This is a genomic window from Prosthecobacter sp., assembly GCF_044232965.1.
GTDB lineage: Bacteria > Verrucomicrobiota > Verrucomicrobiia > Verrucomicrobiales > Verrucomicrobiaceae > Prosthecobacter.
The window spans coordinates 1-44,305 of sequence record NZ_JBIIKX010000051.1; the positions used below are offsets into that span (position 1 = coordinate 1).

At 59.8% G+C, this 44,305-nt stretch carries 42 protein-coding genes; 18 read left to right on the forward strand and 24 right to left on the reverse strand.

The genetic code is table 11. From position 1 onward, the window contains the following. Positions 1 to 285 precede the first annotated feature (285 nt). Positions 286 to 1,386, reverse strand: coding sequence for an aminopeptidase (locus ACILSI_RS18675; protein ID WP_395723423.1), 1,101 nt, complete (start codon positions 1,384 to 1,386; stop codon positions 286 to 288). Positions 1,387 to 1,451: 65 nt separating this feature from the next. On the opposite strand from ACILSI_RS18675, the gene ACILSI_RS18680 reads away from it, so the two are divergent. Beyond that, positions 1,452 to 2,312 (forward strand): DUF3108 domain-containing protein, encoded by an 861-nt coding sequence (locus ACILSI_RS18680; protein ID WP_395723424.1) that lies wholly within the window; start codon positions 1,452 to 1,454, stop codon positions 2,310 to 2,312. Between the two features lie 153 nt (positions 2,313 to 2,465). Here the strand turns inward: ACILSI_RS18680 and ACILSI_RS18685 are convergent, their stop codons facing one another. The 7 genes from ACILSI_RS18685 to ACILSI_RS18715 all read right to left on the reverse strand — a co-directional run bounded on the left by ACILSI_RS18685 (position 2,466) and on the right by ACILSI_RS18715 (position 9,909). Further along, a complete protein-coding gene (locus ACILSI_RS18685) occupies positions 2,466 to 3,110 on the reverse strand; it encodes a hypothetical protein (RefSeq protein ID WP_395723425.1) in 645 nt (214 codons plus the stop codon). A 23-nt stretch (positions 3,111 to 3,133) separates the two neighbouring features. Continuing rightward, the gene (locus tag ACILSI_RS18690; protein ID WP_395723426.1) at positions 3,134 to 3,928 is read right to left on the reverse strand and encodes a class I fructose-bisphosphate aldolase; all 795 of its coding nucleotides are present in this window, start codon (positions 3,926 to 3,928) and stop codon (positions 3,134 to 3,136) included. Between the two features lie 75 nt (positions 3,929 to 4,003). After that, positions 4,004 to 4,351, reverse strand: a complete 348-nt coding sequence (locus ACILSI_RS18695) for a hypothetical protein (protein ID WP_395723427.1) — start codon at positions 4,349 to 4,351, stop codon at positions 4,004 to 4,006. Between the two features lie 65 nt (positions 4,352 to 4,416). Next, on the reverse strand, positions 4,417 to 5,094 hold the full coding sequence (locus ACILSI_RS18700; RefSeq protein ID WP_395723428.1) for a type II secretion system protein: 678 nt from the start codon (positions 5,092 to 5,094) through the stop codon (positions 4,417 to 4,419). Between the two features lie 30 nt (positions 5,095 to 5,124). Then, positions 5,125 to 6,408 (reverse strand): type II secretion system F family protein, encoded by a 1,284-nt coding sequence (locus ACILSI_RS18705; protein ID WP_395723429.1) that lies wholly within the window; start codon positions 6,406 to 6,408, stop codon positions 5,125 to 5,127. Between the two features lie 131 nt (positions 6,409 to 6,539). After that, positions 6,540 to 8,204 carry a GspE/PulE family protein gene (locus ACILSI_RS18710; RefSeq protein WP_395723430.1) on the reverse strand — a complete coding sequence of 555 codons (1,665 nt, stop codon included), beginning with the start codon at positions 8,202 to 8,204 and terminating at the stop codon, positions 6,540 to 6,542. 46 nt (positions 8,205 to 8,250) lie between these two features. Further along, positions 8,251 to 9,909 carry a GspE/PulE family protein gene (locus ACILSI_RS18715; protein WP_395723431.1) on the reverse strand — a complete coding sequence of 553 codons (1,659 nt, stop codon included), beginning with the start codon at positions 9,907 to 9,909 and terminating at the stop codon, positions 8,251 to 8,253. Between the two features lie 183 nt (positions 9,910 to 10,092). Between ACILSI_RS18715 and ACILSI_RS18720 the strand changes: the two genes are divergently transcribed. From ACILSI_RS18720 to infC, 3 genes are all read left to right on the forward strand, one after another. Continuing rightward, positions 10,093 to 11,130, forward strand: a complete 1,038-nt coding sequence (locus ACILSI_RS18720; protein ID WP_395723432.1) for a DUF3500 domain-containing protein — start codon at positions 10,093 to 10,095, stop codon at positions 11,128 to 11,130. 357 nt (positions 11,131 to 11,487) lie between these two features. Beyond that, on the forward strand, positions 11,488 to 12,927 hold the full coding sequence (gene dnaA, locus ACILSI_RS18725) for a chromosomal replication initiator protein DnaA (protein ID WP_395723433.1): 1,440 nt from the start codon (positions 11,488 to 11,490) through the stop codon (positions 12,925 to 12,927). Between the two features lie 619 nt (positions 12,928 to 13,546). Next, positions 13,547 to 14,233 carry a translation initiation factor IF-3 gene (infC, locus tag ACILSI_RS18730; RefSeq protein ID WP_395723464.1) on the forward strand — a complete coding sequence of 229 codons (687 nt, stop codon included), beginning with the start codon at positions 13,547 to 13,549 and terminating at the stop codon, positions 14,231 to 14,233. 43 nt (positions 14,234 to 14,276) lie between these two features. Here infC and rpe read toward each other — a convergent pair whose 3' ends face one another. Continuing rightward, positions 14,277 to 14,951: a ribulose-phosphate 3-epimerase gene (gene rpe / locus ACILSI_RS18735; RefSeq protein ID WP_395723434.1), complete on the reverse strand. Its 675-nt coding sequence runs from the start codon at positions 14,949 to 14,951 to the stop codon at positions 14,277 to 14,279. Positions 14,952 to 15,020: 69 nt separating this feature from the next. Between rpe and tadA the strand changes: the two genes are divergently transcribed. Beyond that, the gene (tadA, locus tag ACILSI_RS18740) at positions 15,021 to 15,572 is read left to right on the forward strand and encodes a tRNA adenosine(34) deaminase TadA (RefSeq protein ID WP_395723435.1); all 552 of its coding nucleotides are present in this window, start codon (positions 15,021 to 15,023) and stop codon (positions 15,570 to 15,572) included. Between the two features lie 34 nt (positions 15,573 to 15,606). Here tadA and ACILSI_RS18745 read toward each other — a convergent pair whose 3' ends face one another. Then, a complete protein-coding gene (locus tag ACILSI_RS18745) occupies positions 15,607 to 16,113 on the reverse strand; it encodes a hypothetical protein (RefSeq protein ID WP_395723436.1) in 507 nt (168 codons plus the stop codon). Positions 16,114 to 16,198: 85 nt separating this feature from the next. Further along, the gene (locus tag ACILSI_RS18750; RefSeq protein WP_395723437.1) at positions 16,199 to 16,810 is read right to left on the reverse strand and encodes a hypothetical protein; all 612 of its coding nucleotides are present in this window, start codon (positions 16,808 to 16,810) and stop codon (positions 16,199 to 16,201) included. 206 nt (positions 16,811 to 17,016) lie between these two features. On the opposite strand from ACILSI_RS18750, the gene ACILSI_RS18755 reads away from it, so the two are divergent. Next, positions 17,017 to 18,144, forward strand: coding sequence for an Lrp/AsnC family transcriptional regulator (locus tag ACILSI_RS18755; RefSeq protein WP_395723438.1), 1,128 nt, complete (start codon positions 17,017 to 17,019; stop codon positions 18,142 to 18,144). Positions 18,145 to 18,213: 69 nt separating this feature from the next. Here ACILSI_RS18755 and ACILSI_RS18760 read toward each other — a convergent pair whose 3' ends face one another. The 4 genes from ACILSI_RS18760 to ACILSI_RS18775 form a co-directional block, all read right to left on the reverse strand. Next, entirely contained in the window at positions 18,214 to 18,645 is a 432-nt protein-coding gene (locus ACILSI_RS18760; protein WP_395723439.1) for a hypothetical protein, read from the reverse strand. 660 nt (positions 18,646 to 19,305) lie between these two features. Next, complete coding sequence (locus ACILSI_RS18765) at positions 19,306 to 20,445, reverse strand: hypothetical protein (protein WP_395723440.1); 1,140 nt, start codon at positions 20,443 to 20,445, stop codon at positions 19,306 to 19,308. 202 nt (positions 20,446 to 20,647) lie between these two features. Then, complete coding sequence (locus tag ACILSI_RS18770; protein WP_395723441.1) at positions 20,648 to 21,511, reverse strand: sugar phosphate isomerase/epimerase family protein; 864 nt, start codon at positions 21,509 to 21,511, stop codon at positions 20,648 to 20,650. Between the two features lie 235 nt (positions 21,512 to 21,746). After that, entirely contained in the window at positions 21,747 to 22,364 is a 618-nt protein-coding gene (locus ACILSI_RS18775; RefSeq protein ID WP_395723442.1) for a hypothetical protein, read from the reverse strand. A 124-nt stretch (positions 22,365 to 22,488) separates the two neighbouring features. Here ACILSI_RS18775 and ACILSI_RS18780 point away from each other — a divergent pair, with 124 nt between their 5' ends. The 4 genes from ACILSI_RS18780 to ACILSI_RS18795 are packed head-to-tail and all read left to right on the forward strand — an operon-like array spanning position 22,489 to position 25,396. Continuing rightward, positions 22,489 to 23,136, forward strand: a complete 648-nt coding sequence (locus ACILSI_RS18780; protein WP_395723443.1) for a PEP-CTERM sorting domain-containing protein — start codon at positions 22,489 to 22,491, stop codon at positions 23,134 to 23,136. Between the two features lie 53 nt (positions 23,137 to 23,189). Next, positions 23,190 to 24,242 carry an NUDIX domain-containing protein gene (locus ACILSI_RS18785; RefSeq protein WP_395723444.1) on the forward strand — a complete coding sequence of 351 codons (1,053 nt, stop codon included), beginning with the start codon at positions 23,190 to 23,192 and terminating at the stop codon, positions 24,240 to 24,242. Between the two features lie 9 nt (positions 24,243 to 24,251). Then, positions 24,252 to 24,608: a dihydroneopterin aldolase gene (locus ACILSI_RS18790; RefSeq protein ID WP_395723445.1), complete on the forward strand. Its 357-nt coding sequence runs from the start codon at positions 24,252 to 24,254 to the stop codon at positions 24,606 to 24,608. A gap of 47 nt (positions 24,609 to 24,655) precedes the next feature. After that, positions 24,656 to 25,396, forward strand: a complete 741-nt coding sequence (locus ACILSI_RS18795) for a class I SAM-dependent methyltransferase (RefSeq protein WP_395723446.1) — start codon at positions 24,656 to 24,658, stop codon at positions 25,394 to 25,396. 7 nt (positions 25,397 to 25,403) lie between these two features. Here the strand turns inward: ACILSI_RS18795 and ACILSI_RS18800 are convergent, their stop codons facing one another. Further along, positions 25,404 to 26,351, reverse strand: a complete 948-nt coding sequence (locus tag ACILSI_RS18800; protein WP_395723447.1) for an SDR family oxidoreductase — start codon at positions 26,349 to 26,351, stop codon at positions 25,404 to 25,406. Positions 26,352 to 26,573: 222 nt separating this feature from the next. On the opposite strand from ACILSI_RS18800, the gene ACILSI_RS18805 reads away from it, so the two are divergent. Together ACILSI_RS18805 and ACILSI_RS18810 are read left to right on the forward strand one after the other, a co-directional pair. Beyond that, positions 26,574 to 26,834, forward strand: coding sequence for a hypothetical protein (locus ACILSI_RS18805; protein WP_395723448.1), 261 nt, complete (start codon positions 26,574 to 26,576; stop codon positions 26,832 to 26,834). Between the two features lie 38 nt (positions 26,835 to 26,872). Beyond that, entirely contained in the window at positions 26,873 to 27,781 is a 909-nt protein-coding gene (locus ACILSI_RS18810; RefSeq protein ID WP_395723449.1) for a peptidylprolyl isomerase, read from the forward strand. Positions 27,782 to 27,851: 70 nt separating this feature from the next. On the opposite strand, the gene ACILSI_RS18815 is transcribed toward ACILSI_RS18810, so the two are convergent. Continuing rightward, positions 27,852 to 29,393, reverse strand: coding sequence for a PQQ-binding-like beta-propeller repeat protein (locus ACILSI_RS18815; protein WP_395723450.1), 1,542 nt, complete (start codon positions 29,391 to 29,393; stop codon positions 27,852 to 27,854). A gap of 69 nt (positions 29,394 to 29,462) precedes the next feature. Between ACILSI_RS18815 and ACILSI_RS18820 the strand changes: the two genes are divergently transcribed. After that, positions 29,463 to 30,461 (forward strand): hypothetical protein, encoded by a 999-nt coding sequence (locus tag ACILSI_RS18820; protein WP_395723451.1) that lies wholly within the window; start codon positions 29,463 to 29,465, stop codon positions 30,459 to 30,461. 51 nt (positions 30,462 to 30,512) lie between these two features. On the opposite strand, the gene ACILSI_RS18825 is transcribed toward ACILSI_RS18820, so the two are convergent. The 6 genes from ACILSI_RS18825 to ACILSI_RS18850 form a co-directional block, all read right to left on the reverse strand. Then, positions 30,513 to 31,289, reverse strand: coding sequence for a transporter substrate-binding domain-containing protein (locus ACILSI_RS18825; protein ID WP_395723452.1), 777 nt, complete (start codon positions 31,287 to 31,289; stop codon positions 30,513 to 30,515). 9 nt (positions 31,290 to 31,298) lie between these two features. Beyond that, positions 31,299 to 33,251 carry an NAD(+) synthase gene (locus tag ACILSI_RS18830; protein ID WP_395723453.1) on the reverse strand — a complete coding sequence of 651 codons (1,953 nt, stop codon included), beginning with the start codon at positions 33,249 to 33,251 and terminating at the stop codon, positions 31,299 to 31,301. A 43-nt stretch (positions 33,252 to 33,294) separates the two neighbouring features. Further along, positions 33,295 to 33,714: a thiol-disulfide oxidoreductase DCC family protein gene (locus tag ACILSI_RS18835; protein WP_395723454.1), complete on the reverse strand. Its 420-nt coding sequence runs from the start codon at positions 33,712 to 33,714 to the stop codon at positions 33,295 to 33,297. After that, positions 33,681 to 34,370, reverse strand: coding sequence for a DUF1361 domain-containing protein (locus ACILSI_RS18840; protein ID WP_395723455.1), 690 nt, complete (start codon positions 34,368 to 34,370; stop codon positions 33,681 to 33,683). The genes ACILSI_RS18835 and ACILSI_RS18840 overlap by 34 nt, the downstream gene beginning before the upstream one ends. A 99-nt stretch (positions 34,371 to 34,469) precedes the next feature. Continuing rightward, positions 34,470 to 35,540: a 23S rRNA (adenine(2503)-C(2))-methyltransferase RlmN gene (rlmN, locus tag ACILSI_RS18845; protein WP_395723456.1), complete on the reverse strand. Its 1,071-nt coding sequence runs from the start codon at positions 35,538 to 35,540 to the stop codon at positions 34,470 to 34,472. A gap of 36 nt (positions 35,541 to 35,576) precedes the next feature. Beyond that, on the reverse strand, positions 35,577 to 36,194 hold the full coding sequence (locus ACILSI_RS18850) for an MBL fold metallo-hydrolase (RefSeq protein ID WP_395723457.1): 618 nt from the start codon (positions 36,192 to 36,194) through the stop codon (positions 35,577 to 35,579). Positions 36,195 to 36,297: 103 nt separating this feature from the next. Here ACILSI_RS18850 and ACILSI_RS18855 point away from each other — a divergent pair, with 103 nt between their 5' ends. From ACILSI_RS18855 to ACILSI_RS18875, 5 genes are all read left to right on the forward strand, one after another. Beyond that, positions 36,298 to 38,724 (forward strand): carboxy terminal-processing peptidase, encoded by a 2,427-nt coding sequence (locus tag ACILSI_RS18855; RefSeq protein ID WP_395723458.1) that lies wholly within the window; start codon positions 36,298 to 36,300, stop codon positions 38,722 to 38,724. Positions 38,725 to 38,792: 68 nt separating this feature from the next. Next, entirely contained in the window at positions 38,793 to 39,269 is a 477-nt protein-coding gene (locus ACILSI_RS18860) for a molybdenum cofactor biosynthesis protein B (protein WP_395723459.1), read from the forward strand. Between the two features lie 70 nt (positions 39,270 to 39,339). Then, complete coding sequence (locus ACILSI_RS18865) at positions 39,340 to 40,059, forward strand: (Fe-S)-binding protein (RefSeq protein WP_395723460.1); 720 nt, start codon at positions 39,340 to 39,342, stop codon at positions 40,057 to 40,059. Continuing rightward, the gene (locus ACILSI_RS18870; RefSeq protein WP_395723461.1) at positions 40,056 to 42,182 is read left to right on the forward strand and encodes a LutB/LldF family L-lactate oxidation iron-sulfur protein; all 2,127 of its coding nucleotides are present in this window, start codon (positions 40,056 to 40,058) and stop codon (positions 42,180 to 42,182) included. Before ACILSI_RS18865 ends, ACILSI_RS18870 begins: the two co-directional genes overlap by 4 nt. 61 nt (positions 42,183 to 42,243) lie before the next feature. Beyond that, positions 42,244 to 43,623 carry a Gfo/Idh/MocA family protein gene (locus ACILSI_RS18875; RefSeq protein ID WP_395723462.1) on the forward strand — a complete coding sequence of 460 codons (1,380 nt, stop codon included), beginning with the start codon at positions 42,244 to 42,246 and terminating at the stop codon, positions 43,621 to 43,623. A 9-nt stretch (positions 43,624 to 43,632) separates the two neighbouring features. Here the strand turns inward: ACILSI_RS18875 and ACILSI_RS18880 are convergent. Continuing rightward, a partial coding sequence (locus ACILSI_RS18880) for a DUF1501 domain-containing protein (protein WP_395723463.1) occupies positions 43,633 to 44,305 on the reverse strand: 673 nt, incomplete at its 5' end.

Sequence of the window (44,305 nt, forward strand, 5' to 3'; positions counted from 1 at the left end):
GGACACGCTTGAGAGCGCCACAAGGTTCCATCATGCGAATCGGCCACCAACAGCACCCAGGCCGCGAAGAAGACTGGCCCCCAAGTTTTGGCCTTTTTAACCCCTCTTTTTCAACAGGCTGCTAAGGAATCGCTGGCGTTGATGCAGCGCGCGGAGGCGGGATTTGGCAAGGCTTTGGGGCCGGAACATCCGTTTTCAAAAACGGCAAAGCTGGGCGTAGAACTCATCCAAGGGAGATTGAGCGAAAAGTAGCATGCGCCTGGCCTCTGAATGGGCGCGGATGGCTCAATAATTCAGCGGTTTCAGCTCAGGCAGGAGGAACTTGCCGTCTTTGCGGATGAGCTTGCCGTCGAAGCGGATCTCGCCGCCGCCGTAGTCGGGGCGCTGGATGTTGACGAGATCCCAGTGGACCTGGCTGCGGTTGCCGTTGTCGGCGATGCCTTCGTAGGCCTGGCCGGGGGTGAAATGGAAGCTGCCGGCGATCTTTTCGTCAAAGAGGATGTCGCGCATGGGCTCCTTGATCTCACGATTGAAGCCGATGGCGAATTCCCCGATGTAGCGGGCGCCTTCGTCGCTGTCGAAGATCTTGTTGATGGCCTCGGTGTTGTTGGCGGTGGCCTTGACGATTTTTCCTTTGCTGAACTCGAGTTTCACGCTGTCGAAGGCGATGCCCTGATAGATGGTGGGGGCGTTGTAGCTGATGACGCCCTCGACGCTGTCTTTGACAGGGGCGCTGAAGACCTCGCCGTCAGGAATGTTGTGATTGCCGCCGCAGGCGATGGCCTTGAGGCCTTTGAGGCTAAAGCGCAGGTCGGTACCGGGGCCGGTGATGTGGACCATCTGGGTTTTGTCCATGAGCTTCTTCAGGGCGTTCATGGCGGGGAGCAGGGCGGCGTAGTCGAGCAGGCAGACGCGGAAGAAGAAGTCCTCGAAGGCCTGGGTGCTCATGCCGGCCTGCTGAGCCATGGAGGGCGTGGGCCAGCGCAGGACGACCCAGCGGCTGTTGTTGACACGCTCGTTCTGCACGGGGCGCAACTTGGCCATGACAAGCTTCATTTTATCCGCAGGCACGTCGGAGCTTTCGGTGATGTTGTGGCTGCCACGCACGGCGATGTAGCAGTCGGTCTTTTTCATCAAGGCGAGGTTGTTCTTCGCGATGAGGTCGTACTGCTTTGCATCAGCATAGATCATCTGCTCGCGGGTGAGCACGGAGTCGTTGATGCGGACCATGGGCAGGCCGCCGACGGCGACGACCTCGCGGATGAGGCTCTGGCCGACGGCGCTGGGCACGTCAAAGAGGTCGATCCAGACGAAGTCGCCTTTTTTGACTTTGGTGGAGTAGCGGACGAGCTGGCGGGAGAGGGCGTCGATTCGGGGGTCGTGCATGATGGATGAATTGTGGCGATAAAGACAGGCGCTGGCAAAAGGGAAAATCGAGGGAATGCTGCTGCATGACGCGCCGCCTGTTCCTGTTGATTGTTTTGCTGTCCTCTGTGTGTGCTCATGGGCAGGCACCGGGCTGGGCCAAAGACCTGACCAAAGCGCCATTGGGGCCGTATCTGAACGTGCCGCCGTGCGAGCTCACATTTGAGCTGGGCTGGAACAATTTCATCACAGCGGGCAAGGCCTCGCTGAGCGTGAAGGAGGCGGGGAGTTACTGGCGGGCGGACGCCACGGCTTCGAGCACGGGCTTTGCGCGCACGTTGTGGAAGTATGACTGCGAGATGACCTCGATCATCGAGCGCACGACGATTCAGCCGCGTTTTTTGAGCCACAGCGAGACGGACAGCGCGGAGAATTGCCGCTACCGCGTGTCGTTTGAACCAAGCCGGGCAGTGACGGAGACGACAATCTCGCCGAAGAAGGGCGCGAAGAGTACTTCTACCGCGATCTGCCCGTATGGGCCGATGGAGGACCTGCTCTCGGTGATTTTGTATGTGCGCAGCCAGGCGCTGACGCCGGGGCAGAAGGTGACGCGGGTGGTGCAGCCGTGGGACAAGCCATACCTGACCACGTTTGAGGTGCTGGAGCGCGAAACGCTGGAGTTTGGCGGTCAGAAGCGGCCGTGCATCAAGGTGAGCGTGAAAATTCGCAAGATCGATCGAGGCACTTTGGTGCTGAGCAGCTACAAGAAGATGAAGACCTCGACCATCTGGATTTCCGATGATGCGCTGCGGCTGCCGATCGAGATGCACGCGGATATTTTCGTCGGCTACATGTCAGCGCGAATGACCGGGATGAAGATGCTAAGCGGGAAGGATGCGACGGCGACGGTGCCGGGCAACATGACGGTGAAGGCACCGGCGAACTGAACCACACCAATGTGGTCCGCACAGTCCTCTGTGCGGCACGTCAAAGGCCGACGACCGGGTTAGCTGAAAAGACCTCGGATAGGAGAGGAGTGTCTGGCCTCAGAAAGTCGGAGAAGCTTGCGGAGCGCCGCACAGGGGACTGTGCGGACCACTTTACGGGGCTGGCGCAGCTTCAATGCTGATGCGGATGTCGTCGAAGAAGACGGGCTCGCCGGAGAACGGAGTGGCCCAGATGGCGCATTTGCCCTGGCCTTTGAGTCCTTTGTCTTCGTGCTTGATGAGCGCTTCGGTGGGCTCAGCGGCGTCGGCGGCCCAGGCTTTGCCGGTGATGCTCCATGCGTCACCTTCGCCCTTTTTGGCCTCAAGCTTGACCTTCAGCCAGACATCGGTGGTCCAAGTGAAGGGCACGGTGGCGATGGTCTGGTCGTTTTTCGCGAGTTCGAGGGCTTTTTTGGCTGGATTGACGAGCAGGCGGTAACCACTCATGCCATGCACACTGACGCCGAAGCGCGGAGTGCTGCGCCCGCGCTTGGTGGCGAAGATGCGTGCCTCAATGATGGCATTCCCAGCGGCGGAGACAGCAAGCTGGGCGCTGGCATCGGTAATGGGCGCAGGATCGATGACGATGGCCTTGTTGCCCTCACGCGCGGCGATTTTGATGGTGCCATCGACGACAAAGACCTCCTTGGGCGGTTCGCCTTCGGCCCAGTCATCGGCCTTGATCTCGAAGGTTTGATTCTGCTGCGCGTGGAGATTGAGCGCGGCGAGAAGGCTGGCGGCAAGGAGCAGTCGTTTCATGGTTTGGCTGAAGCGAAACTGATTCAGCGCACGGGTTCTTTCAGCAGCGCGAGCGCTTCAAGGGCGGACATGTCCTCATGAACGACCGCAGAGAGGCTGCGGGCGATGGCCCCCGGATTTTTGTGCTGCCAGACGTTGCGGCCGATGGCGATGCCTGCGGCACCGGCGTCCATTGCATTCTCGACCATCTGCAGCAGGCCGGCGTCGTCGCCCATGGCAGCGCCGCCGAGGATGATGACGGGAACGAAGCTTTGGGCGACGATGCGTCGGAATTCATCGACCGTGCCGTTGGTAGGGTAGGGGGTCTTCACCACGTCCGCTCCGAGTTCGGCGGCGAGGCGGACGGCGAAGCTGACGTTTTCCACGGTGTATTTGTCTGGGGCTCCGAGCGCGTAAGGAAGGGATTCGAGGATGACCGGGATGTCGGTGTCGAGGCTGAGGCGGATGAGATCGGCGCACTCCTGGAAATTGGCCTTCTCATACTTGGACCAGGGATACAGCATGTTCATGACGGCGTTGGCACCGACCATTTCGGCTTCCTCAACACCGTAAACGCCGATGCTGCCCGCGCCCTCGCCCTCTGTTCGGGTGTTATAGATGTCTGTGCGGAGAATGATGCCTTTGCCCGCGAGGCTGTCCGCCGCACGCAGGGCGACGCCGAGGTTCAGGACGTAGCCATCGACGAAATCGTTGACCTGGTCGATGATCTGGAAGGGATTTTCCAAGCCGGGCACGGGAATGGCACAGCCATGGTCAATGGGGAGGATGACGGTCTTGCCGTCGCGAAAAAGGGCTTCGAGGTTTTCCTGGCGGTTCATAGAATGGGTATGGTGCCCATTTTCTTCGCCGTGATGATGGCACGGCGCAAACTCAATTCTCGGGACGGACCAGGGTCAGCGCTTGATGCTCTGCGGCTTGCTTTTGACCTTCTCGATCTCTCGGTTGGAACTGTCGATCTCACGCTCAAACCGAGTTTTATCGCGTTTGTATTCGCGCACGAGGTCCACAGTCCAAAAAGCTCCGCTGAGGCTGGTGGCCAGCAGAAGCACGAAAAGCGCGTAGCAGATGAAGGACATCTGAGTCTCCTGCACACGACGCTGATCACGGTCTGAGTCCACATCCAGGGCTCCCAGCAGATCCATCCACCAGAGACGCCAGACTCGTGGATCGCGGGCAATGTTCAGGGTCCAAAAGCTGATGAACAGCGCAAGGATGGAGGCTATGGCGAGACCGATGGGCATGCAGGGCAATTTATGCCCGTGAGGGAAGGTTCAATGAGATTTCAAGACCCGTGACATGACTCGCCCTACCAGTTCTTGATCCATTTGATGGCTATTTTCGGATCCTTCAAGGCGTCGGATGAATTTTTGGTGGTGTTCATCTCATCTTCTCCATAAGACCAAAGGTCGTAGGTGGTATTGATGGTGACTACTTTGTCCTCTTCGCTAGTATTGTCAGTTCCACTAGAAGCGGTGTCTGCGGGTTTAGCCTTGATGTATTGAAAGGGCCTGCCGAAGCCGTCAACTAGCAGGAAGGCCGAACCGCGGCGTATATACATACTCTGAGGCATCTCCTTGAGCATGATATTTTTGACTTCGACGCCCTCAGTCTTGCCGTCGGACGAGCCGGAAGTGTTGTCCCCGCTACCGCTTACTCCTTTGATCTGGTCGTAACCGTCTCCACTGAGCGCTTGATAAAGGCAGGCGGCACCGGAGGTGTCATAACTTTTTCCAGGTAGAAGTTCCATCATCTGCCCCTTGCCGACAGGTTCAGGATACTCGCCAAATTCTGTGTTGTAGTTATCCAACGCAGATTTGACCGCCTCAAAAGTGCCGGTGGTAAGACGACGCTTCGAGGAACGCATGGCGTAAGTGTAGGCTCCCATGGTGAGACCTGCCAGTATTGCTATGATCGTAATCACGATGAGCATCTCAACCAAGGTGAAGCCCCGTCGTGGGTTGAATTGAAAGTGAGCCAGTTTCATGGAAATCATGTTTAGAAGTTCCAGCCAAGACTAACCGCCGCCGCCGCCGCTCAGGTTTTTGATCACGTCGATGAGTGGGAGGAACAGGGCCATGACGATGACGCCGACGACGAGAGCCAAAATCACAATCATGAGGGGTTCCAGCATCGAGGTGAGGGCGGAAACGGAATTGTCCACTTCATCCTCGTAAACGTCGGCGATCTTGAGAAGCATTTCAGGCAACTGGCCGGTTTCCTCGCCGACATCGACCATTGAAATGACCATGGGCGGAAAAACGCCGCTGGATTCGAGTGGCGCAACCATCGATTCCCCTTCTTTGACGGCGTCATGCACTTTAGTGATAGCGTCTGAGACGACGGTGTTCCCGGCAGTGTCCCGCGTGATGTTTAGCGCCTGTAGAATTGGCACGCCAGAAGTGACTAGGGTGCCGAGAGTGCGGGTGAAGCGAGAAATGGCGGTCTTGCGCTGAACATCGCCGAAAAGCGGGAGTTTGAGTTTGGCGCGGTCGATCCAGCGGCGGCCGCCTTTGGATGCTGCGAGCATTCTCCAGAAAAGGATGCTCCCAATGAGTATGCCGAGGAGATACCATTTGTAGTCATACATGTTGCGGCTGAAGCCGATGACCCACTTGGTCAGTTCTGGCAGCTTGCTTTTTCCGCCAGGGATCATGTCGTCAAAGATCGTCTCAAAGCGTGGTACAATGACCATCATGAGGAAAACCATGATGGCGGACGCGATGCACATGACGATGATGGGGTAAACCATCGCCGCGACGACCTTGTTTTTGAGCTTCTGGGCCTTTTCCTGGTATTCAGCGAGACGGTTGAGGACGAGTTCGAGCACACCGCCGAGCTCGCCGGCCTTGACCATGTTAATGTAGAGCTTGTTGAAGATGCGCGGGTACTGCTGAAGGCTTTCCGAGAAGGTGCTGCCGGTCTGCACGTTTTCAGCCAGTGTGTTGATGGTGCCCTTCATGATGAGGTGCGGCTCCTGACGACCGAGAACGGTGAGTCCGCGAAGCAGCGGCAGGCCTGAGTCGATCAGCGTGGCAAGCTGACGGGTAAATACCATCAAGGTCTTGCTCTTGACCTTGGCATTGGCACCGACCTTGACGACCTTGGCCTTGCCCTTGGTGGAGGTTTTGGCCCGTTTCTTGATCGCGGCGGCCTGACCCTGCCCTTCAGCGGCGACGCTGGTCGGATACAGGCCGGACTGCCGGAGTTGGTTGATGGCATCGGCTTCAGAGGCGGCATCAAGGTCTCCGGCGGTTTCCTGGCCGTTTTGGTCCAGGGCGATGTAGTGAAACTTGGGCATAGGGACGTGTCTTCTTGGAGGCGAATTTTGCGGTGGAGGAAATTTAGGATACCGGGGCGGCGGGTGTTCTGTCCATCAAATAATGAGCGGGAGAGCGCGAGTGTTGGTTCAACTCGGGCGAATGACCGCCATCAGGTGTATTTGAGCACTTCTTCGATGGTGGTTTCTCCGTCATAGATGCTGCGCAGGCCGTCCTCGCGCAGTGTTACCATGCCCAGCTCGATGGCCTTTTGGCGCAGCACCAGCGAAGGAGCGCGACCAGTTATCAGCTCCCGGATCGGGTCAGTGACATCCAGCAGTTCGTAGATGCCCCGGCGCCCCTTGTAACCGCTGCCGCCGCAGACTGAGCAGCCGGAGCCGGTGTGGAAGTGCTTTCCGCCGATGTCTTCAACGGAGAGGTTGAGCTGGTTGAGGACATGCAGGCTTGGCTCGTAGGGGGAGCGGCAGGACTTGCAGATGGTGCGCAGCAAGCGCTGGGCGAGTACTCCTTCCAGGGTGGCGGCGACGAGGAACGGCTCGACCCCCATGTCCACCAAACGGGTGACAGCGCCGGCGGAGTCATTGGTGTGCAGAGTGCTGAGCACCAAATGCCCCGTGAGCGAGGCCTGAATGGCAATCTGCGCGGTTTCGAGGTCGCGCATCTCCCCCACCATGATGCGGTCGGGGTCCTGTCGGAGGAATGAGCGCAACGCTTTGGCAAAGGTGAGGCCCACCGCGTCATTGATCGGCACCTGCATGATACCGTCCAGCTCGTATTCGACGGGATCTTCAGCGGTGAGCAGCTTGGCGTCGATGGTGTTGATCTTGCGGAGGCAGGCGTAGAGGGTGGTCGTCTTGCCAGCGCCGGTGGGGCCGGTGACGATGAAGATACCGTTTGGCTTGTGAATCGTCTCCTCAATATAGTCTCGCAGGCTTTCGCCCATGCCCAGGTCAGAAAGTTCGAGCTGGATGGAGGAGCGGTCCAGCACACGCAAAACCACGGACTCTCCATGCTGCGTGGGCAGGGAGTTCACGCGCATGTCCACGGACTTGCCGCCTACGGTGGTCATGATGCGCCCGTCCTGCGGAATGCGGCGCTCGGCGATGTTCATGTTCGCCATCACCTTCACGCGGGAGATCACGGAAGTGGCCAGATGCACCGGCGGCGGGGCCATTTCATAGAGGGTGCCGTCCACGCGGTAACGAATCTTGAACTCACGCTCAAAGGGTTCGAAGTGGATGTCGCTCGCACGTTCTTTGATGGCCTGATGCATCACCAGATCGACGAATTTCACGATGGGGGCTGAGTTGGCCTCCGCTTCGGGAGATGATTCCTTTCCGCCGCTTTTGCCCAGGTTGCCGAAGATTTCTTCGATGCTGGGCGCGCCACTACCGTAGTGCTTCTCGATCAGCGACTGCACCTGGCTGCGACGCGCGACGACCGGGACGATGGTCTTTTCCACGCCGAAACGCAGATCTTCGACAAGCTGAGCGTTCAGTGGGTCGGTGAAGGCCACATGCAGCCCCTGCGCGTCCAGCGTGATTGGGAAAGCGCCGTAAAGCCGGGCCATGCCCGCCGGGATGAGAGCCACCACTGAGGGCGGTGGCTCGAAATTGTCGAGATCGAAATGATCTGCGCCCAGCTCATCCGCCACCTGCGCCCAGAACTCGTCTTCGTTGGAGTAGATGCCGTAGTCGAGCAGCACCTGGATAATGTCCTTGCCGTTGTGGACGCTGTCCTGCTCGATGTCGTAGGCGACGCCTTTGTCGATCACGCCGCGGTTTTCGAGCATGTCTATCACATTCTGGGCTGTCATGGTCGTCTGGTGGGAATGGGATTCGTCTTGAAGAATGTCGGTAAAATCAGTCAGCGTCGGCCATGGTGGCCTCAATGACCTCTTCGGCGGTGGTCAGGCCAGAGAGTACTTTGCGCACGCCGTCCTCGCGGAGAGTGCGCATGCCCAGCTCACGGGCGCGTTTACGGAGCTGCGGTGTGGTGAGCTGCTGGTTGATCATGTTCCGCACTTCGTCGTCGATCGTGAAAATCTCCACGAGTGACATACGTCCGCGGTAGCCGCCCTGGCGGCACTTGTTGCAGCCGTTCGCGCCCATGATCGTGGCCTCGGCCAGTTGTGAGACCTCCAGCCCCAGGGCGCGCAGCTCACGGTCGCTCATTGACGAGGGGGTCTTGCAGTCGCCGCAGAGTTTGCGCACGAGACGCTGAGCCTCGATGGCGCGCACGGCGGAGGCGATCAGGAAGGGCTTCACGCCGATGTCAGCGAGACGCGCCACCGCGCTGGGGGCGTCGTTGGTATGAAGTGTCGAAAAGACCAAGTGGCCGGTCAGAGAGGCCTGGATGGCGATGGACGCGGTCTCCAGGTCTCGAATTTCCCCCAGCATGATGATGTTGGGCGCCTGGCGCAGCATGGCGCGCAGCGCGGCGGCGAAGGTCATGCCCACATCCTCCTTCACCATCACCTGGTTGATGCCTGCCAGCTCGTATTCCACAGGATCTTCCACCGTGATGATCTTGCGGTCCGGTCGATTGATGAAGTTAAGGCAGGCATACAGCGTGGTGGTCTTGCCGGAACCGGTTGGCCCCGTCACCAGGATGATGCCGTCCGGCAGGGTGATCAGGCGCTCAAACATGGCCTGGTCGTCACTGAGGAAGCCGAGATCCACGAGGCCAAGGCGCAGGCTGCTCTTGTCTAGCACACGCATGACCACGCTCTCACCGTTGTTCGTCGGGATGATCGAAACACGCATGTCGATCTCCTTGTCGTTGTAGGCCATCTGGATGCGTCCGTCCTGCGGGACGCGCTTCTCATCCAACTGCATCGAGCCGGTCATGATCTTGATGCGGCCGATGATGGCAGAGTGCAGGCGCTTCGGGTGATGCTCCACATCCACGAGCACACCGTCCATGCGGTAGCGGATGCGGATGTCCTTCTCCAGCGGCTCCACATGAATGTCAGACGCCTTGTTCTTGAACGCCTCCATCAGCATGTTCGTCACCAGCCTGATGACCGGCGCGTCGTCGTCGGTGACGGTGCCGTCCATGTTCTTGGCCTTCGGCGTTCCCATGACGGCTTCGTTGCCGTATAGATTGGCCTGGAGCGTTTTGATCAGTGAAGGTGTGGAGCAGAAAAATTCGAGTTCCGGCTGCAACACATGCGGCAGCGCGTCCAGCGTCTCAAAGTCAAAAGGGTCGGCGATGACAATTTGCAACGCGGTCCCGTTCGTTCCCAGCGGCGCGATCTTGTATTTAAGCGCCACGTCGAGGCTGATAAGCGCTCTGAGGCCTGAGTGCGGTTCAAAGCCGTTCAGATCGACGTACTCCATGCCGGCGTTCACCGCCACGGTCTGCGCCACCTGCTCGTCGGAGACCACGCCGGTTTTGATCAGGGCCTCCAGGGTGCTCTCACCCGGCTTCTGGCCATTCTTAATCTGCTGGATGTCATGATCGTTCAGCAGCCCGGATTCCTGGAGCTGTTCGAGTAGGTATGCTTCATTGGAGTACATGCGATCGTGACGGGTGGGGCGGGTGCGCTGGATTTTTTCCGATAATGCGCAGACTACAACCTCGCGGAGGAAAGTGTCAACGACTCGGCGCTCGTGGCGGAAAAAATGATGACAACGAATGACAAACTGTTGTTGCTGTCGCCGTTCGACTCGCCCACGATTCGTCCACCATCCGCCATGTTCATGCACCCTCTCCGCTTTTTTGCCGTCCCGCTCCTTGCTCTTTATCTCGTTTTTCCCGGCAGCCTGCATGCTCATGATGCGGGTGCGCAGATGTCGGCCATCGCCAAGATTTTCCTGGCCGCTCTCACGCCGGAGCAAAAAAGCCGGGCCGCTTTCGAGTTTGCCGATGTGGAGCGCGAGAACTGGCACTTCATCCCACGTGAGCGCAAAGGTCTTTCCATGAAGGAAATGACACCGCAGCAGCGTCTGCTCGCCCACGCCTTGCTAAACACCGGTCTCGGTCTTCGTGGCACCGCCAAAGCCGTCACCATCATGAGTTTGGAGGAAGTCCTGTTTCAAATCGAAGGCGCGGATGAGTCAAAACGCGCTGCCGTGCGCGAGAAGCGTGATCCTGAAAAATATTTTGTCTCCATTTTCGGAGAGCCGGCGGACAAGGGTGCCTGGGGCTGGCGGGTGGAGGGGCATCACCTGTCTTTGAACTTCACCATCAAGGATGGACAGCTTCTGCGTGTCACCCCCGCGTTCATGGGCAGCAATCCAGGCGAAATTCGCCAGGGACCGCTGACCGGCCTGCGTGTGCTCGCCGTGGAGGAAGAGATGGGCCGCGAGTTGGTCAAATCACTCACACCCGATCAGTTTAAGACGGCTTTTGTCGCCACGGAGGCGCCCAAGGAGATGATCACCGCCGCCGAGCACAAGGTCAGCGCACTGTCGCCAGCCGGTCTGCCAGACACCTCGCTGGATGAAAAGCAGAAGGGCATGCTCACACGTTTGATTGATGAGTATCTCGAACGCATGCGTCCTGAGATCGCAGACGAGGCGCGTGCCGAGATCAAGAAGGGTGGGCCTGTTTATTTCGCCTGGGCCGGTGGCAAGGAGCGTGGTGAGCCTCATTATTACCGGGTGCAGGGGAAGACTTTCCTCATTGAGTACGACAACACTCAAAACGAGGCCAACCATGTTCACAGCGTCTGGCGCAGCTTTGACGGTGACTTTGGCCGCGATCTCCTCGGTGAGCATGTGAAGCAGGCTCATTGATGGCCGCAACTTCAGAGGATGCTGCTATCTGTGGCAGCCTTGATGCGGCATGAACGCGTGCATTTTCCGTGCCTGTCAGGGTTTGTACACAGCAGTTCCCACGATCTTCACAACTTGTTCACCACACGTTGCGAACAACTTGATGCGCTTAGTGCAAATTGATTTTGAAACTTTCATTGTCGCGCATGGAAAATTCAAAAAATATATAGAAGAAGGACTTGTTAGATGGGTCGCTTTCGTCATACAAAGCAGTGACGTTTTTGAAATTCATGTCATGCTCACCTTGATGCCTGCTGAATGATTTTTAAGTTCGTCTCAACCACTTTTTTCACCTCACTCTCCCGTAGAAACCCCGACATGGCGCGTAACGATGAAAGCACGAATCAACCAGCCACCAACGGAGTCAACCATCATGCGCCTGCGGAACTGTTCGCTTTGACGCCCACGCTGTGGGACCGCGTTTGCGAGGTGCTGCGTCAGCGCCTTGGCGGTGACAATTTCCAGCGCTGCTTCAGCGGCACCTGCGGACGTCTTGCGGATGACGGACGCTTCATCATCACCGTGCCAAACCCGATTCACCAGTTGTGGATCGAGAGCAATCACACCGCGGCGGTGGCTGATGCTGTGGCCGAGGTCACCGGCGTTCCCGCTGTGATTGAATTTCATGTTGCCACGGAGCCTGTGCCTGCCAGCGCGGCGTTTGTGCCGATGCCTGAAATCAAGGCCGCGCGTGTTACTGCCTCTGATCAGGCACCCATTCGTTATTTCAGTGACGCCGGATTGAACGCCAAGTTTAATTTCGACAGCTTCGTTGCCGGTCCGAACAGCAGCTACTCGCTCGCCGTGGCCCGCGCCGTCGCCGAAAAGCCAGGCCGCATCTACAACCCGCTTTTTTTCCACGGTCCCACGGGTCTTGGCAAAACTCACCTCATGCAGGCAATTGGCCAGGAGGTGCTGGCGCGCAAGCCGCGCACCAATGTGCGTTACGTTACCTCCGAGCAGTTCACGAACGAGTTCGTGGACGCCATCAAAAAGCAGACCTTTAGCCAGTTCCGTCAGAAATACCGCAAGGTCGATGTGCTGCTCATCGACGACGTGCATTTCTTCGAGGGCAAGGACAGCACGCAGGAGGAGTTCTTTCACACCTTCAACGAGCTCTTCAACAACGCGAAGCAGATCGTGCTCGCCAGCGACCGTCCGCCCAGCGACATCAAAAATCTCGAAAGCCGCCTCGTTTCCCGCTTTGAGTGGGGGCTCGCAACGCAGATTCAGATGCCCGACTTTGAGACACGCATCGCCATCCTGCGCCGCAAGCAGAGTGATTTCAATGTGGCGCTCGACTCGTGGATTCTCGACTTCATGGCGCACCGCATCCGCGCCAACGTGCGCAAACTTGAGGGTGCGCTGATGCGCGTGGCGGCCCACGTCTCCCTTGAAGGTCCTGTCACCACCGAGTCTGCTCTCGCCACGCTGCTGCATGACGTGATCGACGACGACAAGTCCAAGACCATCACCGTGGACCGCGTGCAGCGCATCGTCGCCACGCACTACGACCTGCGTGTCAGCGACCTCACCGGCCCGCGTCGCCCGAAAAACATCGCCGAGGCCCGTCAGGTGGCGATGTTTCTCGTGCGCAGCCTCACGAAGCTGCCGCTCGTCCAGATCGGCGATGAGTTTGGCGGCCGCGACCACGGCACCGTCATTCACGCCTGCAAAGTCGTCACGAACCTCATCAATGGCTCCAACGATTTCAAGCGGACGCTCGATTCTTTGGCGGGGAAAGTTCGGGAAAGCTGATGCTTGGGCATTTTTCCTCGTCGGTGGGCGGGCGGATTCCTGAAGGTGAGGCATTGCGTCAATAAATCGGCTTGCTCATCTTCGTGAAAGTCGCTACTAATTGGCAGCGTTTGAGTCAATGACTCCGCCAGCGTGTTTCCTAAAGCCGCTTGTATCTGACTTTCCCTGCATGTTTTTTTCTTTCTCGCGTTTCCAGACCCCGCATGACCGGGAGGTTGAGGGCGCGTGCATGTTGGAATCGAGTCCGCGCTGATATGATGTTTGCAGCGCGTCTTTTCCTTTCGATTTTCCAGGTGATCGCCACACGGCCTCCTGGATTCCTGAACACACACGGAGGTAACCCATAAGCAATCCATTCCAGCAACTGAGCGGCGGCAATTTCGCGCCGCGTCCCCAGCAAAATCAAGGCGGAACACCGCCGCCGCCCCGTCCGGCAGGACCTGCCGGCCCGGCCAATCCAGCCGCTCCGCGTCCAGCAGGACCAGCCGCCGGTGCTCCGCGCCCCTCGGGACCGGCACGTCCAGGCGGTTACTCCAGCGGTGCTCCATTCCGTCCCGGTGGTGGCAATCGTCCTGGGGGTCGTGACCGGCCGAACGGTCGTTTTGTCGATCAGACCCGCATCAATGAGCGCATTCGTGCTCCGAAGGTGCGTGTCGTTGAGGAGGATGGCACGCATCAGCTCGGCATCCTGCCCACCGCGCAGGCCATCCGCATCGCCAAGGAGCGTGGCCTGGACCTCGTCGAGGTCGCGCCGAATGCCGATCCGCCCGTGTGCAAGATCGTCAACTACGGCAAATACAAGTACATCCAGGAGAAGCACAAGAAGGAGGCTCACAAGCATCACAAGGCCGGCAAGGTGAAGGAAATGAAATTCCGCATCGGCATCGACCCGCATGACTACCTGATCAAGATCACGCACGCGGAAGACTTCCTCGCCGAAGGCCACAAGGTGCGCATCCAGCTCCAGTTCCGCGGCCGCCAGATGGCGCATCAGGAGCTGGGCCATAAACTTGCGCAGAAGATCAAGGCCGACCTCCTCACCATGGGCCATGTCGATCAGGAGCCGAAGATGGCGGGTCGTAACATCAACATGCAGATCAGCCCGCTGCCAGGCCAGCAGCGCCATCGCAAGTTCAAGACGCACCTCAAAGGCGTCACCGAGCACACCGACATCAAGCATCAGGAAGGCCACGATCCCCGCGAGGACAAGCACGACCAGGAGGATGATCATCACGACGATGATCATCATGACGACAATCACGCCGCTCCGGCTCCCCAGCCGACAGAGCCGCCGCCTGCGAGCTAAACAATCTCGAAGGGCAGGAGTTCATCTCCTGCCCTTTTTCATGTCAGGCCACGGACGCCACCAGATCACGCATCGACTGGTTCATGTCCGGCGGGCCGAAGGATGACGTGCCGCAGACGAACAGATTCGCCCCGTTCTGCTTCGCGATCGGTGCAGTGTTTGTGTAAATGCCACCATCGACTTCGAGATGGAATTTCAAACCGTGCGCGTCGCGGTAATCACGCGCGGCGGCCAGTTTCGGCATTGTTTCCTTCTCCATGAAGGGCTGCCCGCCAAATCCGGGCACCACCGTCATCACCAGCAGCAGGTCGATATCGTTCACAAACGGCAGCGCCGCCTCAAACGGCGTGCTCGGGTGCAGCGCGATGCCGCAGTGCAGCCCGGCGGCCCGGATGCGCTTCAGCGTCTCCGCCAGCGAGCTGTCGTAGTTCGCCTCGACATGAATCGTGATGTTGTTAGCGCCCCCCTTGATGAAACGCTCGAGATAATGATCTGCACGGTGGATCATCAGATGCACGTCCAGATACATGTCAGTCAGCTTGCGCACCGTCTGCACCATTTGCGGGCCGAAGGAGATGTTATCGACAAAAGCCCCGTCCATCACGTCCAGATGCAGCCACTGCGCCCCGGCGTCGGAGGCACGCTTCACTTCGGAGCCGATTTTTGACCAGTCGGAGGCCAGCAAGGACGGGAGAATGAGGTCGGTCGTGTGATTCATGTCCTGAGATAAGGTTCAAGGTTCAAAGTTCAAGGTTTGAGTTGGCCGCGCAGCCGTTTATAAACCCGCGTGGCAGACACCCTCATCATCAACCCCTTCGACGACGAGCATTTCATGCGCGATGCCCTGCGGCAGGCCCGCAAGGCCGCCAAGCAGGACGAAGTGCCCATTGGAGCCATCATCGTGCATCAGGGAAACGTCATCGGCCGGGCCTGGAACCAGGTCGAGACGCTCAAGGACGCCACTGCGCATGCCGAAATGCTCGCCCTCACCCAGGCCGAGAGCGCCCTGGGCGACTGGCGGCTCAACGAGTGCGATCTTTACGTCACCAAGGAGCCCTGCCCCATGTGCGCCGGGGCCATCATCCACTGCCGCGTCCGTCGCGTCATCTTCGGCTGCCCCGATGTCAAAGGCGGTGCCGCCGGCGGCTACTGGAACCTCCTCCAAGCCCCCAACCTCAACCACCGCTGCGAGATCACCGCCGGTGTCCTCAACGACGACTGCGTCGGCATCCTCAAAGAATTCTTCGCCGAAGCCAGGCGTCGTCGGGCAGAAGGCATTGAGCACAGGAAGGGGGCGGCGAAAGACGGCGATGATGCCGTGGTGTTCGATGGGCCGTGACGCTTGAAATAGCTAGAGGCAGGCCCGTTGATCATCACGAAGATGCTCCTCTGATCGCGTGGAATAGAGAAGGCTCAACAGCGGGAACTCGCTCGTCGCCGCGCTTGAGGTAGGTGGTGAAGGGTTCCTTGGTCACATGATCGCCAACTCGCAGCTTTATCCAGCTTTCTTCGGGAACAGGTTCGATTCTGATTGCCTCGTGCGAAGCGCCTTCAAGCTCAATTCCAGGATGCTGATGATTTTGCGAGCGATAAAGACGAGCAACTGTGGCATCGATACCCATGGGAATAATCTCATCAAAGGCCTGACGTGTGGTGCAAACGAAATAAGCCAGCATGGCTGGAACTGCGGCCAATAGAAGCGATGGCCGTGTGGTGCGAGTGCGATGCCAACGATAGTTCATCGCGATTAGTGTCACGAACATGGCCGCCAGTACCAGAATGAAGGCAAGGTTCCCAAATGAAGCGCGGCCATAGGGGGAGAACACTGCCACCAGCAGAGAAATGCTGGAGAGGAAAAGAACAGATAGCAGACACTTCATTCACGGATGCGCGTAGGAACGCCCAATGGTTTGATAAGACACAATTTTGTTGAGCCCGTCAATCGTGGTGACCGTGGCGGATTCTTCACTCTTCTCCCGCAAAACTCGCCACCACCTTCGGCTCTTCTCCCGTCTTGAGCGAAAACACCTCGCAGCTCGCGGCGAAGGCATCGGTGGTGTAGCGCTCGGCGAGGTCGGCGGTGAATTCTTGGAGGATGTCGGACCGGGCGGGGAAGATGTAGAGCGCGTGACGGTCCGGCATGGCCACCCAGATTTCCTTGCCGAACAGCTCCTCGAAAATCTTCGGCAGCGAAGGGGCGATGAGCAGCGTGGGAAAGAGCGACGATTCACCGCGATAGACGGCGTAGGCGATCTTCCCGTCCTCGCCCTTTTTCAATTCGGGCTGCATCTGGGTCAGGCGCTTGTCGGCGGCAGTTTTGGCGCGTTCGGCGAAGGTCTCGACACTCAGGCCGAGTTTGGCGAAGGAAGCCTGCGAGTACGGCTCGATGCCGCTCGGCGACACGGCGGACTCGCGATACGGCGTGAGCACCGTCTGCTTCGCTCCGGCGGGGACAATGGAGAACACCGTGCGCATCGCCTTCGGCTCCGGCATGAGCAGCAGGGTTTCGAGCTTGCGCTCCGTCTGGGCGTGCAAGGCATTCGCGGCGAGGAGCAGAAGGCAGAAAAGCGGGCGCATGCGGCGGACTGTGGCCGGAACTGGCCGTGAAGCAAACCAGCGAATAGGAAAGTGGACAGGCCGAGTGCTGATGCTGTCAGGCTTGATTGGCACGGAGGAGCTCAATGACGACGAAGGGCTGGTGGAATCGCAAATACGGCACAGCGCCGGGCCTTGTGTTCCTGGCGCAGGCCGCTAAAGGTTGCGCTCCCCCGACCCTGCCAACCATGTCCGACGTTTCCCTTCCCATCGAGCACACCGACCCTATCAACGCCCAAATTCTCGCCGTGAGCGAGGACCGGGTGAAGGGCTTTCATCAGCACCCGTTCCAATTCATTGCCGAAGAGAGTGGCCTGCCGTTTGACACCGTGGTGGAACGCATCCGTGCCATGCTGAAGGCGGGCGTGATCCGCCGCGTTCGGCAGACCTTGCTGGCGAACAAGCTCGCCGAAGGCGCGCTCGTCGCATGGAAGGTGCCCACTGACAAGCTGGAAGGCGCGTTTGAGTTTCTCTTCAAACAAGACCCCTTCAGCGGCCACGTCGTGCTGCGCAGCACCGACCGTGAGGTCAGCGGCAGTGATTTCCGTCTGTGGACGACGCTCAAAGTGCCGCAGGATCGCGCCATCAACGATCACTGCGATGTGCTGAAGCGCCTTATCGGTGCCGAGGACTACTACACCATGCAGGCGCACGGCATCTTCGCCCTCGGCGTCGGCCATGTGCGCCGCAAGACGATGGAACCTGGTGAAAGGGCCGACGAGCCTGCTGTGATGATGACCACCAACATTGCCGATCTCAACGAGGAGGAGTGGAACGTGCTGCTGCATCTCAAAGGCGATTTAGCCTCCGAAGAAATCGGCCCGGAGCCGTGGGCAGGACGGGCGATGGCTGCGGGTGTCTCGATGGAGAAATTCTGCGAAGTCGCGAAGCGTCTCGATGCCAAAGGCGTCATCGGCCGTTTCTCGACTTTCCTGGAGCACGTCAAGCCGAGCGCTTCAGGCCAGCGCGTGACGCGTTTCAATGCCTTGTTCCACTGGAAAGTGCCGAAGGGCATGGAAGAACGTGCCGGCGGCGAAGTCGGGCGTCATCCCATCATGACGCATGCCTACTGGCGTGAAGGCGGCGTGCGCTTTGCCAATGTGAACATCATGGGCGTCATCCACGGCACCGACAAAGACACCGTGCTCGCCCACAAGGCCGCGATTGATCAGCATCTCGTCGAGGCAGGCATCCCGGTCGAATACACCAACGTCTTCTGGGGCGGCCGCAGCGAGATCAAGCCCAGCGAGATTTCACCCATCGTCTTCAAAGAATGGCACGCCAAGTGGGCCGATGTGCCGGGGCCGGTGGTGTGAGGGGTTACTCTCAGGCAGTAACGCCCGGAGCAGTCCGCTGCAGCGCATGGTTAGGCGGTGCGGCCATTGTCATTTGGCGCGTTCGACTGAGTTATGAACGCCGCGGAGAAACGTAAGGAACTCGGCGCTGTCCTTCGGCATCGTGGCGCTCGGAAACTGGACCTCGCAGCAGAAGTAATCGCCCCGAACGCGATAGATGCCGGCGGGACCAGCAAAGACGGAATAACTGTCTGAGCAGTGAAGAAGATGATGCGACCGAAAGGCAAAGCGCCAGATGTCGCCGTTAGCGAGGCGAACGTGACCAACCTCGTCGACGCCATCGGGAGTGAGTCGACCGGATACGGCGTCGGCAGTGATCTCGGCTTCGGCGGGTGAGAGGGCTTGGGCAGGGACGCGCTGGGAAAGCTGACGCCACACAGCGGCTTCGTGAATGCGAGGGCCGATGAAGAGCGCGCCCACGGCAGCCAGTAGCAGAGTAAGGATGATGAGTGTGATTTTCACGAATCGGGACGCTCCGAATACGATCACAAATGAGAGGGCTAACCCGTACACTAAATACACGAGACCATGGGCAAACATGACTCTGACAGTTTCTTGAAGGAAGTTCATTGCAGTGTTTCGAAATTCGATTGATAAGGAATTGACCTGCCAAGCTTCCATCTGTCTGTGAAAACAGTGTGAACGCAGGATGAAATCTTCACGATTTCTTCAGCGAACTACTTGATGAGAAACAATTCTGTCGAGAGCGTCAACAACGTTATGGGCCACAGATTTGTCGCGTACCAGTGGACTTCAGGCTTCATGGGTGTCGATTTTGACGCACCGGTGAGTGATGAGCAACTGATCTGTCGGTTTTCACTCAAATACGCGTCATATTTGGCAGTAAAATATGACCGGATCTCCCGCCGGAGATTGGGCTGCATTTTTATCCGCCTCGTTCTCAATGTGTCCGGTGCAGGGGCCCCTTTTCGGCTCGAATCAGCGCCTTGAGACAAGGTTTTACAGTAGGCTAACTACCTTCTCTGACACAGTCCTGCTGACACACTGGCAGATGGCTGTCGTCCAGCGGCTTTTTACCCAGACCCCAAGAGCGATGAGGATTCAAGGGGCGTGCGACGAGGATTCAGGGCTCGAACGTCGGGCCATAGCAGAATGCCGCATTTACCCGCCGGTGCTGCGGAGGATGAGATTGACGATGGGAGGCGGGACGAACCAGCGGGAGCGTTCGAGGATCTTGCCGGTCTTGGGCTTGGAGTAGTTGGATTTGCTGGAGCTTTTTTTGCTGGTCTTTGGCTTCGGTGTTTCGGGATCGGTGGGATCGACGAGAAGGGTGTCCACGACCACGGCGGCGGTGGGGGTGCTGGGCGGTGTGACCTGGTGCCGGATGGCGTAGTAGGTCACGGCTTTGCTGCCGCCGGTGATGAAGTTGTAGGTGTGGTAGCCGGTGCCATCGACTTCGTTCGTCACGCGGGCACGTGAGCTGGAGTCCACCAGCAGGACGCTGACGACCTGCTCGTTTTTGTCAGTGATGAGGTGCAGCTGGTCGTAGCCGCCGGGGAAGACGCCGGAGAAGTCATGATCGGTGAGGGAATCAAAGGGCAGTCCTGCCGTAGTGATTCTGGATTTGGCACATGATAGGGTTTCGAGCTTGAGAAGCTTCTTCACGGTTTCCAACTGGGTGAGGAAGGGGATGCCGGGGTAAACTTCGAGCGCGGCCGAGGCGGTGGTGGTGTCGCTGGGAGTGCCGATGGTGCCAAAGATGCGGGCAAGATCCTTGCGCGTCATTTCGCCGCCACTGCGCGGCGCGCTCCAACTGCTGGCGAGCTGGATTTGAACGGTCGAGGCGGAGATGGGAATTTCCTTGGGCACCGGCGGGGTCAAAGCAGGCATCGGCGTGGTGGTGGCCGAGGTGGGGGCTGCGGCGGGTGCCGATGTGGCGGCCGCGGGTGCCGGAGGCATCGCGGCGGGGGCACTTGCTGGGACGGCGAGTTTGATTTGATCCGCTCTGCTGATGAGGATCTGCGGTTTCTTGCTCGCGTCGCGGGAGACGGTGATGCGGCCGGTGAGGGTGACGTCTTTGCCCTCGTATTGCTTCACATCGCCCACGTCGGCCTGCTTGCTGGCGAAGATGACGCCCGCGAAGGTGTGCTGCGGGAAATTGCCGCCGAGATTCACATACGTCGTGCCTGTTTTTGAGGTGGAGACGCCGAAGACCTTGCCGGTGACGGTGGCTTCCTCATCGACATGATTGGCGGCTTCGGTGTCGGAATAGATCGCTGGCTGCTGGCCGAAGGCGGTCAAGACCCCAAGAGCGAAAGCAAGAGTGAGGATGTTCAAGCGCATAAATCTGGGCCCGCATGCTGAACGGGCGGCGCATAAGCGTCAATGCATTTGCCGTGCCTGTTTTGGTGGCACTTGCATGGTTTTTCTGTGTAGAAACAAAAACGCCCTCCTCCCGAAGGAAGAGGGCGTTGAGTTAGGGGTATTCGCTTTGCGAAATCAATTACGCGACGATCGGATGCAGATTGTCTTTGCACCACTGGCCGTTTTGCTTGGTGACGCCATCGGGGTCATCGACGGCGACGTGGGCTTCGTCTTCGCAGATGATCCAGCCGGAGTAGTCGCGGGCGACGAGCCATTCGGTGATCTTGTGGAAGTCGAGCTTGCCGGTGCCCATCTGTGCCCAAGGCTCGGCGCCGTTGCCGGAGAAGTCCTTGTAGTGGATGTGGTTTACGAGATGCTGCCATTTGTTGAGCGTGGCGATGACGTCCATGCCGCCGCGGATGATGTGGCCGACATCGGGCGTCCAGCCGGTGACTTTGGGGTCGAGGCTGCTGAGGACGACGTCATAGTCTTCCTGCGTGCGGACGAGGGAGGCGGGCGGGGAGTTCGGGTGGTAGGAGGCCTTGATGCCGAGGTCTGCAGCGCGCTTGGAGACGGCATTGACGTTTTTCGCGATGTTCAGGCGGCGGCTTTGGAGGTTGTCCTTGCGACCGCTGGGAAGCGTGACGGTGCCGAGCATGGAGCCGGGGAAGTGCTTGAGGAAGTTGAGCGTGAAGTCAGCGGCTTCCTTTTCGTTGGGGGCTTCGGTTTCACCGTCCCAAGCGCAGACGAGGGCGAGGCCAGCGAGCTGCATGTTGTACTGCTGAAGGGTGTCCTTCATCTTGATGGGGTCAATGAGGGGCCCGAGCCAGTATTTGCTGCAGCCGAGGGCGCTGGTGGAGATTTCGAGGACCATGGGCTCGATGCCGGTGAAGCCCGCCTCGGAGGCGACCTTGATCATGTGGTCGAGTTTGTTGTCGTAACCTTTGCCGGTGCCCTGCATGAACCAGGTATAGACTTCGGAGCCGAATTGGATTTTGCCCATGGTGTGAGTGTGGTTGTTGGGTTTGAGAGAAGAATGCCCGCTCTGGGGCAGTGCGGGCGCATTTGAGACGAACGCGGGCGAATTGTCGAGGGGCAAAAGAGGGGGAAGAGGAGCTGCGCCCGTCAAAGAGTGGTCAAGGGGGGCTGCGCCCGTCAAGAGGTGGTCAAAGGGTGTGAAGCACGACGCTTGACTCCTTGACCTTTGACGGCATAGCCGCCTTGACTTCCCGCGCTCCTCACTCCGCTGATTCGGGCGCTGGTGGCAGCGCTTCGATGACCGGGTCTTCCACGCCACGAATGTCCTGCCAGAGTTCGTTGAGCAGGAAGTGACTGTCCCGGCGGCTGGTTTTCGTCTGTTTCAGCGGGATGCGGAGGCTGCCGCGTGTCACGCCGCCGCGGCGGGTGACTTCGACCCCGGCTTCGATGAGGAGTTCACGGTCGCGGTATTCATCCAGGCGAAACCACGGGCCGAGCAGTAGGCTGGCGCGGTTGCGGCCGGTGGTTTGAGTGGGCTTGAATTCGGCCCGGCCCTCGAAACCGCGTGGTTCCATGGGCGCGGTGAAGTTTCCGGGGCTGGTGAGGGTGAAACTCGTCACGCGGAAGGTGCGCTGGTCGCCGGACTGGCCGAAGGCGTGCAGGCGGACCTGGTAGGGGCCGATTTCAGACACCGTGGCCCCGCCAATGACCCCGGCGCTGAGGGCGAGACCGGATTCCGCGCCCTTGGGGATGAATTCCGCCCGGAAGGTGCTGCCGCCGACGCTGGGCGCGGGAGCGGAGGCGGTGTAATCGACCCGGGTGGTGAACAGGTGGACGCAGGAGGGCAAAACGCACAGGCAGAGAAGAGACAACCTCATGGTCACGAGAATGCGGAGTGAGGCGGACGAAAGCGAGCCCAAATCGGGTGGCGGTGAAGGCTTTCGAGCCGGTGATGGACGAACATGATTGACATGATTGAGTATATTGGTGATAATTATCATAATGAATTGTTTTGGACGCTTCAGCCTTCTGTTCGCTGCCCTCGCCTTGCCCTTGAGCCAGGCGAACGCGGTGAATTGGACTGAGGCCGCCGTTGTTCCACCGGATTACTTGTACAGCGGTGAACTGTCTGGCGATGGCAATGCCCCCACCCCCATTTTTTTTAGCGAGGGGCACAACCTGGTCGAAGGCACGATGGGCTTCGATGGCGTGAACCCCATGGACGCCGATGTCTGGACGTTTACCATCGCCGCAGGCTACTACCTGACAGGAATCAATCTGCTCTCGTACTCCGACAACGGCGCTGGCAAGCCTGTCGGCAGCATCAACTCCTTCATGGCGATTGACGACGCCACCTCGATCAATATGTCCGACCCGTCCAATCACCTGAGCAACGGGCTCTGGAACGAGCAGTTGGACGGTTTCGGTGCCACCTACACCAATCTGATGGCGATTCTGGACGCCGGTCCTGAGTTTGGTGGTGACGGCTTCAATGGTCCTCTCGGCCCCGGCAACTACACTTTCTGGGTGCAGGAGGGGACGGATCAAATTTCTTACTGCATTGATTTCGTGCTCACACCGGTGCCGGAGCCGGGCAGCCTCATGCTGCTGGGGCTGGCGGGACTGCTGGCGCTGCGACGCAGGCGCTAGGAGCGGCTTCGTGGTTTGCAAATCATGCGAGCCACGGCTAATGCCCCGCGCTCATGATTCGCAATCTTATCTTCGACTGGTCCGGCACGCTGGCGGATGATCTGCCCAGTGTCTTGTGCGCCGTGAACGGCATGCTGCGGGCCGCCGGGCGTGATGAACTGACGCGGGTGGAGTTTCAAGCGCGGTTCCGGCTGCCTTACACGGAGTTTTTCGAGGAGATCCTGCCCGGCACGCCGCTGGAGCGCCTGCAGCAGCTCTACCTGGAGCATTTCCCACACGCCTCTGAAGGTGTGCCGCTGCTGCCGCATGCGGCGGAGTTCATCCGCTACGCCGCCGCCACCGGGCGGCGGATGGTGGTGCTGAGCAGCGCTCCGGCGCAGCATGTGGAGGCGCAGGCGGCCGCGCTGGGGGTTAAGGACGCCTTTGAAGTCATGCGCTGCGGAGTGATCGACAAACGTGACGAAATTCACTCCCTGCTGGCAGGGTTGGACATGCGACCGGAAGAGACCGCCTTCATCGGCGACATGCGGCATGACATCGACGCGGGCAAGGCCGCTGGAGTCCTCAGCATCGCCACCTGCACGGGTTATGAGAGCGCCGAAACGCTGCTGAAGTCCGAGCCCGATCTGCTGGTGCGTGATTTGTCCCGTCTTCCGGCGCTGCTGGGTGGTTGGAATGTGAAGGAGGCCGCGTTTCCTATCGCCACGGTGGGGGCGCTGATCTTGAACGGGGCAGGGGAGATGCTGCTCATCCGCACGCACAAGTGGAGCCACCGCTGGGGCATCCCTGGCGGCAAGATCAAACGCGGTGAGAATTGCGAGGAGGCGCTGGTCCGCGAGATCATCGAGGAAACGGCGCTCACGCTCCGCGACATCGAGTTTGTGATGGTGCAGGATTGCATCGAGCCGCCGGAGTTTCAGCGTTCCGCGCACTTTCTGCTGCTCAATTACATCGCACACTGCGCGGAGTCTGCGCCGAGCGTCGTTTTGAACGAGGAGGCGCAGGAGTTTCAGTGGCTGCCGCTGGCGGAGGCGCTGAAAACCGACCTGAACATCCCCACGCGCATCCTGATCGACGAATGCATCCATCGCGGTCTTGTATCATAACTTCACGCCATGTTCCTACCTGACGAAATCCGCCTGTCCTGCCTCAAGCTGAGCACCCACATCGGCGTGCCGGATGAGGAACGTGCTGGCAGTCAGATTCTCGAAGCCGATGTCGTCATGCGCGTGAGCAGCCGCTTTGAGGCGATGCAGGATGACCTCACCGCCACCATCGACTACGCCGCCGTGGCCGCGAGGCTCCAGCAGATCGCCGCTGAGAAGCCACGCTGCTTGATCGAAACGCTGGCCGCCGAGCTGGCGGACTGCGTGCTGAAGGAGTTCAAGGCCGCTGGTGTCTCCATCGACCTGCGCAAGCGCATCCTGCCGGACACGGATCATGTGGCCGTGCGGGTGATGCGCGGAGTGTGAAGAAATAGGTTGCCCGTCACAGCGCCCTTCGATAAGCACGCCGTTCCATGAGCATCGACCGCATCCACGAAAAAGTCCTCGAACTCCTCCTCGCCGAACCCGGCTGGCGTTCCTGGACGCGCTATCTCGACATCGGAGCGGGACGCGGCACGCTCATCGCCCGCGTGAAGGAGAAGCTGAACGTCGAGACCAGCGTGTGTGATTACACGGAAGAACTGATGCGGCTGCCGGGCCAGAAGGTGGATGTGGCGAATCTGAACCACGAGTCGCTGCCGTATCCTGATGCCAGCTTCGATGTCGTTACCGCCACGGAGGTGATCGAGCATCTGGAGGATTTCCGTCGCGTGGTGAGGGAAATTCACCGCGTGCTGAAGCCCGGCGGCGTGTGCATCCTGAGCACGCCGAACATCCTAAACCTGAACTCGCGGCTGCGCTTTCTCACCTTCGGCTTCTGGAATCTCTTCGGCCCTCTGCCGGTGAAGCATAGCGCGCTTTATTCCACCGGCGGCCACATCAACCCGGTGTCGTGGTTCTATGTGGCGCATGCGTTGATGGACGCCGGCTTCCCGAGTGTGACGCCGCACATCGACCGCAAGCAGCGCTCCGCCTTGCCGAAGCTTGTCCTGCTCTATCCCTTCATCAAATTGTTCGGCGCCTGGGCCATGCGCAAGGAGCGTGTGCGCTTCAAGACGCTTGATGAGGCCAATGTGCCGCTCGTTCAGGCCATGAACACCACGGACATGCTGTTGGGCCGCACAATCATCACCAAGTCGGTGAAATCGGCCTGATCGCCGCTCAGGCTGGCTGCTGGCGGTAAAACTCCAGCGTCTGCGCAAGGCCCTCCTTCCAAGAAACCGCTGGCACATAACCTGTGGCCTCCTGCAGCGCTGAAACATCCGCCTGCGAGTGGCGGATGTCGCCCGCACGGGCAGGTTCAAACTGTGGCTGGATGTCCTGCTTAGTGAGTTCATTGAGATCCGCCACGAGCTGCCGCAGTGACACGCTGTTTCCGGTGCCACCGTTGAAAACCCGTCCGGCCACACGTTCCGCCGGAGCCTCCGCCGCCAGCAGGTTGGCCTGCACGATGTTGTCGATGAACACAAAGTCACGGGACTGGCCGCCGTCGCCAAAGATCACCGTGGTCTCGCCCCGCAGCATCGCCGTGCAAAAACGGGCGATGACACCTGAGTACGGCGAGTTGAAGGACTGCCGAGGGCCGAAGACATTGAAATAGCGCAGCGCCACGGTCGGGAGGCCGTAGAGCTGATGAAAAAGCTGCCCGTAGCGTTCACTGGCGTATTTTTGCAGGCCGTAAGGCGTGATCGGCTGTGGTGGCAGGCTTTCATGCTTCGACTCCACTTCGGACTCGCCGTAGATCGCCGAGGAAGAGGCAAACAGGAAGCGCTTCACGCCCGCGTCTCGCGCCGCGATGAGGAGTTTCAGCGTCGCGTCCAGGTTGTGCTGGTTCGTTTCCAGCGGCTGCGCCACCGACTGCGGCACCGAGGCCACTGCCGCCTCGTGAAACACCCACTCACAGCCGGGCACGATTTTCGCCAGCAGCGCCTCGTCACGCGCATCTCCCTGGATGAATTCCAAATCATCACCGTTGCCACGCCAGGCCAGGTTTTCCAGGGAGCCGGTGCTCAGATTGTCGAGAACCCGTACTTTGGCACCCTTGCGGCACAGGGCTTGGGCCAGATGGGAACCGATGAATCCGGCTCCGCCGGTGATGAGGGCTTGCATGAGAAGAGGAAATGGGAATCGCTCACCAATGACCGCGAAACCCCCTCGGTGGCGAGGCTTTTCTACAGCGTGTGGCCAGACGTTTTCGTCTCAGACTTCGATCTTGCCAGCGGAAGCCGCAACGCCTAGTATCCAATCCTCCCAAGCATTCAATCCAGCCAGACAATGACTCCTCCGCGCTTCTGCATTCTATTTTTGATGGCCGCCTCTTTGTTCGGCCTGATGTCCTGCAAATCTTTTGAGAAGATGGACTCTCGCAACCCCACCGTCTCGCAACAGGATGCCTATGATGTGAGCTGGGGACTGCCGCCGCGCAAATCACGCGGCAATCCCAAGCACTACTATCAATATCGCAAGGATGATTATGCCGCGCCGCCGGCCAGCGTGGCGCCCGCCGCTCCTTCCATCCCGGTCCCGGCTCCCGCCGCAGCCCCGGCTGCCCCTCCTCAGATCAACCCGGCCATTCCGGCCACTCTGCGCTGAGATCGTTTCCAGGTGTTTCCATCCCCCTGCTTTTTGACGTGAAGACCTCGTTTTTGACCTGCCTGCTTATTTTCGGCTGCGGCACTCTCTCGAATGCCCAGCAAGTCAAGGCACCTGAGATGCTCAGGCCCAGCACCGCTCCAGCCTTGCCAGAGACAACGTCCCCCACGTCCACGGTGGACAAGTTGGCCGAGGAGGCGCAGAAATCTCTCTTCAAAGCGGCTGACCAAGGCGGTGCGGCACCCACCTCCGGCGGGCCCATCACTTCCTCCGGCCCCTTGCGCCTGCCTTCGCCCGTCGCTGGCAATCCGGGCCTCTGGGAGAAGGACTCCATGCACAAACTTGCTGTCATGGACGTGGCTTTTGGCGGCATGAAGGAAACGATCATGATCGAGCTTTTCCCCGATGACGCCCCGCAGACCGTCGCGAATTTCATCGACCGCTGCGACAGCGGCTTTTACAACGGGCTCGCTTTCCACCGCGCCATTGAGGGATTCATCGTGCAAACAGGAGATCCTCTCACCTCCGACGAGTCTGCTCGTGAAAAATGGGGTACAGGTGGTGAGGACAAGACGCTGCCTGCTGAAATCAAACGCCCTCACCGCATCGGTGCAGTCGCCATGGCCCGCCGCTCTGACAAGGTGAACCCGGAGCGCCGCTCCAACGGCTCGCAGTTTTACATCACCCTAGGCAACTACGCGTCCATCGACATGAAGCACACGGTGTTCGGTCAGGTTGTCTCCGGCCTGGAAACGGTGCAAAGCATCTCACAAATGCCGGTGGACAGCAATGACTGCCCGGTGGCCCGCATCGAGGTCAAATCCATCAAGATCATCGACCACAAAGGCCCGCTTCAGGTTCAGGAAGTGATGGCAGGCGGGCAACGTTACTCGAAGCCAAATTCCGCGCGCAGCTTCGTCGGCCGCTTCCTCCACCGCGTGTGGTGAAGTGGCTTCGATTGGCAATCGAAGCCGAATGTCCCTCGGGATTAGAGTGCCATTCGAATCTACACGGCAATCACTTCGCCGGAATCTCGTAGCACACCGCCTCGCGGTCATTGCGCACCAGCAGCCAGCGTCCGGCCAGCGTCGGCGGGTTCCAGGTCTTGGAACGCAGCGCCTCCAGGCGTGACACCTCCTCCAGCCGCTCAGGATTGGCCTTCACCAGCGTCACGAAGCCTTTTTCTGCCTGAATGAGCATCCATTGCTCTCCGACACGAATCTGCTGGCCGAAACCGTAGCGCCCCTCGCGCCAGCCGCGTTCGCCCGTGGCCAGATCCACGCAGCAGAAGGTGCCCTCATCCGATGCGTAGGCGTGCGTGCCAAACACGCTCGCACTGCTAAACTTCGTGCGCGGGTGACTGCTGCTCCAGATCGACGTGGCAGACAGTTTGCCGTCCGCTGCGGCCTTGATCTCAACCAGGTGGCCCTTCACACCATAGCTCGACGTCACCAGAAAACGGTCAGTCGTTAACTGCACGGGTTGTCCCACCTTCGGAAACGCACCTGGCCAGTCAAAGCTCCACAGCACACTGCCTGTGGCTGGATCATGCCCGGTGACGGAGTTGTTGTTCACGTTCACGATTTGCTCACGTCCGGCGAGGGGTAGCAAAATGGGTGAGCTGTAGCTCCCGCCGTTCTCGCCGCTCTTCCAAGCGATCTCGCCGTTGTCCTGGCGGTAAGCGATCAAAGACGTTCCGCCCTCGCCCCCGCTGCAAATCACCACCTCGCTGACCAACAAAGGCGAGGAGCTCTTCCCCCACTGCAAGTTCGTCTTCGCCGCAGCCTCTTTCAGTGTGTCACGGCTCCAGCGCACCGCGCCTGTCGTCAAATCCAGACAGTTGAGCAAACCTTTGGCACCCAGCGTGAAAACCACGCCCTTCCCAGCGTCAATCGTCGGCGTCGCTCGCGGCCCGATGACGCCCATGGCCTCATCAAATCGTGCCTCGTCCGCGTGCGACCACAGCAGCTTGCCCGTGGCGATGTCATAGCACGTCACACATTCTTCTTCACCGCGTTGCTCCTGCGTGATCGCACGATTTCCCGCCACCGCGAAGCCCGACCAGCCATCGCCCACCTCAATGCGCCAAACTTCACGCGGCGGATGCGCCTTCCAATCCGTCTGCCAGTCCGGTTCCGGCAGCACGCCATCGCCTTTCACACCGAGAAAGCGCGGCATGTCCGCCACGCCCGCCGGAGCGGCGGTGGGAGCCTCCGATTTGCCCGCGATGTTATGCAGTTCCGGCAACGAGGTCTTTTTCTGCCAGCGCCAGGCCAGACTCGGAAACGCCGAGCCGTCCGCCGAGCCGTCGTAACGGAACAGGCCGAAAAACACGGCGATGCACACGATCACCACCGCCAGTCGCTTCAAACGCATCCCCTTGAGCCGCAGCGACCACCACAGTCCCATGAGCAGCAGCCACAACGGTAGCAGGAGCATCACGGAGATGGCGCGCATCACATTGTCGGTCATCCACAGCCATGCGGAGAAGCCACCGAAGATCAGCGTGAGGAAGAACGGGAATTTTGGAATCATGACAGCGGTGAGTTTACGCTGCATGCAGTTCAAAGGAAACTGCTGGCGCTAATGAGCGTATGTCTCATCCTTCGCCAGTTCCCACCAACCATCATGAAACAATTCGTACTTTCTCTTCTCGCCGCATCCTGCCTGCTCGCTGCCGATCACGTCGTCTATGAACCCGTCGGTGAGACCAAAGGAAAACACATCGTCCTGCTTTCCGGCGATGAGGAATACCGCAGCGAGGAAGCCATGCCCATGCTCGGCAAGATCCTCAGCCAGCGCCACGGTTTCAAATGCACCGTGCTCTTCAGCCTTGGAGCCGACGGCACCATTGATCCCACGGCTGGTGGCAGTTTGAGCCATCCCGAAGCGCTCGATTCCGCCGATGCCATCGTCATGCTGCTGCGTTTCCGCCATTGGGATGAAGCCACGAGCAAAAAATTTGCCACTGCGGTCAATCGTGGCGTCCCCATCATCGCTTTGCGCACCAGCACGCATGCCTTCAACGGCTATGCCAAGGACAGCCCCTTCGCCTCATGGAACTGGAACAATCCCGAAGGTGGCTGGGGCCGCAAAGTGCTCGGTGAAACCTGGGTCAGCCACTGGGGCAAGCACAAGGTCGAGGCCACCAAGGGCGTCATCGAGTCCGCCAACGCCAATCATCCCATCCTGCGTGGTGTGAGCGATCTTTTCGGCAACAGCGACGTCTATGAAGCCGCCCCGCCCGTAGACTCCGTCATTCTCGCTCGTGGTCAGATCCTTCAGGGCATGACCGCCGACACCCCACCCGCCGCCTACACTAAAAAGACCAAAGCGGGCACCGAGCAGGACGTGAACACTCCTATGATGCCTGTCGCCTGGGTGCGTGTGGTGAAAAACGATGCCGGCGGTGAAAACAAAGTCTTCTGCACCACCATGGGGGCCGCCAGCGATCTCGCTACCGAAGGCACCCGCCGCCTCGTCGTGAACGCCACCTTCTGGGGGCTTGGTCTTGAAGTGCCGGAGAAAGCCGAGGTTACCCCCATCGGCGACTACCAACCCACGATGTACGGTTTTAAAGGCAACAAAACCGGCGTGAAGCCGGATGATCACGCTTTGGCAAAGTAGCCCGGTTGCGCCGCAACCGGTGCCACCAAGTCCAGTCGCGCCGCGACTGGACTACTTCAGTTCAAACACAAACGGCAGCCCCTGCGCCGTCATCATTTCATTTTCCTTCGCCATGAAGCGTTCGGCCAACTTACTAAAGCTGCCGTCGCTACGCATGCGGGCGAGAACATCATTCACCTTCGCTTTCAGTTCGTCATCGCCCTGCTTCAGGCCAACGGCCCAAACTTCTTCCCGCAGCGGGGCGAGCAAGGCGCGGGTTTTGTCGGCGTGTTTGGAGTGGTAGTTCATGATCGAGAGCTGGTCGTAAACCCACGCATCGACGTTCGCGTTCACCACTTCCATCACGCAGGACACATCCGCATCGAGCGCGATGATCTTGGCCTCCTTGAGATTTTCCCGTGCCCAGTGCTCCCCGGTGGTGCCGAGGCGAACGACGATCTTGCGGCCAGGCGTCTTTAAATCGGTCGCGTTTTGCACAGTGGAGTCTTTCGCGGCCAGAATGGACAGCCCGGTCTTCACATACGGCTCGGAGAAGTCGATCGACTGCCGCCGCTCTGGCGTGGCCGTCATGGACGAGATCACCAGATCTACCGAACCCGTGCGCAGTGCGGTGATGAGGCCGTCGAAGTTGATGTTGCGAAATTCCACCTCGCGTCCGAGCGCCTTGGCAATCTCCCGCCCCACCTCGATGTCCACGCCGCAGATCTGGCCTTTTTCATCGACATACTCAAACGGCGGATACGTCGCGTCCGTGCCGATGATGAGTTTGTTGCTGCGTGAGCAGGCGCAGAGGGTGAACAGCAGGCTCAGGGCAAGGAATCGGAACATGGTGGTTTCTTATGAGTTCAAATCCCCGGCGTAATCGCTCGGCATGCGCCAGTCACCACGCGGGGAGAGTGCTACGGAGCCGACTTTGGGACCGTCGGGCACGCTGGAGCGCTTGAACTGGTTTTGGGCGAAGCGTTTGAAGAACAGCGCGAGCCACTTGGCGATGGTTTCATCGTCGTATTTGCCCGCAAAGGCTTGCGCGGCCAGCCAGCGGATTTTTTCGGCGCTACTGCCGTGACGCACGAAGTGGAACAGGAAGAAGTCATGCAACTCATACGGCCCGATGGTGTCCTCGGTCTTCTGCTGGAGTGATTCATCGGCTGCGAGCGGCAGCAATTCGGGCGTGATCGGCGTGTCGGCGATGTCGCGCAGGATCGCGCCGGCTTTTTCCGCAAACGGACCTTCGGCGCACCATTCGATCAGGTAACGCACCAGCGTCTTCGGCACGCCGGAGTTCACATGATACATCGACATGTGGTCGCCATTGAAGGTGCACCAGCCCAGCGCCGCTTCGGACAGATCGCCGGTGCCGACGACGATGCCGCCGGTCTTGTTGGCGATGTCCATGAGGATCTGGGTGCGCTCGCGTGCCTGCGAGTTCTCGTAAGTCGCGTCGTGCTGATGTTCGGAGTGTCCAATGTCCGCGAAGTGCTGCCGCACCGCCTCGTTGATCGAAATCGTGCGCAGTTCGATGTTCAGTGCCTCCGCGAGTTGCTCGGCATTGCCCTTGGTCCGCGTCGTGGTGCCGAATCCGGGCATGGTGATCGTCAAAGCGGCGCTCAGTGGCATTCCCGCGCGTTTCAGCGCTTCCAGCATCACCAGCAAGGCCAGCGTCGAGTCGAGTCCGCCGGACAAACCCAGCACCGCTGTCTTTGCACGCGCTTGTTTGATTCTGCGGGCCAGTCCCGTGGCCTGAATCGCGAAAATCTCCTCGCACACCGCTGCACGATCCACTTTAGCCGAAGGCACGAACGGATGCGCGGAGATCGTGCGCAGCAGCTTATCATCGCCGCCCAAAGTCGGGCCGAGATCGAAGGTGATGCGATGCATCGGCAGCGTGCTGGCCTCATCGCGGAATGACGAGCTTTTCAGCCGGTCATGCGCCAGATGCTGCACATCGACATCGGCAACGATTTGCCGTGTCTCGAAGGAAAAGCGCTCGCTCTCGCCCAGGAGGATGCCGTTTTCAGCCACGAGGCAGTGGCCCGAATAAACCACGTCCGTGCTCGATTCACCCGCTCCAGCACCCGCATAAACATAAGCAGCCAGACAGCGTGCCGCCTGCTGCGCCACGAGATGACGGCGATACGGTGCCTTGCCCAAAACTTCGGTGCTGGCCGATGGATTCGCCAGCAGCGTGGCTCCGGCGAGCGCGAGATGGCTCGACGGCGGAATCACCGTCCATAAATCCTCACAAATCTCGACGCCGAGCACGAAGCCGGTCACATCGCGTGCCTCAAACAGCAGTTCCGCGCCAATCGGCACGTCTTCGCCATTCAGCATCGTCATCGTGGTGCCTAGCGTGTGCGCCGGTGAGAACCAGCGCCGCTCGTAAAACTCCGCCGAGTTTGGTAGGAATGATTTCGGCACCAGACCGAGCACGCGGCCCTTCGCCAGCACCGCCGCCACGTTGTAAAGCCGGTCCTGCACCAGTAGAGGCAGTCCCACGACCAACACCGTCGGCAGATCATGCGTCGCCTGAGCCAGTTCGCCCAAACCTCGCAACGCAGCCGCTCGCAGCGCCTCCGTATGAAACAAATCAGCACAGGAATAGCCGGTAAGGCTCAGCTCCGGGAAAACAACGAGCCTACAACCACGATGCGCCAATGAACGGGCCTCACGCGCAAGGATCGCGACATTCTTGCCCGCATCGCCTAGAGCAAGTTCTGGCGACACTGCCGCCACACGCACGAAACCAAGGCGTTCGCGGGTGGAAGTCGGGGAAGGGGATGCTTGCGGCATTCGGGAGCTTAGCACGCGAGGTTTGGGGTGCGCGAGGAGGAATTCACTTCGTCACCACGCGCTCCTTCAACTCCGGCGTCGGCATCATGCAGGTCTCGTCTTTGCCGAACCAGCGGTAGCGGTTGCGAGCAATGAAGTCATAGGCGGCATCGCGCAGAGATCGTGGCAGCGGTTTGAAGATGAGGGCGATCTTCCACAGGCCGCCGAGAGTGCGGGCGACTTCGAGGGCGGCGTCACTGGCTTTGAAGGTTCCTTGGGGCGTTAGAAAGAGGAAGGTGTTGGGTGCCTCGGGATCGAGGCCGTGGCGGGTGTAGAGTTCGCGGCCCAGCGGGCTTTGAATCGGGGCGAACTTGATTTTGCCCGCCGGATCACGCCGCAGGATGAAACGCACACTGGCATCGCAGAGATGGCAGACACCATCGAATAGCATCAGGAGGTCGTTACTGGGATCGTAGTGGGACACGGCTGATCGATTTTAACCTCGGCAGGCTGCGGTGTCGTGGCTGAAATCCAAAACAGGTAGCCGAAGATGAGCAACGTGCCGAAACCGAGGGTGAAGCCCCAGGTTTGAGCGTGCTGGACGGGGTCGAGGACGCGTCCGGCGATGTCCTGGAGCAGCAATTGCGGCCGATGCACGATGTCCCAACTGTTCCAACGCGGAAAACGGCCGAGATAAACGCCAAAGCCGCTGAGGGCGAGCGTACCGAGGGCCGCGCTCCATCCTGCGGCATGCGAGTAGCGCCGCGCCAGCCAGTGCTGAACGATGCGCAGGGATTGGAAGCCGAACCACAGCGAGACGAGGGCGAAGGACAGCAGCATGAGCAAGTCCAGCCACTGCGGCACCTGTCCACTGCGTCTGGCGTTGAGATGGATCAGATCGGTGAGGACATAAGGCGCGTTCGGGAAGAACAGCAGCCAGACCGCCAGCAGTGGCAGCGCGAGGACGAGGCGGTTGACGCGTCCCAGTCCCAGACTGAGGCCGAGCGGGATGGCGGCCAGGAAGAGGTTCCACAGCAGAAAGATGTAATGATGGTGGCCGGCGAGATGAAGACGCACGTTGAGCACGGCACAGCACCAAAAACAGGCAAGCAGGTTGAGCAAAAGAACACGACGGGGCATGCGATAAGATACGAGCGCTGAGACTGCTGGGGCAAGCAGGCTGTGATTTTGTGAAGATGAATTCACATTTGGTTCACGCAAACTTCATGCCGAGCGCCCTCAAGCCGCCTTCCTTCGCGACTGCTTGGCCGCTTTGAGCTGCCCGCATCCCGCCGCCACATCAATGCCGCGTCTTTGCCGGATGGTGCAGGGGAATCCGGCTTCTTGGAGGATGCGGTGGAAGGTGTCGGCGGCGGTGTCGCTGCTTTCGGTGCCTGTGTAGCCTTCGGTGCGGTTGAGTGGGATGAGATTGATGTGGGCGTCAAGGCCGCTGAGCAGTTCGGCGATGCGTTTCGCGTGCTCGGGGGTGTCGTTGACGCCGTGGATCAAGGTCCAGGCGAAGAAGATGCGGCGACCGGTTTGCGCGTTGTAGCTGCGGCAGGCGGCGATGAGTTCGGTGAGCGGCCAGCGCTGGTTGGCGGGGATCAATTTCGCGCGTTCCTCCTCCGTGGCGGCATGGAGGCTGACGGCGAGGTTGTAGGGCCGGTTTTCCGCCGCCATGCGCAAAATGCCGGGCACGACGCCGACGGTGGAGACGCTGATCTTGCTGGGGCCGATGTTCAGGCCACGCGTGTCGCAAATGATGTCGAGAGCGGTCATCACGGCGTCGTAATTGTGCAAAGGCTCGCCCATGCCCATGAAGACGAGATTGCGCAGGCCGCGTTCGCCTTTCGCACGCAGGATTCGCTGTGCATGCAGCACTTGGGCGACGATTTCACCCGGTCGCAGATGCCGCACGAAGCCCATCTGGCCGGTGGCGCAAAAGACACAGCCCATCGCACAACCGGCCTGGGTGCTGACGCAGGCGGTGTGGCGACCGGGGTAGCCCATGATGACGGTCTCGATCTCCTGCGCATCGGCCATGCGCAGGAGGAACTTGTGCGTCAAACCATCGCTGCTGGGCGTGTCGGATGAAACAGGCGGCACATCGAGCGACCAAGAGCCGTCGCTGAGCACTTTCATAAGCCATTGGCGCAGCGGTGGCACGAGATCTTCGCGGGTGAGCGGATCGGCCATCGCCTTGAAGTGCAGCGTGTTCCAAAGCGTCCCTGCATGCGCCGGACGCAGACCTTCGGCCACGATCAGCTCTCGGAGCTGGTCGAAGGTGAGGTCGTGGAGCGAGCGGGGCATTGGGAAATGACGAATGCAGAATGACGAATGCCGGAATCAGGTGAGGAAGGGATTCTCCGCGCGTTCGCGCCCAATGGTGGTGTCGTCGCCGTGGCCGGGGAAGACGCGGGTGGCGTCGGGTAGTTTGAACAGCTTCGTTTCGATGCCGGTGAGGAGCAGTTGGGTGGAGCCGCCGGGGAAGTCGGTGCGGCCTACTCCATCCAGAAAGAGCACGTCGCCGCCGAAGAGCAGGTTTTGCGCGGCGAGATGAAAGCACACGCTGTCAGGCGAATGGCCCGGCACATGGTGGAGCCGCCAGGTCTCGCCGAGGGCCTCCAGTGTGCTTTTGCCTTCGAGGATTTCATCGACTTCAAACTCTGGCACGGAGAAGGAACTGCCTGTCACTGCGCCATAGAGCCGCTCCAGGGTCAGATCGCGCGAAAAGGGCGCAAAGGCGTAAACCCGGCAGCCGTGCTGCGCTTTGACGGCGGCGGCATCGAGAACGTGATCGAAATGCTGGTGGGTGAGAAAAAGCGCGTTCACTTGCAGGTTTTGCTTCTTCAGCCAGCTGGCAATGCCGTCGGGCGCGTCCACGAGCACGGTGCCTCCTGGCAGAGTGAGGAGATGGCCGTTCGTGGCGGCGATGCCGCCGGTGTAGGTGTGGATTTCAGACATGGGGGAGGCGAAAGACGGGAAAGCGTTGGACATTTCAACACGGAAAAGGCAAAATCATGAGGCAAAACGGGTCGCGAGGCTCGTTATAGTTCAGGACACCCCCATGAATCGTTCCTTCTTTTCTCAAGTCGCGGCGGCGGCAACCGCGCTCGCGCTTCTCACCCCGTCGGCGCAGGCTGAAACCAATTTTGGCCAGGTGGCCATGCATGTGGCCTACATGTTGCAGAACCACCACTACTCGAAGCAGGACTTTGACGACAAGGTGTCCGGCACGATGCTGCACAACTACCTGAACATGCTCGACTTTAAGCACATCTTCTTCACCCAGAAGGATGTGGATGAGTTCAAGGACAAGTATGAGACCACGCTCGACGACCATGTTCTGATGCGGAACATCAGCCCCGCCCTCGAAATCTACGACATTTACAAGGAGCGCGTCAAAGATCGTGTCGAGTTCCTCAAAAAGGCCATCGAGTCGGAAAAATTCACCTTTGACTCCAAACGCAGCATCGAGATCAAACGTGACAAGGCCCCCTGGCCCAAGGACAAGGCCGAGCAGGACAAGCTCTGGCTCGACATCATTGAGGACAACCTTCTCGCCGAGCGCCTCGTCGATGAGGCCCGTATCCGCGACGAGAAGAAAAAGGCCGAGAAAGCCGCCGCCGCCAAAAAAGACGGCACCGCCGAGGCAAAACCTAAGGACTCGCCTGCAAGCACCGTGAACGCGGCCGCAAGCACCACCAAGCCCGAGGTGCAAGCCCCCGAAACTGCCAAGACGCCTGGCACCCCCGAGGCTACGAAGGTCGTGGCCAAGGAAACACCCAAAAAAGACAAAGATGAAAAGGACATGACGCCGAAGGAGCGCGTTCTGAAGGATTACACCACGCTGCTCGAAAGCATCGACGAGAACGACAGCAAGGATGTCGTGAACTTTTTCCTTTCCAGTCTCGCCACCGCCTACGACCCGCACACCGAGTACATGAGCACGGACGAGAGTGACAATTTCAAAATCCACATGTCGCACAAGCTCGTCGGCATCGGCGCTTTGCTCGGCCAGAAAGACGACGGCGCTGAAATTCAGGGAATCGTCGTCGGCGGTCCGGCTGACAAGCAAGGCGAGCTCAAGCTTAACGACCGCATCACCGCCGTCGCCCAGGGTGAGGATGAGTTCGTCGATGTGAAGTACCTGAAGCTCCAAAAGATCGTGGACATGATCCGCGGCGAGAAAGGCACCACTGTTCGTCTGAAAATCGTCCCCGCCGACGATCCCTCTGCCAATCGAGTCATCGCCATCATCCGTGACGAGGTGCCGCTCAAGGAAAAACTCGCCAATGCCGAGATGCTCGTCACCCCACCTGACCTCGGCAAGCCGCTCAAGGTCGGCTGGATCAATCTCTCCAATTTCTACGCCGATATGGAAAATGGCACCGTCAGCACCAGCGCTGATGTGGAACGCCTGCTCCGCCGCCTCATGAAGGAAAAGATCGACGGCTTGGTTCTCGATCTTCGAGACAACGGCGGGGGCTCCCTGGACGAGGCTATCAAGCTCACCGGCCTCTTTGTTCCCTCTGGTCCGGTCGTTCAGGCCAAGGACTGGCGCGGCGGCATTACCTGGCGCGACAGCGACAATGAAAAGCCCGTTTATGACGGTCCCATGATCGTCCTCACCAACAAGGCTTCCGCCTCCGCCTCTGAAATTCTCGCCGCCGCCCTCCAGGACTACCGCCGCGCCCTCATCGTCGGCGACCAGTCCACCTTCGGCAAAGGCACCGTGCAGACCATTCTGCCCGTCGAGCGCTACATGCCTTTCTTCAGCGACAAAAAGAACGCCGGCGACCTCAAGGTCACCATCCAGAAGTTCTATCGCATCGCCGGCGGTTCGACCCAGCTCAAAGGCGTCGTGCCAGACGTGAAACTTCCCTCCATCCGAGACGTGCTCGACATCGGTGAAGGCGCTGCCGAAAATCCGCTGCCCTATGACACCATCCCGCCGCGCAAATACCCGCTCTTCCGCAAAGACGCGTTCCCAGTGGATGAAATCAACGCCCGCGTCGCCAGCCGCATCGCCGCCAATCCTGAGTTTCAGTACATCGTGGACGAGTCCAAGCGTCTGAAGGACAAGATTGATCGCAATGTCGTCACGCTCAATCTTGCCGAGCGTGAGAAAGAGCGCATGGAAACCGAAGCCCGTCGCGACAAGCAGAACGAGGAACGTGAAAAGCGCACCCAGGAAACCGCCGATCGTATCAAGGACAAAGGTTTCCAGATTTACCACCTCACTCTAGACAACGTGGACAAGCCTGAGCTTGTCCCACATTCTGCTTTTACCAAGGAGATGAACTCCGGCATGCGTACTGCTGCTGCCAAGGATGGCGACGCCGCCGGCGACGGCTCCAAGTTCCCCTACGGCATCGAGCCGATGAAGCTCGAAACCATCCACATCCTCCGCGATCTTGTCGAACTGGACAACAAGCCGACCACAGCTGCCAAAACTGACGGCAAGTCCCAGGCGGACGCTACCAAGCCCTAAGCTCAATAAGGGGAACCCGCTCGCTTGGGTTGATTTCAAACTCAGCCTTGACCAACGTCGCCTCTGGAATGCAAGTCGGCATCATCACTGTCTCTGACCGTGCCAGCCAGGGCGTGTATGACGATCTCGGCGGCCCCGCGCTGCGGAAAGCCGCCGAAGGCTACGGCTGGAGCGTCGGTGTGGAGGCCATTGTGCCTGATGACGTGACGCGCATTCAGGATTCCATCCGTTCCTTCTCCTCCCAAGGCTGCGCTCTGATCCTCACCACGGGTGGCACAGGCATCGCCGAGCGTGATGTCACTCCCGAGGCCATCCGTGGCATCATGCGTGTCGAAATTCCCGGCTTTGGCGAGCTGATGCGCATGAAGTCCCTCAATTTGACCCCAAACGCGATTCTCTCCCGCAGCCTCGCCGCCGTCGTAGATCGCAGCCTCGTCATCGCCCTGCCGGGCAAGCCGCAAGGAGCCGTCGATTGCCTTGGCTTCGTCCTCGGAGCCATTCCGCACACCGTGAAGCTCGCTCAACGAGTCCCGACGAGCTGCTGATGCGTTTTGGACAGCTTGAAGAGTGCTGAAAACACTTCCCTCTCGTCGTTGTTTTGATCAACATCCGCCCATGCTCATCACGCTCTTCATCCCATGCTTCGTCGATCTCATCAGCCCGCAGGCCGGCATCAGCATCGTCAGCATTTTGGAGAAGCTCGGGCATGAGATCGACTATCCCGAAGAGCTCGGCTGCTGCGGTCAGCCGCCATTCAACGCCGGCTACTGGGATGAGGCCCGCGATGCCGCACGTCCTGTGCTGAAGCGCTTGCGCAACTCCGAAGCCGTCGTCATCGCCTCCGGTTCCTGCGGCGCGATGCTCAAGGTCTTCTACAAAGAACTGTTTCACGGCCAGCCTGAGGAAGCGGAGGCCCAGGCGCTCGCCGACAATTGCTGGGAGTTCAGCGACTTCCTCGTCAACAAACTCGGCGTCACCGATCTCGGGGCCGAGTTCCCACACAAAGTCACCTACCACGACGGCTGCCATGGTTTGCGCGAGCTCAACCTCAAAAAGCCCGCGCGCCAGCTCCTCGAAAAAGTGCGTGGACTCGAACTCGTCGAAATGAAGGAAGCCGAGACCTGCTGCGGCTTCGGTGGCACCTTCGCCACCAAGTTTCCGATGATTTCCACCGCCATGGGCGAGGTTAAATGCGCCTCTGCCCGCGAGACCAACGCCGAATACATGATCTCCGCTGACTCCAGTTGCCTCATGCACCTTCGTGGCCTGCTAGATCACCAAAAGCAGCCTTTGAAGACCATTCACCTCGCCGAAGTCCTCACCTCCCGCTCATGAGTGCCCGCGAACAATTCCTCGCCGACTCCACCCGCGTCACCGCTGACCTCACCCATCGTGAGCGCATCATCAGCGCGATGGACAAGTACCGCGTGGCGCGTGGCAACACGCAGGGCGCGTTTCAAGACTGGCAGGAGGCCCGCAACATCGCCGCCGCCACAAAAAAGGCCGCCATCAGCCGCTTGGACGAGCATTTGATCGAGTTCGAGCGCAACGCGACCTCGCGCGGCACGGTGGTGCATTGGGCCAAGGATTCCGATGAAGCGCGTGCGATCATCCTCGGCATCATTCGCCGTCGAAACGCCAAGCGCATCATCAAGAGCAAGGTGATGACCTCCGAGGAGATTCATCTCAACGAACTGCTCGAGCGCGAAGGCTTCGGCGTCATCGAAAGCGATCTTGGCGAGTTCATCCAGCAGCTCAAAAACGAAGCACCCTACCATTTTGTCTTCCCGTGCATGCATCTGAGCCGCGAGGAGATCAGCGAGTTGTTCGAGGACAAGATTAAATCCGCCCCGTCGAACGATCCTGAAGAGCTCACCATGATCGCCCGTCGCTGGCTGCGGGAAAAATACCTCCAGGCCGACGTCGGCATCACCGGGGCCAATTTCATCGTCGCCGAGACCGGCATGATCTCGATCACGGAGAACGAGGGCAACGCCCGTCTCACCGGGGCGCTGCCGAAGACAATGATCTCGCTCATCGGCATCGAAAAAGTCGTGCCGAAGCTCGCGGACCTCGCGCTCTTCCTGCCCATGCTCGCTACCGCCGGCACCGGGCAGCCGCTGACCTGCTACAACACCGCCTACGGCGGCCCCAAGCAGCCCGGCGAGGCCGACGGTCCCGAAGAATGGCACGTCGTCCTCATCGACAACCATCGCACCGCTCTCCTGGCCGATGCCGAGCAGCGTGACGCGTTGCAGTGCATTCGCTGTGGTGCCTGCCTCAATGTCTGCCCTATCTTCAAAAACATCGGCGGACTTAGCTACGGCACGACGTATCAAGGCCCCATCGGCGCCGTCATCACGCCGCATCTTCGGGGTTTGCAGGACTGGAAACACCTCAGCAGCGCTTCGTCTCTCTGCGGAGCCTGCACCGCGACTTGCCCGGTCAAAATCGACCTCCATCATCATCTCCTGCAAAGCCGCCGCAATGCCGCCAGGGAGAAGCCTGACCCGCTGGAAGGCCTCGCGTGGCGTCTCTTCGCCCGCAGCATCAATCAGCCCTTCGTTTACAATCTTGGCACCAAGCTCGCCCAATTCGCCCAGCCGCTGCATCGCCTCGTCAGCGCCACGCCGCTCGATCCCATGCGCGGCTGGACCAAAAGCCGCGTGGCACCCCGACTCGCGAAACAAAGCTTCAAAGACTGGTGGCGCGCTCGATCCACCGGAGCGCGGATGCCCACATCCGCAGCAGCCATTGGAGCGCGGGTGCCCCCACCCGCCAAAACCAAGCATGCGGATGAAGGCATCCGCACTTCGGTCACATCTTCGCGCGACCTCACCCTCGCCCGCATCCGCGAGGCCCTCAGTGATTCGCCACCCATCCAATACCGAGCCTCCATCGTTCAGCAGCGCTCCGTCTTGCCTAATGTTCACGATCTGACCGCTCAATTCGCCCAAAACGCCGCCACGCTCCGCGCTGAATTCTTCGATCTGCCCGACGAAACCGCCGCGATGGCCAAGCTCCTCGAACTCACTCAACAACACGGCTGGAAAAAGCTCGCCACCCATCAAGGCAGCCTCACCGATGCGTTGGTTCCTCGCTCCTTGCCTCTGCTAGACACCACCCACGGCTACGACGTCACCGAACTCGAATCTTGCGATGCCGGAATCTCCGAATGCGACGCGCTCATCGCGCAAACTGGCAGTGTCCTGCTTACCAGCCGCAGCGGTGGTGGTCGTGCGCTGAGCGTGCTGCCTGAGCATCACGTCGTACTCGCCCGTCGCTCTCAATTGCTCGCTGATCTGCCTGCTGCCTACGAGCTGCTGCATCAGCGGTATGGTGCCGCTTGGCCCAGCCTCATGACTTTCATCACCGGCCCCAGCCGCACCGGGGACATCGAGCGCATCCTCGTGCTCGGTGCCCACGGCCCGAAGAAGCTGACGATCCTGTTGTTCTGATTTGCGACTGGACTTGTCGTCCCGTTTTCGATTAAAAACTGCCTATTCACCAACCTCCGCCATGAAACGCATCCCTGTCTCCTCCCGTCGTCAGTTCATTGGCCGCACGGCCGCCGCTATCGGCTTTCCCACCATTATTCCTGCCAGCGTGCTCGGACAGAACGCGCCCTCGAACAAAATCACCATGGCCGTCCTCGGCTGGGGCATGATGGGGCCGGGTAACACCGGTAAATTTCTCCAGGAGCAAGACTGCCAGATCGTCGCCGCCTGTGATATCGACAAACGCAACCTCGAGAAGGCGCTCAACACGATCAACGGCGCTTACAAGAACCAGGACTGCAAGCCCTACCACGACTACCGTGAAGTCATGGCCCGCAAGGACATCGACACCGTCATGCTCGCGTTGCCGGACAATTGGCACGCGCTCACTTCCATCGAAGCGGCGAAGAACGGCAAAGACATCTACGGTGAGAAGCCGCTCGCCCGCACCATCGCCGAGCAGCAGGCCATTGTGAAAGCGGTGCAGAAGCATGGACGCATCTGGCAGACCGGCTCGTGGCAGCGCAGCGAGGACAACTTCCGCATCGGCGCCGAAATTGTCCGCAACGGCCTCATTGGCAAACTCAAGGAGGTGCATGTCGGCCTGCCGAGCGGCCACAACGACTTCGCTAAGACCGGTGACAAGCGCAGCGTCACGCCACCGCCCGCCGAGCTCGATTACGAGATGTGGATCGGTCCGGCGGCGATGCAGGACTACATCGAGTGCCGCGTTCACAAAAACTGGCGCTGGGATTACAACATCGGCGGTGGTCAGTTGCTCGACTGGATCGGCCACCATTGCGACATCGCCCACTGGGGTATGGACATGGACCGCAGCGGCCCGATCGAGATCAACCCCATACAGGTGGACATGCCGCCACGCACCGACATCTGGAACACCGCCACGAAATATCGCGCCGAGGCGAAGTACGCGGGTGACATCACCATGATCATCGCTGGCGGTCACGACGATATCAAGATGGGCACCAAATGGATCGGCACCGACGGCTGGGTCTATGTGAACCGTGGTGGCGCTTTCGACTGCTCCAATCCCGCGCTCAAGAAGATCATCAAGAAGCGCAAAGATGAAAAAGACCCGAACAGCGAGGTGATCGAAGCCGCTGTCGCCCCGAAACTCGGCGACGACGTCATCAAAACGCGTCTCTACGAAACCAAGGGCCATCATCGCAACTTCCTCGACTGCGTGAAAAGCCGCCAGCCCACCGTCACCCCGGTCGAAACCGCTCACCGCAGTGCCACGCCCGGTCACCTCGCCCTCATTTCTTTCCTCACGAACCGTTCCATCAAGTGGGACCCCGCCAAGGAAGAAATCATCGGCGATGCCGACGCCGCCAAGCTCCTCACTCGCGAATATCGCGGCCCATGGAAGCTGGAGGCGTGACCTTCCGGCCTACACGATCACATCGCGCAGTACATTCCCATGCACGTCGGTGAGCCGCAAATCGCGGCCACTGAAGCGGTAGGTCAGTAGTTCGTGGTCGATACCCATGAGGTGGAGAACCGTGGCCCACATGTCATAGACGGTGCAGGCGTTCTCGATGGCGTGATAGCCGAAGTCGTCGGTGGCTCCGTAGATGTGGCCGGGCTTGATGCCGCCACCGGCCATCCAGATGGTGAAGCCGTAGGGATTGTGATCGCGGCCATCACTGCCTTGGGCAAAGGGCGTGCGGCCGAACTCTCCTGCCCAAACGACGAGGGTACTGTCGAGCAGGCCGCGCGATTTGAGGTCTTTGACGAGCGCGGCGATAGGTTGATCGACCTGACGTGCCATGTTGCCGTGGCCTTTCTTGATCTCACCGTGCTGATCCCACGGGTTGGGGCCTTGTCCGGCTCCGATTTTCTGCGGCAGGCAACTCAGCTCGATGAAACGCACCCCTCGCTCGACCAATCGCCGCGCGAGTAGGCACTGCTGGCCGTAGGCGGCGGTGGTGGTGCAAGTCTGGTCGATGCCGTAGAGCTTTTGGGTTGCGTCGGATTCGCCGGAGAGGTCGCAGAGCTCGGGGACGGCGGATTGCATGCGCCAGGCGAGTTCGTAGTTCGCGATGGCGGCTTCCACATGCGTG

What these genes read in the sequence shown, in the direction of transcription:
- ACILSI_RS18675 (WP_395723423.1), bottom strand. Translation starts at nt 1,386, where the DNA reads ATGCACGACCCCCGAATCGACGCCCTCTCCCGCCAGCTCGTCCGCTAC.
- ACILSI_RS18680 (WP_395723424.1), top strand. Translation starts at nt 1,452, where the DNA reads ATGACGCGCCGCCTGTTCCTGTTGATTGTTTTGCTGTCCTCTGTGTGT.
- ACILSI_RS18685 (WP_395723425.1), bottom strand. Translation starts at nt 3,110, where the DNA reads ATGAAACGACTGCTCCTTGCCGCCAGCCTTCTCGCCGCGCTCAATCTC.
- ACILSI_RS18690 (WP_395723426.1), bottom strand. Translation starts at nt 3,928, where the DNA reads ATGAACCGCCAGGAAAACCTCGAAGCCCTTTTTCGCGACGGCAAGACC.
- ACILSI_RS18695 (WP_395723427.1), bottom strand. Translation starts at nt 4,351, where the DNA reads ATGCCCATCGGTCTCGCCATAGCCTCCATCCTTGCGCTGTTCATCAGC.
- ACILSI_RS18700 (WP_395723428.1), bottom strand. Translation starts at nt 5,094, where the DNA reads ATGAAACTGGCTCACTTTCAATTCAACCCACGACGGGGCTTCACCTTG.
- ACILSI_RS18705 (WP_395723429.1), bottom strand. Translation starts at nt 6,408, where the DNA reads ATGCCCAAGTTTCACTACATCGCCCTGGACCAAAACGGCCAGGAAACC.
- ACILSI_RS18710 (WP_395723430.1), bottom strand. Translation starts at nt 8,204, where the DNA reads ATGACAGCCCAGAATGTGATAGACATGCTCGAAAACCGCGGCGTGATC.
- ACILSI_RS18715 (WP_395723431.1), bottom strand. Translation starts at nt 9,909, where the DNA reads ATGTACTCCAATGAAGCATACCTACTCGAACAGCTCCAGGAATCCGGG.
- ACILSI_RS18720 (WP_395723432.1), top strand. Translation starts at nt 10,093, where the DNA reads ATGCACCCTCTCCGCTTTTTTGCCGTCCCGCTCCTTGCTCTTTATCTC.
- dnaA (WP_395723433.1), top strand. Translation starts at nt 11,488, where the DNA reads ATGGCGCGTAACGATGAAAGCACGAATCAACCAGCCACCAACGGAGTC.
- rpe (WP_395723434.1), bottom strand. Translation starts at nt 14,951, where the DNA reads ATGAATCACACGACCGACCTCATTCTCCCGTCCTTGCTGGCCTCCGAC.
- ACILSI_RS18745 (WP_395723436.1), bottom strand. Translation starts at nt 16,113, where the DNA reads ATGAAGTGTCTGCTATCTGTTCTTTTCCTCTCCAGCATTTCTCTGCTG.
- ACILSI_RS18750 (WP_395723437.1), bottom strand. Translation starts at nt 16,810, where the DNA reads ATGCGCCCGCTTTTCTGCCTTCTGCTCCTCGCCGCGAATGCCTTGCAC.
- ACILSI_RS18755 (WP_395723438.1), top strand. Translation starts at nt 17,017, where the DNA reads ATGTCCGACGTTTCCCTTCCCATCGAGCACACCGACCCTATCAACGCC.
- ACILSI_RS18770 (WP_395723441.1), bottom strand. Translation starts at nt 21,511, where the DNA reads ATGGGCAAAATCCAATTCGGCTCCGAAGTCTATACCTGGTTCATGCAG.
- ACILSI_RS18775 (WP_395723442.1), bottom strand. Translation starts at nt 22,364, where the DNA reads ATGAGGTTGTCTCTTCTCTGCCTGTGCGTTTTGCCCTCCTGCGTCCAC.
- ACILSI_RS18780 (WP_395723443.1), top strand. Translation starts at nt 22,489, where the DNA reads ATGAATTGTTTTGGACGCTTCAGCCTTCTGTTCGCTGCCCTCGCCTTG.
- ACILSI_RS18785 (WP_395723444.1), top strand. Translation starts at nt 23,190, where the DNA reads ATGATTCGCAATCTTATCTTCGACTGGTCCGGCACGCTGGCGGATGAT.
- ACILSI_RS18790 (WP_395723445.1), top strand. Translation starts at nt 24,252, where the DNA reads ATGTTCCTACCTGACGAAATCCGCCTGTCCTGCCTCAAGCTGAGCACC.
- ACILSI_RS18795 (WP_395723446.1), top strand. Translation starts at nt 24,656, where the DNA reads ATGAGCATCGACCGCATCCACGAAAAAGTCCTCGAACTCCTCCTCGCC.
- ACILSI_RS18800 (WP_395723447.1), bottom strand. Translation starts at nt 26,351, where the DNA reads ATGCAAGCCCTCATCACCGGCGGAGCCGGATTCATCGGTTCCCATCTG.
- ACILSI_RS18805 (WP_395723448.1), top strand. Translation starts at nt 26,574, where the DNA reads ATGTCCTGCAAATCTTTTGAGAAGATGGACTCTCGCAACCCCACCGTC.
- ACILSI_RS18815 (WP_395723450.1), bottom strand. Translation starts at nt 29,393, where the DNA reads ATGCAGCGTAAACTCACCGCTGTCATGATTCCAAAATTCCCGTTCTTC.
- ACILSI_RS18820 (WP_395723451.1), top strand. Translation starts at nt 29,463, where the DNA reads ATGAAACAATTCGTACTTTCTCTTCTCGCCGCATCCTGCCTGCTCGCT.
- ACILSI_RS18825 (WP_395723452.1), bottom strand. Translation starts at nt 31,289, where the DNA reads ATGTTCCGATTCCTTGCCCTGAGCCTGCTGTTCACCCTCTGCGCCTGC.
- ACILSI_RS18830 (WP_395723453.1), bottom strand. Translation starts at nt 33,251, where the DNA reads ATGCCGCAAGCATCCCCTTCCCCGACTTCCACCCGCGAACGCCTTGGT.
- ACILSI_RS18840 (WP_395723455.1), bottom strand. Translation starts at nt 34,370, where the DNA reads ATGCCCCGTCGTGTTCTTTTGCTCAACCTGCTTGCCTGTTTTTGGTGC.
- rlmN (WP_395723456.1), bottom strand. Translation starts at nt 35,540, where the DNA reads ATGCCCCGCTCGCTCCACGACCTCACCTTCGACCAGCTCCGAGAGCTG.
- ACILSI_RS18850 (WP_395723457.1), bottom strand. Translation starts at nt 36,194, where the DNA reads ATGTCTGAAATCCACACCTACACCGGCGGCATCGCCGCCACGAACGGC.
- ACILSI_RS18855 (WP_395723458.1), top strand. Translation starts at nt 36,298, where the DNA reads ATGAATCGTTCCTTCTTTTCTCAAGTCGCGGCGGCGGCAACCGCGCTC.
- ACILSI_RS18860 (WP_395723459.1), top strand. Translation starts at nt 38,793, where the DNA reads ATGCAAGTCGGCATCATCACTGTCTCTGACCGTGCCAGCCAGGGCGTG.
- ACILSI_RS18865 (WP_395723460.1), top strand. Translation starts at nt 39,340, where the DNA reads ATGCTCATCACGCTCTTCATCCCATGCTTCGTCGATCTCATCAGCCCG.
- ACILSI_RS18870 (WP_395723461.1), top strand. Translation starts at nt 40,056, where the DNA reads ATGAGTGCCCGCGAACAATTCCTCGCCGACTCCACCCGCGTCACCGCT.
- ACILSI_RS18875 (WP_395723462.1), top strand. Translation starts at nt 42,244, where the DNA reads ATGAAACGCATCCCTGTCTCCTCCCGTCGTCAGTTCATTGGCCGCACG.